Source organism: Leptospira limi (assembly GCF_026151395.1).
GTDB lineage: Bacteria > Spirochaetota > Leptospiria > Leptospirales > Leptospiraceae > Leptospira_A > Leptospira_A limi.
This window is the reverse complement of record NZ_JAMQPV010000001.1, coordinates 2,208,529-2,266,199: the sequence shown is the minus strand read 5'-3', so window position 1 is coordinate 2,266,199 and position 57,671 is coordinate 2,208,529. Positions and strand designations below refer to the sequence as shown.

Here is a 57,671-nt window from a genome sequence, read left to right as displayed (position 1 = left end):
AGTTCCATCAGATGAAGATACAAGTTTTAATGAATTTTGATACAATCCTGACACTCTACCTTGGATGACAAAAATACGAGGATAAGCTACAAACCATTCTTCTAGAAATCTGGTTCGCCAATATTCCTTCGTAAAAGGATCTCCAGCATTGTGTTTCCAATCCAAATTGCAGGATAAAAAATAAAAACAAGCAAATAGTATATTATAAAATAGATAATTTTGGCAATTCATTCAAGAAAACACATTCTACTCGAAATTCCAGGAAATAAAATAATGAATGAATTCACAATGAAAGATTTTTAATTGTAAAATTGTTTTTGTGATAAATTATGCTATGGCTCATGGACTCGGTAGGTATAAAATCCCCGCCCCATTTGAACTGGGTGGGGTTATCCACCCGCCACCCAATACGACCTATCTATCACAAAACACAAAAAATCGAAACCACAACTTGGTTCACTCAAATTTTTTACGTATAAAAGTTCATGTTATTGTAAAAAAACCCGGCAATCACTCCGGGTTTCTTAGCTGTACGGCGATCAAAGGATCATTTCATATATCGATCTTTTCGAAAATTCCTTTAGGAAATTCATTCGAAATAGGAAAAATGATTTGGTAAGATTCACGATTCCAAAATTTGAAAACATCTTTATTCTAAATTAAATATTCAAATAGATTTTCATCTTCATTGATGACGGTAAAATTTAATCTGTATTCTTTCATCCGATCTAATAAACTTTGGAAATCATCTTTTGATTTTAACTCAATACCAATGAGTGCGGGTCCAGATTCTTTATTGTTCTTTTGGATAAACTCAAAACGAACGATATCATCATTTGGTCCTAAGATTTCATTTACGAATTGTTTGAGTGCACCTGGTTTTTGTGCAAATCGAACAATAAAATACTGTTTTAGACCTTCAAAGAGTAAAGACCTTTCTTTGATTTCTTGCATCCGATCGATATCATTGTTTCCACCACTTAAGATACAAACAATCGTTTTACCTCGAATTGTATCTTTGTAACCATCTAAGGCAGCGATACTGAGAGCACCGGCAGGTTCGCTCACAATGGCATCTAAATTATAAAGATTTAAAATTGTCGTACATACTTTTCCTTCTGGAATTAAGACCAAATCACTCAAAACAGATTGGCAGATTGGAAACGTAAGATCCCCTACTTTTTTGACGGCAGCACCATCAACAAATTTATCGATTTTCTCTAATGAAATCGGTTTTCCCACTTTTAATGCCTCTTTCATGGAAGGTGCACCCATTGGTTCTGTTCCAATTATCTTTGTGAGTGGTGAATGTATTTTAAAGTACGAACCTACTCCAGCACATAAACCTCCCCCACCAATTGGTAAAAACAAAAAATCAACATTAGAAAGTTTATCTAAAATTTCTTTTCCAACAGTTCCTTGCCCTTCCATGATTTTTTGATGATCAAATGGTGGGATAAACGATCGATTCCTTTCCTTCGCAAATCCAATTGCTTCCTTTTGGCATTCATCAAAAGTATCACCGATAAGTTTGATTTCAATAAAATCACCACCAAACATGCGGACTTGGTTTATCTTTTGTTTGGGCGTAACTTCTGGCATATAAATGACTCCGAAAATTTGAAGTAATTTACAGGAATACGCAACTCCTTGTGCATGATTGCCAGCACTTGCACATACAACTCCATTTTTTCGTTCCTCCAAAGTTAAACTTTGGATCATATGATAAGCCCCTCTGATTTTATAGGAACGAACAACTTGTAAATCTTCTCGTTTGATATACACCTGGGCGCCGTACAATTCAGATAATCGAGAATGAAATTGTAATGGTGTTTGATGGATGATTGGTTTTAAAATCTGATAAGCAGTGTCAATCTCTAAAGTCATCGGTGCCAATTTTATCATCCATTCAAAACAAAATTTTGAATTTTATTTATTAATGCCATGCGTCGTTTTACTTTGTATTACGAAATATCTAATCTCCAAGCCTATTGTAAGATTTCCATGATATGATAGGATAACTTCAATTTTGCAACATCATATGCAGTAAGACCATTATTGTTTTTGATATCCTTTCTGACGCCTTTCTGCAATAAATACTCTACCATTTGTTTGTTTTTGTTTTCAGCAGCCCAATGTAAGAGAGAGTCCCCTTGGTTGGTAGTCTCATTAAAATTCCATTTTTTGAGAGAATCGATGTATTTTACTAATTCCAAATCATTAAAAAAAACAGCATAAGTAAGTGCAGTAAATCCAAGTTTGTCTCTAGATTGAAAATCTACTTTTTTTTCTATTAAATAATCGAAGATCTCCTTATTCGCACGAACATTCAAGGCCTGTTGAAAAAGACTCAATTCAGTTGTATCATTTCCATCATACAAAATGATTTTAGTATCTTTTTGAATGTTTCCGCTTGTAAAAAGTTCCTTCAATTTATTTAGATCATTTCTTGCAATCGCTTGGAAAGCGAGTCTCGGAGCATAGGACAAATCACTTGTTACATCATAAATTTCAATTGAAGGTTGGTCATTTTTGTAAGTATATAAAATGCTATACATAAACGATCCCTTTTTATCAGCAGTAGGAATTTCCAAAGACATTTTTGAATTTAAAAGAATCGTTGCTTTGGCAGTTGCACTTTCACCAGAAAATGATTGTGTTTTACTAGATTCACCTGTTGTTAAGTTAACACTCGCACTGATTTTACTGATCGTTCGGCTAAAATAAAAAAACATCACCGCATTTGTTTTTTCAATTTTTTCAATACATCCTGACAAAGTAGTTCCGCCATTTGCAATATAGAAATCAGGCTCAATTACAATAATCTGACTGAACTTACATTTTGGATTTGGTTTTACATTTTGAAGAATTTGAAAATTTGCAACAGACTTGCAACTAACAAACAAAATAATCAGGGGGAAAAGGAAGAGACGATTCATATAATAAATGGCTCAAAAATCTAGACTATGTCAAATCAAAAAGGGATGTATGGAATGGAAGTGGAATCTTAGAATTTGGCGGAAGAATTTGGTAATGAATTAAAACAAAAAAAAGAAAATCGAGAAACCAAAGCCGGGGCCCCAACCACCCTGCCCGGGACTTTGGTTTCTCTTATCCTATTACTGGAGCAATCTCATCACTGACTGAGACTTCATGTTTGCTTGCGCAAGCATTGATGTAGCAGCCTGAGTTAAGATTTGGTATCTCGTGAAGCTGGTCATTTGTTCAGCCATGTCAGTATCACGGATACGAGACTCAGAAGCTTGTGTGTTTTCATAAGCATTCATAAGTCCTTTCGCAGCATGCTCCATACGGTTGTAATAAGCACCAAGGTCAGCTCTTTGTTTAGAGATCACTCTTAGGGCATCATCACAAAGTCCGATTACGGAGTTTGCTTTACCTGCAGTCGAAAGAGAGATGAAAGTAAGAACCGTAGGGTTTCTTAATCCCAATGCCGCAGTGTTCATTGTTTCAATGTACACGCGCTCTCTTTGGTGCATGTTAGCTCCAATATGGAACCACATACTAGCAGTTGGGTTGAGTCGAGCAAAAGCTCCTGTAAGCAGTTTCATTTTGTTGAATTCTGCTTGAGAAGCAATACGATCGATCTCGTCCACTAGCTGTGAAACCTCGACTTGGATCTGTTGTCTATCTTCTTCCGAGTAGATACCGTTCGCAGCTTGCACCGCGAGTACACGAACACGTTGAACGATTTCGTGTGTTTCTTGAAGATATCCTTCCGCCGTTTGAATGAGGGACATACCATCTTCAGTATTCTGTTCTGCACGTCGAAGACCAGCAATCTGAGTTCTCATTTTCTCAGACACTGCAAGTCCAGATGCGTCATCTCCGGCTTTGTTAATACGCATACCAGAAGACAACTTTTCGATATCTTTGCTCAGGTTCGCGTCGTTAGACTTCAAAGTTCTGTGTGCAAAGATCGCACTTACGTTGTGGTTGATAATCATCCGGGTTCCTCCTTGAATCCGTTCTCTCACCGCTCAAAGTTTTCACCTTGAACCCAAGAAATTGATGAATTTTCGAAATGGCCATCCTTGGCCTTTTCAAGATAAGGATCGGTCATTCTGGGAGGGAGGATAATAGGGAAAATGAAATAAAATTTGAATAAAAACAGAACTTCCCCTTTTCTAAAATATGTCCTAGGAATTCTATGGAAATGTATTTGGGTGAAAAGGTAGGTTTTTCGTGTTAGAGACGGTTTATTTAGCAAACCCACGAGGTTTTTGTGCAGGTGTCAAATATGCAATTTCTTATGTGGAACAAGCTTTTGAAGAAAATTCAGGAGAACCTCTTTACGTAAGAAAGGAAATCGTCCACAACCAACGAGTTGTGGAAGAAATGAAAAAAAAAGGAATCCAATTCATAAGTGAACTTAGCGAAGTTCCCGATGGTGCAACAGTGGTTTTCTCTGCACATGGAGTTTCCCCCGAAGTGGTAAAAGAAGCCACCGATCGAAAAATGAAGATTGGAGATGCCACCTGCCCTCTTGTAACAAGGGTTCATAAAAAAGCACGAAACATCAGAGACAGCCACCAAATCATCTATATCGGACACAGAGGCCATGACGAGGCAATTGGTACCATGGGTGAGGCAATCATGTTCCTTGTGGAATCTCCAGAAGATGTGGAAAGTTTAAGAGGAAAAATCTCTTTAGACAAACCTCTTACCTATTTGATGCAAACCACCTTATCCGTAGCAGACACAAAAAACATTGTCAAAAAAATTGAAGAAGTTTTCCCTTTTGTGGAACACCCTCAAAAAGATGATATTTGTTATGCGACAACGGAAAGGCAAGATGCTGTCCAAAAAATGTTAGAGTCTGTAGATGCCATGTTAGTCATTGGTGCGGAAAACTCATCAAATTCAGTTCGACTTTGTCAATTAGCAAAAAAGACACGACCTGCGAGTTTTCAAATTTCGAAAAAAGAAGATGTAAATCCTAATTATATAATCAAAGAGGGAATCAAAACTTTAGGAATCACTGCTGGCGCTTCAAGCCCACAAGTGTTGGTTGACGAAATTGTGGAAGAAATTCTAAAACATTTTCCCAATGCAAAAGTATCCCTTTATCCAGAAAGCCGTGAAGATACAATGAGTTTCAAACTTCCCAAGGAACTCTTAAAACAATTTTAAAAATGATCCAAGATCCCTTGTCATTATTTAAGGCCTCTTTGGAGGGAAATGACTGGGGAACTGCCATTATACAAATCAATCTAAAAGAGAAGATTTATGAAGTTTTATTAAAAAACTCTATCTTCTCACAATTAGAAAAAGAGTTCGATTTTCCCAATTTTATAAAAAACAAAATTTCTCATAAAGATTTTAAGACAGAAATCATTTATAAAACTGATGGAAAAGTATTAGAAACATCCTTTGGACATTTTGATTATCCTGCTGACTCAACAGAAATCCAATTCACAAAATTCTCTATCCGAGACATCACAATCAAACAAAAACAGGAAGAGGAAATTGCCTGGAGGCTTCGGTTTGAACTTGGAGTTGCTTCTTCCATTCAAATTCTCATCCAAAAATCTTCCATCCGAGAAAGTTTACCTCAAGCTCTTTACCAACTTTTGTATTTCACGGAGATGGATTCGATATTCTTTCTAAAAAATACCGGAACAGAAGAAAGGGGAAGTTTTGAGATTTGGGTGAACGAAAGAAAGTCCACCGAATACCCGTTATTGCCTAAAAAATTCGAAACCTTGGATTGGAAAAAAGAAGGAATATACCGATGGCTCCACAAATTAAAAAATGGAAAAATTCTTTATTTAAAAAAAGACAAAGCCTTACCAAAAGAACAATGGTATTTTGAAGAATCAAATGCGGAATCGATTATATTCATACCAGTTAAATTTGAAAACAAATTCTTGGGCATCATGGGATTCCAAAAATATGTTCCCAATTTTGTTATCCACCATGAAAATTTACTCATTTACCAAACTGTTAGCCGGTGGATGGGATTGTTTGTACAAAGAGATTCCGATTTAACAGAACTCAACCGATACAAGTCTACATTAGAATCTTTAATCTTAGAGAGAACTTTAGATTTATCGAGAACCAAAGAAGAATTAGAACGAGCATACAAAGCAAAAACAGAATTTTTAGCCCATGTCAGCCACGAACTTCGCACCCCACTCAATTCCATCATTGGATTTTCTAAACTGATCCAATTACCCGAAAAGGATGTGACAGGGAAAGAATACCTACAATACATTTACTCGGGTGGAACGAGACTTTTGAAGATGATCAATGAAATTCTCAGTTTGATGAAAATTGAATCGGGCCAACTGAACATTTTATACTCAGAATTCAAACCAGAAGAAATCTGCAGACAAAGTTTAGAATTAATCCAACCTCAAGCCAATGCCAAAGGGATGGAGATCCGATTTTTCCCTCCCATCCAATCAAAACTCATTCGCTCCGATAGTGGGAAAATCCAACAAATCCTCTTAAATTTACTTTCGAATGCAATCAAATATGGAGACCATTCTTATGTCGAATTGCATTGTGAATGGTCCGATTTTGGTGTGAATTTTTCAGTTCGCGATTTTGGACCCGGTATTTCACAAGAAGACCAAAAACGGATCTTTCATAGTTTCACAAGACTAAATGATGATGGAAAAATAGAAGGAACGGGTCTTGGCCTTTCCATTTCCCAAGGACTGGCAGAAAAATTAGGAGGGAATATATCTCTCTTATCAAAACTTGGAGAAGGATCCACTTTTATACTAAATATACCTGAAAATATTAAATAAAGGTATTGAACGAATTAGGAAACTCGCATAGAATTTCCGATATTCTATATGGTGGAACAAATCGATACGAAATTTATTTCTGTTTCCAAAACAGAACACCAACGTAGGCCGAAAGAACCTATTCTTATCATTGAAGATAAAAAAGAAAACCAGGTTCTATTGGAAGGAATCTGTAAACGAGTTGGTATTTCATTCGAAGTTGCTGAAAATGGGAAAATAGCCCTGGATCTGGCAAAAAATAAGTCGTATAGCATCTATTTGGTGGATTTGATGATGCCGGTAATGGACGGTAAAACTTTTATCGCTGAACAACGAAAAATAGATCCTAGAGCGGTTTTTATTGTGCAAACCGCAATTGACCAAACCGAAGAAATCATCGAAATCATGAAAATGGGAGTTTATGATTACCTAATTAAACCCCTCCATGTAGAAATTGTTGCCGATCGTCTGGAAAAAGCATTAGAATACGTCTACTTAAAGCAAATGGAAGCTGTTCTCATTGATGAAGAATCGAAGGAATTAAAAAGCCAATTAGAATGGCTCAATTATAAAGAGTCTCATCGAAAAACCAATGAAGTAAATTCAGAACTAAATTCAATCTTGAATTTAAAAACCACTCTGATGCAAGGTTCTGGACTAGGAGCTATGACTACCATCATTGATTCAATCGAAAAAATGAAAATTGTCGAGAACGATAACTATATCATTCCAAAAGATTTTTGGGATTTACTTTCTGAAAACCAAGAACATAACAAAACAATGTTAAAAGGCCTTGATATGGCCGTTGACACAATCCAATCCCACTTACAATTATCTAAAATTTCAAGTGACGAATTGTTACTTGTCCTTCCTGAGATTGTAAAAGAGTTTCAAAAGGAAACTGAATCAAAAGAAATCAAAATCAACCTTCCTGTTGTCAAACAATCAGTAAAATTAGAAGTTAATATGGATGCAATGCGAACAATCATCCATGAAATTTTTACGAATGGATTGAAGTATTCAAAACCCAAGTCCAATTTTGATATCTTTGTAACCTTCGTAGATGGTTATTTTTGTTTATCAGCAAAAAACAATTTGATCGAAGATGATTACGCAAAACAACTTACTGTGTCTGAAAAAAAATTGGTGGAACCGTTTTATAGAATCCATCCACCTGTAGAAACCTTCCACCACAAAGAAAAATTTAGCCTTGGACTTGGTTTAACCATGGTTGATTTTTTATTACATAAACACAATGGAATGTTTTTTATACGAAATGCGATAGATCACACGACGGAAACAAAAGCTTCCTGTGTGATTGCAGAAATTTTTCTCCCGATTCAATCTTAAAAGGAAACCAAAATGAATAGAAAAATCTTAATTATTGATGACTCAGCAGTGTTTCGAAAGATCATCTCTGTCCACTTAAAAAATGCGAATTTTGATCTCATTGAAGCTGGGGATGGATTAGAAGGTTTAAAACAATTAGAGTCAAACTCTGTAGATTTAATTGTGTCTGATATGAATATGCCAAATATGGATGGCATTTCTTTTATCAAAAAAGTAAAAGAAAATTCAAAGTTTAAGTTTACTCCTATCATCATGTTAACAACAGAATCACAACCTGAGAAAAAACAACAAGGGATCGACGCGGGAGCAAAAGCTTGGTTAACAAAGCCATTTTCCCCTGAAGAATTGTTAGATACCATTACAAAGTTATTACCCTAACGATGGAACCAAATCAAACCATTCAAATTACGAAAGAAGGAATGGAAATCCAGTGGGACGGATACCTCACTGTACCTTTTATCAAAGAATGGTTGAACTACACAAACCAATGGGAAAATCAAAAAGGGAAAAAGATCATTTTACATTTGAATGGAATTGAACGAATCGATACTTCTGGCATTCAATTTTTGGTGTTCTTAAAAAAACAAAGTCAGTCCAACCAACAGTTCTTATCGTTATCGAACCACTCTCTACCTGTGTTAAAGATTATGGATTTGCTTGGTTTGGTCTCCTTTTTCGGAGATCGTATCAAAGTGAAAAAAGAACATTCAAATGAAGTCGAATTTCGTTATGGAACAAGGAAACTATCCTGATGGATTTATCGGAAGTTATAGACGCCTATTTAGTTGAATCCGATGAACTCTTACGAGAGATGGAGGCAATATTACTCCGAACAGAATCATCATTACCAGATGACGAAGACCTGAATGCTATTTTTAGAGCAGTACATACCATAAAAGGAACCGCAGGTATGTTTGGATATGAATCCACCGTTTCGTTTACACATGTTGTGGAAAATTTATTGGATGAACTTCGCTCGCATGTAATTGCATTTCATCCCTCTTTGACGGAAATATTACTCAAAGCAAAAGACCATTTATCCTTTTTAGTTTCTGAAGAAACGAAGGGTAAAATCTCAAATGAAAAAATTTCGTTTGGCCAATTGATTTTGGATGAAATGAAACCATTCCTTCAGTCATCAGCTTCACCACCAAAAACGACTCCTCAAAATGATGCAATCCAATCTCGGACTCATCATGATTCGAACTTGAACGATTCTCAGAATGAAGTAACGACTAACCTTCAGAGGAAACAATTAGGAGATACAACAAGTTACCTGATATCCTTTCGACCCAATCAAAATGTATTTTCCCAAGGTCTCGATCCGATTTCCTTTATTGGATACTTAAAAAAAATTGGTACCATTCTTTCTTTAAAAACCATTGACCAATTCCTTCCCGATCCTAGAGAATTTGATCCTGAAAATTGTTACTTAGGATTTGAAATCAATTTTAGTTCCAAAGAAAATTTGGAAACAGTTCAAAACGTTTTTAATTTCATTGAAGCTGATTGTTTTTTGCATATCTACCCACCAGGCTTCACCGTTGAGGATTTAGTTGATTTATCAAACCAACTTCCTGAAGAAGAAATTTACTTAGGTAATGTATGGAAAGAAATCCAAATCCTCGATGACAAATTTTTTCTAACTTATCTGGAAGAGATCAAATCCAGAAAAACAGGTATCCCTTCCTCTACTTTTCTTGTTTCCCAAGGAATTCACAAAGAGGAATCGGAATCAAAATTAACACACCACAATTCAGACCAAATCAAAGATTCTCATAAATCTACTACAATCAAAGTCGACTCAAAACGAATTGATAACTTGATCAATCGAGTTGGTGAACTTGTAGTATCTTGTGCCAATATGAACCAACTCATTGGAGACTCAGACGACTCCAATTTACAAGAATCTTCTCTTATTGTGATGAGATTATTAAACGAAGTTAGGGAAATTTCTTTAAAACTCAGAATGGTTCCCATTGGAGAAAGTTTTCAAAAGTATTCACGAATCATTCGAGACTTAGGCAAAGAGCTGAAAAAAGACATCCGCCTGATCACAGAAGGTGATGAGACAGAACTCGATCGTAATATCGTCGAAAAATTAAGTGATCCCCTCACCCATTTGGTTCGTAATGCATGTGATCATGGATTAGAGTTACCCGAGGAAAGAAAGAAGAATGGGAAGGATCACCAAGGAACTGTAAAACTTACAGCTTACCATGAAGCAGGAAATGTAATCATTGAAGTTGCTGATGATGGAAACGGAATTTCTAAAGAAAAAGTCTGGAATAAAGGCGTAGAGAAAGGGATTGCCTTTGGCGAAATGCCAGACTCTGATGAAGAGGTCTACAAACTCCTATTCCATCCAGGATTTTCAACTGCATCTCAAATTACCAATGTTTCGGGACGAGGTGTTGGCCTGGATGTGGTGTATAAAAATATTGAATCGTTACGCGGCTCAATTTCGATTAAGTCGATTCCAAACCAAGGAAGCCGATTTATTTTGAGATTACCTCTTACACTGGCTATCATTGAAGGATTTTTGGTGGCAGTGGGGAAAAGTCATTTTATCATTCCGATGGAAATGGTTTTGGAATGTTTGCACTTTTCAGAGGACCATAAAACAGACTCAAATCAATTTTTTGCCTTGCGCGGAAATTTAATTCCATTCCTTCGACTGAGAGACTATTATCCATGTGATGTTGATTCAGAACAACCAAGGGAAAATATCGTCATCGTACGAAATGGTGACAAAAAAGCAGGTATAGTTGTCGAAAAACTATTAGGCGAATACCAAACAGTGATTAAACCAATGGGTTCTGTCTTTCGACATGTCAAAGGTGTCAGTGGATCAAGTATCCTTGGCGATGGTAATGTTGCATTAATCATAGATGTTCCTTCTTTATTCGAAAGAACAATCACTTTAGAAAATCAGAAATTATATAGCCATAGGGGTTAAAATGAAGTCAATTAGCACAAACACAAAGTTAGTCGGTTATTTTTTAATCGGATTCTTGTTTACCATCTGGATCAATTTGTACCAATTTAAATTGTTCTCCAAACAAGATACTCCGCGTATCAATACAGAAGAAAAAATCCAAAAATCGGACTCTATTACTCATTTAATCCAACTGAGTTTGTCCATTCAGGAAGAAGTTACAAATCTAATTCTGTCATCAGAACCACAGGAATCACAAATTGCCAAAATTAAATATGACATTGAAAAATTAGACAAAACATACGAATTAGCATCCAAACTTTTCACAAATGAAGAGGAAACGAAAAAATTCCAATCTACGGTTAATGAGAAAAACGTTTATACGGAATCCGTCCGTTATAGTTTAAACCAACTGGAAGGACAATCCAACAAAAAACAAAAAGACATTTTAAATCCAGAACTCTCTAGTAAGTGGAAAAATTATTCAAATAGTTTACAAGAGTTACAAAAATTCTTTTTTGAATCAAATTTAAAAGAAGTAAATGCAACTTTATCGAACCAATCAAAACAAGACTACTCGATTCCATCCGCAAGTATTGTGTTTCTTGTTATATCTTTTATTTTATTACTTTTACTGATCAAACAAATCACCAAACCATTCAAAGAATCAACACAAATTAAAACGGCTCTTGATTCTGTTTCTACGAATGTGATGATTGCTGACTTGAATTTAGATGTTGTTTATATGAACAAATCGATTCAAAAAATGTTTTCGAATTCAGAATCAGAGATTCAAAAACAAATCCGAAACTTTTCACTTAAAAATCTTATGGGAAGTAACATAGATGGATACCATAAGGACCCAAGCCACCAAAGAAAGTTACTTTCTTCTTTTACTTCAGAACATAGAACTAGTATTAAAATAGGGAACCGAGAATTCAACTTGATTGCCAACCCAATTCTTACGGAAACAGGAGAGAGATTAGGCAGTGTTGTTGAATGGGCAGACGTAACAGAAACAAATGCACAATCGAGAGCGGTAGACAGGTCTCAGGCAACTATCGAATTCCAAATGGATGGAACGATCTTAACTGCGAATGAAAACTTTTTAAACTTAATGGGGTACAATTTGCCTGAGATCAAAGGCCAACACCATAGAATGTTTGTAGAATCTAAGGAATATACTTCTGAAGCATACAAACAATTTTGGGCTGCCTTAAACCGAGGAGAGTTCCAAACTGCTGAATACAAACGGATTGGAAAAAATGGAAAAGAAGTTTGGTTACAAGCAACTTACACTCCAATTCTCGATGCGAATGGAGTGGCCACAAAGGTAATTAAGTTTGCAACTGATATCACTGAAAATAAAAAACGTACGCAAGAATTTACGAGCCAAATTGAAGCCATCAATCGAGCACAAGCTACCATTGAATTTTTAGTCGACGGTACCATTTTGACCGCGAATGAAATCTTTCTAAATACGATGAGTTATTCCTTGGCAGAAATACAAGGGAAACACCATCGAATTTTTGTGGAACCAAGTTATGTGAATTCAGAGGAATACAAACATTTTTGGGCGTCCTTAGCACGTGGGGAATTCCAAACCGCAGAATACAAACGGATTGGGAAAGGTGGAAAAGAAGTTTGGTTACAGGCAACTTATAACCCTATTTTGGATTTGAATGGCAAACCTTACAAAGTCATCAAATTTGCAACCGACATCACGGAACAAAAAAAATTAGCAATCGAAACAGCAAGGATCGTTGATGATTTAGTGGTTGGACTTGCAGCACTTGAAAACGGAGATTTAACTCAACTGATCACAAGCCATTATGAAGGTGGATTTGCAAAACTAAGAGATTCCTTCAATAATACGGCCAAAAAACTCGTAGAAATCATCAATGATGTTAGAACCAACACCGATGCACTTGTATCGGCTGCTGATGAAGTTGCATCCACAGCAAGCACGTTATCACAAGGTGCAAGTGAACAAGCAGCATCAGTCGAAGAAACTTCTGCCTCTCTAGAAGAGATGGGAGCATCCATTGACCAAAATGCAGAGAATGCAAAACAAACAGACACAATTGCAACCAAGTCTGCTAAAGATGCAAAACAAGGTGGTGAAGCTGTTAAAAACACAGTCAAAGCTATGAAAGAAATTGCTGATAAAATTTCCATCATTGAAGACATTGCCTACCAAACAAACTTACTCGCGTTAAATGCCGCAATTGAAGCCGCAAGGGCTGGAGAACATGGAAAAGGTTTTGCTGTAGTTGCCTCCGAAGTGAGAAAACTTGCTGAACGTTCACAAAAATCAGCAAATGAAATTGGTACCCTTGCTGGAAGTTCCGTTCAAATTGCAGAATCAGCAGGGAAGTTGATCGAAGAAATTGTCCCTGCGATCAACAAAACCGCTGACCTTGTGCAAGAAATCACAGCAGCAAGCCAAGAACAGTCATCTGGTGTCAACGAAGTGAACAAAGCAATGGGCCAACTTGACCAAGTATCACAACAATCCGCAAGTGCTTCGGAAGAACTTGCGGCAATTGCAGAAGAGTTACAAGCCCAATCGGAAAGGCTCATGTCTTCGATTAGTTTTTTTAAATTAGGAAAACTATCAACTGTCACAAGCCAAGTGGAGAACAAATCTAGCAGGCTTTCTCTCTCAAAACAACCTACTGGTAAAAAAGAGATTGGAAACAGTAAAGTTGATACTTCCCATGATCATGATAAATTCCAAAAATATTGAGGGAGGGAAACAAAATGCAGGAAATTCAATACCTAACCTTTTTACTCTCCAATGAATTATTTGGTTTAGGAATTTTGTACATAAAGGAAATCATCGAATTTGATTCGGTGACTCATGTACCCATGATGCCTGAATACATCCCAGGGGTGATCAATTTACGAGGCAATGTAGTTCCCGTGATTGATTTAAACACCCGGTTTTATAAAAAGAAAACGGAAACCAATCGGAAAACCTGTATCATCATCACTGAAATCAAATTGGAAAAAGAAACCATTGATGTGGGCCTACTCGTAGATGAAGTCAATGAAGTGGTAGACATTCCCGAAAACCAAATCGAAGATGCTCCCAGTTTTGGTTCTAAAATTCGTTTAGATTTTATTCAAGGAATTGGAAAATTAGAAAATCAGTTTGTGATCATTTTAAAAGTTAACCAAATCCTCGATTTAACTGAAATCCAAACCATCCAAGAAACATCATCACAAGTGAGTTAAATGGAACCTCCTGTTGAAGTTAAAGACCGGTTTCTAAATCCTGGAGAAATTTTCTTCGGAGATAGCCACTATCGTGTTCGTACACTTCTTGGTTCCTGTGTCTCTATCGTATTATGGCATCCTACACTTCATATAGGAGGTATGTGCCATTTTTTACTACCCTACCCTGCTGACATCAAATTGGAAAAAACTTACAAATACGGAATAGATGCTTTCCAGTATTTTTTATCTGAGATCAAAAGAAAACACACAAAACCAAATCAGTATTCAGCCAAAATATTTGGTGGTTCAAATATGTTTCTAGGTGAAGAAAGAGAAATTTTTCGCAATGATGTTACCAATTTAATTGGAACGAGGAATGCAGAATTTGCGAAAAAAATTCTATTAGAAAACGAAATTAAGATAATCTCAGAAGATATCGGTGGAAACCAATCGAGAAAAATTTATTTTTCGATTTGGGACGGCGAAGTTTGGGTGGAAAAAAAATAATGATGAAAAAGATCAAAGTGTTTGTGATCGACGACTCTGCTGTCGTAAGACAAGTGTTAACTGAAATTTTCAAAGAAGATTCTCAATTCCAATTTTTAGGAAGTGCCTCTGACCCTATCTTTGCTTTAGACAAAATGAATAATGATTGGCCTGACGTTATAGTTCTCGATATTGAGATGCCAAGAATGGATGGTTTATCTTTTCTTAAAAAAATTATGACAGAAAGGCCAACACCTGTAGTCATTTGTTCTACATTAACAACAGAAGGTTCGGAAACTGCTATTCTCGCGATGAACTTAGGTGCTTGTGATATCATCACAAAACCAAAAATTGGACTCAAAGACTTTTTAAACGAAAGTACAATTGCCCTAACGGATGCAGTGATTGCTGCTGCCTCTGCCACCATCAAACATTTACCAAAACCAAGCCAATCGAATGAATTCAAAATCCAATTGGATAAAAAACAAGAACTCTCATCCTTACAAGCCACTGAAAAAATTGTGGCGATTGGCACTTCAACTGGTGGCACCATCGCACTAGAACACGTGTTAACCAAACTTCCAAAAGACAAAACACCGGGAATTGTGATTGTCCAACATATGCCAGAAAAGTTTACAGAAGCCTTTGCCAAACGATTGGATTCCATCTGTGAAATCGCCGTCAGAGAAGCAAACCATGGTGATCGAGTGGTCAAGGGACTTGCCCTCATTGCTCCAGGGAACAAACATATGACACTCAAACGTTCTGGAGCTCAGTACTTTGTAGAAGTGGTGGATGGACCTCTTGTCAACCGACACAAACCTTCCGTAGATGTTTTATTTCGTTCAGTGGCCAAATCTGCAGGGAAAAATGCAAGGGGCATCATCATGACAGGAATGGGTGACGACGGGGCATCGGGTCTTATGGAAATGAAAGAGGCTGGAGCGGAAACAATTGCACAGAACGAAGAGACATCTGTGGTTTTTGGGATGCCTAAAGAGGCAATTAAAAGAGGATGTGTGGACCACATCCTCCCATTAAGTGAAATTCACAAAACCATTGTAGGCTACGGTTAAATCAACCGAGCCCCAATTCCTTTGTTACCTTAACTTTTCTTGCTCGAATTTCTTCAGGCGATTCTTCCTTCAAAATTTCATCTGGTTTGATTTTGAAGATGGGTTGTGCTTTTGTCACAATCTTTCCATCAGAATCCACCATTAAATTTTTCACCATAGTCCCACTCACTGGTGCTAGGATTTTATTAAACATCTTCATCACTTCAATGATAAAGAGAGGTTGTCCTGCTTGGAAATGGTCTCCCTCATTGATGAGAGGTGGAAGGTTTGGAGCTTCTTTGGAATAGAACATTCCACCCATAGGCGCTACAATTTCATCACCAGACATCTTAGGTGGAGGGTTTAGTGTTTTGATAAACGCATCGCGTGTTTCTTTGTTTTTGAATTCATCAGGAACCACTCCATCCAAATCCGCATTCACATCCAAACCAAAAAAATTCGATTTGATTCCGATTTTTGGAAGTAGGAGTAACGTTTCGAGTCCCGCTTGGAAACCGTTATGACTTGCTTTTACTTTTTCCCAAAGTTCCTCTGAAATTTCTTTGGATGGGTTTTTCCCTTTCGCAAACACATCAACGATTTCTTTCCAACTTTTGAGACCAGTGCGTTTAGAGAATTCAGAATAAAACTCTTTTGCTTCCATGAGTAACTTCGCGTCATGGTCCCAAATTTTTTCTGAACTTGCTTTTTGTTCGGTCGCATCTAGATTTAAGTAGTAATACAATGAATCTAAGAATTGGATTGGGTTTTCATTGAAGGAAACTTGGTTTCCAGTGCGTGACCATAGTTTTCCATCAAAGTATCCTAAAAATCCACCAAGTAAATGTGGGTTTGCAAGGAGTCGTTCCATTGGTCGGATCACTAGTGTCATCTTTTTGCTAAGAACTTTTTTTAAGTCAGCATCAGCGGCTTTCGTTTTTTCTGACCAAAGGTATTCCAAATCCAAATCATTGATGATAGATTGTAACGCACCAATCCCTGCTAAGTAGGAGATCATAAAAGCAGTGGATGGTTTGAACATCGCATCCTTACCTAAAATCCATTGGATGAGACCATAGTGGACAAGTAAGTTGGTTTCAAGGTTTTGGCCTCTAAGTTCCGTTTTGCGAAGGATATTTCCTAAAACTTCTAAGTTTTCGGAACGACTCGTTCCATACGAAACGATGAGAGCTACGTTAGAGTCGTAGGCACCAGCCAAGTTGTAATGTACAAAGGCACCTGTATCAGGGTTACGAGTACAAATCCCTTGGTCATCTCGAATCTCTTCTGGAAGTGGATTTGACCAGTTTTGGATGATTCCACCTGCGTGAGGTTGTAAGGCACGGTTAGTTGCATTGATACGAACTTCTGCCCCAGAAACATTGCGAACAATTCGCTCTGGTTTTGGAACTCGTGGTCCGTGGATGGAAAGTACGGCCATCGCTTCCACTAGGGAATCAATGTAGAAGAAGTCATTTGGATCGTTCGGATTGGTAAACTTCATCTTGTAAACCATCTCAGTCACACGGTGTTCCACCTGGATCCGAGTGTTTACTTCCATAAAGAAAAAACTATTCCCTTCTACGATACATTCAAATGTAGATACTGAGTTTAGGCGAATTGCCTTTCCAAACACTTCTGCTTGGTGTTCCATATCTTTGAGTGTTTGCACATCTTTGTCGAGAATGCTTGCTTTTTTTGGATTGGAAGAACGAACAAGTTCTGCTTCTTTTTGTAAAAGTTCCACAGTTTGCGAAATCTCTAGGAGTTTTTGTTCGTGCATCTGAAGGGAACAATCACGTCCCCCGAGAGACAAGGACCATTCTCCGTTACCAATGAGCTGGATTTCATTGTGACGAGTGTTTTCGATGTTTAACTCAATGAGGAAGTTTCGGTTGGAACCAACAGCAGTCACTTTTGACTCCGCTAAGATTTCCATCACAGCAGATTCAATTTCGGATTTCTGAGAAATCACTCGTTGGCCTTTTCCACCACCACCACCGATGTATTTGAATCGGATACGTTTGCCTGGGTATTTTTTCCAAATGTCTTCACATAGAATTTCTGATTCTTTTTGAAGGTCAGGGATGGAAGTGATATCAATGGTTTTTTCGTAAGATAGTTGGAGTAAATCTTCCGCGTTGTCTTCCAAAGATTTTTTCTCATCAAAGGAGAAGTTTAGATTATTTTCTTTCGCAACTTTCAGGAGACCATCTTTGGAATTCCCAGTTTTACGAAGTAACGCGAGGGCTGTGATATTGTCCACACCAGGTGTTACGGACACATTGAGGCTACGTGCGAGTTTTTTTGCTTCGTCTTTTGCCCCTGCACCTTTTGCGACATGGGAACTTGGTCCCATAAAGATGATGCCTGCTTTTTCAATGGCTTCAATGAACTCAGCATCTTCTGCCATAAATCCGTAACCAGCAAAGATATGTGTGTATCCATTGTCTTTTGCGATTCCAATGATTTGGTGGATACGTTCTTCTTTTTCTTCCTTACCTGCTCCCATATAATCAGGAACACGGTGGATGTTTTCAGGGAAACGGAAGTTACGAAGTTCTGGAGCAAGTGCCTTTGGATACACGATGGAATCTTTTTCAGAAAGTAAAATTCCATATTCTTTCACACCAATGGCATCAAATACATCCATCGTTTCCTTACGAACAGGACCACGGCAAACGATGAGGCATTTGATCGATTCCACACTGAAGGAACGAATCCATGCGGACTCTGATTCTTGGAACTGAATGCGTTTTAAATTCTTATCTAACATGGAAATTATTCAAACTCCCTTTGAGGTCCGGACATTTCCGCCGGTTTGTATTTCGACATCAGGAAACTTAAGTTTTTTGATAAAACATTACGAGTGTAACCTGGAAGGATGATAGAAGAAACAGAACCAAGAGAAAGTGCTTCTTTTGGATTCATGAGTTCTTTTTCGTATCGTTGGCCAATTTCAAAAAGTTTTCCATCGCGAATGGAAATTGCTTCTTTTTCACTCATTCCCTTTTTTACGTTGGCAAGGTATTCTTTTTGAACCCCAGTGATTTCATCTTTGTATACATACTCTTTTCCAGCAGGACCCATTACGGCAATCCTTGCAGTAGGGAGAGCAAATACCATCGATGCTCCCGTAAAATAGGAGTTAAATGTAGCATATGCACCACCAAACGCATTACGAATGATGAGTGTGAGTCTTGGTGTACGAAGGTCAATGATGGAATCGAGGAGTTTTCTTCCTTCGAGAACGATACCATTATGTTCTTGGTCGCGACCTGGTAAAAATCCAGTTGTGTCTTCTACAAACACCATTGGGATATTGTACAAGTTACAGAATCGAACAAAACGAGTTCCTTTACGAGAAGCTCCAATGTCAATCTGACCAGAAGAAACAGCAGAGTTATTGGCAAGAAAACCAACTACGTGACCACCAATTCGACCAAAAGCAGTGACGATGTTTCTTGCTCTTTGTGGTTGTAATTCAAAGAACTCACCATGATCACAGATCTGTTGTAAGTACAAAGTGATGTCAAAAGGAGTGTTCATTCCTGTTGGAGAATTGAATGTTTTACGGAAAAGGATGTCCTCTTCGTAGATGAATCTGTCTACAGGGTCAGACGTTGGATAAAATGGCGCAAAACTATGGTTATTGTCTGGCAAGTAAGAAAGAAGACGGATGGCTGTGCGTAGAGAACCTAACTCATCACCAGTGACAAGGTCAACCACACCAGATTGCCCGTGTACTTTTGGTCCCCCTAAGTCTTCTGCAGAAATATCTTCTCCAAGGACTGACTTCACAACACCAGGTCCAGTCAGACCAAAAAAAGTACCATCACATTGGATCATAAAGGATCCTTGGCGTGGGAGGTAAGCACCACCACCAGCGTTAAAACCAAACATCAGCATAACAGAAGGAACTACACCACTGATTTTACGAAGCGCGGTGAATGCTTCGGAGTATCCGTCGAGACCACCCACACCCGCTGGCACATACGCACCTGCAGAGTCATTCATCCCGATGAGTGGGATTCCATGAGTTCCAGCCATTTGGATGAGGCGAGCGAGTTTACTACCGTTCGTTGCATCCATGGAACCGGCTCGGAGTGTAAAATCATGCCCATAGACCGCTACATCGCGACCCTTGATGTTTAAAATTCCTGTGACGATGGAAGCTCCATCTAAATTAGGGCCCCAGTTTTGGTATGTGATGTTCGGTTCTTCATCTGTGAGAACTTTGATACGTTCCCAAACCGTCATCCTACTTTTGGAGTGTTGGACACGAATTCTGTCTTCACCACCACCAAGAAACGGCTTTTCGATTAATTCCTTTCCGAGTTTGAGTGCATCATCATATATTCCGGTTTTTGTCTCCGGAGCCTTGGATTCTTTGAACGGGTTGTTTAGGGAATACTGCATGGTTTCCATAAGTTTTTTTCCAATGTTTTGTTTAGGACCACTTAGAAAAGTGATTTTTACTTTAAAGCTGCTTCTAAATCAGGATAAATTGTGAATAACTGCTGCATCCCGATGATATCAAAGACTTTCTCAACTGCAGGTTGTAATCCACAGATGGAAATGCTGATTTTCTGTTCTTGGCAATGCCTAAGTGTTGTGACAAGGAGGCGAAGTCCAGCTGAAGAAATAAAAGGAACTTCGCTCAAATTAAAAATAACAGACTTTCCCGAAGAACTGACGAGAGAGAGTAAATCTTTTTCAATTTTATGTGTATTGTGAACATCCAAATTGCCTTGGACGTGTACAACCATCTTGTTTCCCATTTCTTCCGAATGGATTCCAATTTTATCTTCGTTCATACGATTGTTTTCTCCAAATAGGTAATGTTTTGTTTCCCATTGTATTCATACGATACTTTGTCCATGAGGGTTTCCATGAGATAAACACCGAATCCCCCCTTTCGTTCACCTTTCAAATTGGCTTCCACGGAAGGTTTCGGAACTTTTTTCCTGTCGAAAGGTTTCCCTTCGTCTACGAGAACAATTTTTAACTTATCTCCAATGAGTTCAAATTTACATTCGAACTTTGGATTCTGCAGATTTGTATCTTTGTAACTATGCATCACAATATTGGTAGCTGCTTCATCCAAAGATATTAAGATGTCGTCGAAGGCAAAAGGTTTTGTAATTTTCTTCTCTAAATGTTCAGAAATAAAATCACGGAGTTTTGGGATTTCATTTGGATGCGCATCAAAGGTTTTTACCATTTCAAAACTTTCCACCTCCGCAAATTTTAAAATCATAACGGTAAAGTCATCGTATTGTTCTTCCGCCTTCGAAAAAGAACGAATGTCATCATAAACGGATTCGATAATCTTTTGAGAAGATTCATGCCTTCGTTCAATGATATAATCAATGAAGCGGTCGAGGCCATATTCTTCCCCATCTGGACTTTTTTCCTCAATGGCTCCATCTGTATAAAAAACCAAAATATCACCTGGTTCCAATTGGATCTCACCACCATGGTAATTAGTATGAGGGACCACTCCGAGCGGAGCCCCCTTTCCTTTAAGGAGTTCAAAACTCCCATCCTTTCGGATCCAAATTTGGTCATTATGACCTGCTGATGCAAATTTTAAAGTGCGAGTTTTCCTTTGGTAATTAACGAGAAATAAAGTAACAAACATCCCCGACTGCGAATCTTCATAAATCAATTGGTTGGCACGGTAGAGAAGTTCCGATGGGGACATATCCGTTGTCCTGGAAAGTGTTCGGATAATCGAACTGGACATCGCCATAAAAATGGCTGCAGGTAAACTTTTACCAGAAACATCGGCCACAAGAAAGGAAAACTGTTCATCCCCAAATGCATGGAAATCATAAAAGTCACCTGACACTTCTTTGGCGGCAACTGACTTTACTCCTAGGTCAAATAATGGAGATTGGATAAGAGCATTGGGTAAAATATTGTTTTGGATTTTTCTTGTGATTTCGATTTCTTTTTCGATCGATTTTTTGGTAATGATTTCTTGGTTGAGCCGTAAATTTTCATAAGCTTTGGCTAGAGGCGAGGATAATGTTTTTAACATCCGAAGGTCTGTCTCATTAAAGGAATGGGCAGAATGTTTTCCACTTACATACAAGGCAGCCCGTAAATTCCCTCCCCTCGGTGAAATGGGTAAAATGAGAAAATTTTTTTTAAGTGTATAAAACTCCAATTCCAAAAAGGATTCTTCCAATTGGGGAGTGACGACTGCCATTCTAGGATTCCCAGATTCCATAAGGCTTAAAAACAAACGACTTTCGAACATGGGAAAAAAAGATTCTCTTACAATCCCTAACTGCCTTGCATACACTTGGATTCTATTTTTGTTTTTTTCCTCAATGATGACCATTCCTGCATCTTCACATGTCAATTCCTTCGTAAGAATGCTAAGTGTTTTTGACATGAGGCCCAATTCATCATGAGATTCCAGTACAGCCTGGCCTAAATCAAAGATAGATTCAAGAGTACTTAACTTTTGTTTGAGTTCTAAGTTTGTGACATTTAGGTTGTCAAGTAGCCTTGTTTTTTGGATCGCCACTGCACAAGCACTGGAAAAAGACAAAAATGTATCAATATCATCTTGGCTAAAGTTATTCCGATCAATGGTATTAATTGCTTCGATCACACCTATGACCTCATCTCCCACTATAAGGGGACTTGCCAAAATATTCCGAGTCACAAAATTGGATGCTTTGTCCACATCTCGAAAGACCCTGTCATCATTTTGTGCATCATTGATGATCATGGGTTGTTTGGTCACTGCTACAGTGCCTGCAATCCCCTGTCCTACAGGGACTTTGATTTTGGAGACCTCTTCTCTTTTTTCACCTGTTACTGTATGGAACAATAGGAACTCTTTTTTTTCATCTAATAAAAGTAAGGAACTTGCTTCCGTCCGAAACACGGATTTTGCAGATTCCATTACCATGACAAGCACATGTTCCAAATCAACACTCGTATTGATGAGGACCGCTACCCGAATGATTTCCTCCAAAAAGTATTGGAGACGATTATTATTGTTATGGATATTTGCGTTATCAATCAGAAGTAGAACTGATGTAGTCAGAGAGTTAAAAAATTGAGGTTCGACATCCGAAAAAACAGTGTCTTTAAATAAAGCATTTAAGTTGGCACTAAAATAATTGATTAGATCTAAATCTTGTTCTGAAAAATTTTGAAAATGTTTGATTCCTTCCAAAACCAAAACACCGAGGGACATATCCCCTATTTCGTCTCCCAAATAACAAGCTATATATGATTCGGAAACAGGTGCATCATTAACATTTAATTGAGTACCTTTTTTGACTAGAATACTCTTCTTAGACTTAAACACATGTTTTGCGATGTTCCCAGCATTTGTTTTGTCTGTGACGAGTCCAATTTTACTTAAATTCCCTTTCCCATTCCGAAGGTACAAAGCTGCTGATTTAGCAGAAACAAATCGTTTTGCTTGCCCTAAGATAAAATGGTATAAATCATCTAGTTCGTTTGAGGAAGAAAGATAAAATCCGCCATCTTCGTTTTTTAAGATAATCGGCGGAAGGGAGTGAGGTTTCAATGTTCTAATCTTTGCTAAACTTTAAAGATTCTTCTCTGAGTTTACGATTTGCATCTTCGAGAGATTTGATTTTATCAAATGCAGACATTAATTCATCACGACTTAAATTGGATACCATCGTACTTGCTTGTACAGTTTCTTTGGCTTCTCTTAATTCAACACGAGAGTAATCAATGATTTGTTCATACATACGAATGATCTCGTCTGCGTTTGCTAATTCTTGTTCATTGAGCCTAAGAACTTTTTCATAACCTTTAATGATATCCGATTGGATTTTCAATTTTTTAGTGAGTTCTTCTACCGTATCTTGTCCCATAAAGTCTTTGGTTCCTTAGCCATTTTGGGATTCTGTTGACAGACAAACGCGGTCTCGCACCTTGGAAAAGCACAAGGGGACGTAGCTCAGTTGGGAGAGCGTTTGAATGGCATTCAAAAGGTCGGGGGTTCGATTCCCCTCGTCTCCAAAATCCCTCACGAGATTTCAGCGTTTTAAGCCCAGCCTGTCAAATTCTTTTTCAATCGATTAGGAGTTCACTTGATCATTCAGTGACCTTTTTCAATCTATTCCATATTAGATTATGGCAGTACGAAAAATTCTTAAAATTGGTAATCCGATCCTTAGGCAAACAAGTGAAGATGTGACCGAATCCGAAATCCAAACCAAGGATTTCAAAAAATTGATACGCGATATGTTTGAAACCATGCGCCATGCCGATGGTGTGGGACTTGCTGCCCCACAAATTGGAGTTTTAAAAAAATTAGTGGTCGTTGGGCAAGAAGATGACAATGAACGATACCCTGGAACCCCAGAAGTTCCGAACCAAATCATCTTAAATCCGGAAATCACACCCTTAAGTCCTCCTGCTGATGGATTCTGGGAGGGGTGTTTATCGGTACCTGGAATGCGTGGTTATGTAGAACGACCTAACAAAATCCGAATGAAATGGCGCGATGAAAATTTCGAAGAACACGACGAAATCATCGAAGGATATAGAGCCATCGTATTACAACATGAATGTGATCATTTATTTGGAGTATTGTATGTAGATCGTTTAAAAAGCACAAAACTGTTTGGTTATAACGAAGACATTGATACCGCAGGCAAATTGTTAGATTAAAATAATTTCCATTTTGATTTTTATAGGTTCACTCTTACAGGAGATTCCATGGGTTCATCCATCGTACAGTATTTTCTTTCCAAAAGTTTATTCGTAAACCTATTAACTTTTTTAATCATATTAGTTGGTGGATTCACCGCTGCTACAATGAACAGAGAAGCATTTCCCAATATCAATTTTGATATTGTGAGTGTAACGACAATCTATCCTGGTGCGGCTCCAGCCGATGTAGAAAAACTTGTCACCAAACCTTTAGAAGATGCGATTAAAGAAGTAGATGGAATCAAAGAATTTCGTTCGGCTTCGTTAGAAAATCGTTCTGGAATCATCATTACAATTGATCCAAATACAAAAAACACTCAGAAAGTGGTAGATGATTTAAAATCAGCAATTGATAGGATCCAAGATTTACCGACGGAAGTGGAAGATCCAATTGTAACAGAGATTACAACAGCAAGGCAACCTGTTATCGAAATCCACCTCTCTTCGACTCTAAAAGACGGGAAACCAATCCTCAGTGCAAAAGAACTCAGAGACCAAGCAAAAATTTTAGAAGAAAAACTAAAAGACCTCCCTTCTGTTGCGAGGATCACCAAACGAGGTTGGCGTGAACGAGAGATGAAGGTGGACTTAGATCCTGATAAATTGAGAGCATTCTCTCTCTCTTCCACCCAAGTGATCAGTGCCCTACGCCAGAGAAACATCAACTTTCCAGGTGGAAACATCAATGAAAAAACAAGGGAAATCATTGTACGAACTGTTGGTGAGTTTGATACTGCCGAGGAAATCGAAAACGTCTTTATCAGAACCAATGATGCAGGTAGATCCGTTCGGATTCGAGATGTAGCCCGAGTCACAGAAGGATTTGAAGATTCAGAGTATCTAGATAAATCAAATGGTAATATTGCCATTGCACTTACCGTTATCAAACGCGAAAAAGCAGATGCCATTACAGTTGTTGATGATTCCAAAAAAGTAGTCGAAACTTTTATTAACTCCTCGAATGGCACAATCAAACACGCGTTTGTAAATGATTTATCAAAATATATCAGAAGAAGACTCGGTGTTTTAACTTCCAATGCAGTTTCTGGTTTATTTTTAGTGACTGCATCCCTCTTTGTTTTCCTCGGATGGAGAATGGCACTTATGACGGCACTTGGAATTCCCATCTCCATTGCCATGACCTTTGTTGCCATGAATTATATGGGACTTACTTTAAACCTCATATCGATGATGGGTCTCATCATTGTTGTGGGAATTTTAGTCGATGATGCCATCATCATTTGCGAAAACGTATACCGCCATTTAGAAATGGGAGAAGAACCTTTTGAAGCTGCCATGCGTGGGACAAGTGAAGTTTTGGCTCCTGTAACAGCAACGGTCACAACAACCATTGCTGCGTTTGGACCCATGTTATTTATGACAGGGATTTTTGGTAAATTCATCCATTCCATTCCCCTTGTTGTGATCCTTTCCTTGTGTAGTTCTCTGTTTGAAGCATTTTTTATGTTACCGTCTCACTTGTATGATGTCAGTAAGGCAAGTGATATGAAGGGGGAAGTAAAAGAAGAATCACATTGGTTCTTAAGATTTAAGGAAAAAACTTACCTTCCTCTCTTACGTTTTGCATTGAGTAACCGTTGGAAAATGGTAGGTTTATTATTGGGTTTATTTGTATTTTCATTGGCGATCCAAACCAAATTTGGAAAGTTTAAACTTTTCCCAGGTGCCATTGAAACATTCCAAGTGAGAGTCACTGCGGAAACAGGATTAAAACTGGAAGAAACTGATCGTTTCATTCGTGCCATTGAACATAGTATCGCTAAACTTCCTGAAGGTGAAGTGGAGAACTTTATCTCACGTGTGGGGATCATTCAAAAAGATCCGAATGATCCTTTTACAAAACGTGGAAAAAACTATGCCCAAGTTATGGTGTATCTAACACCTGATGACAACAGGGATCGTTCTACAGAAAAAATCATCGAAGTTGTGAGAGAAAACACAAAGTATCTTTTAAATGATAAGGCACTTGCCTTACTCGAAGAAAAACTAGCGAAAGAAAGTATAGATAAAAAACAAGAGGATAAAGTCCAAATTGATGCCATTCCAAATGAGTTTTTGCCGTTAAAAGGCAAATTAATTAACTTGGAATTTGAAAAATTAGCAGGTGGGCCACCAGTAGGAAAACCAGTTGCCATTGAGATCAAAGGAGACGACTTTGCCACCTTACTCAAAATAGGTGCCGAATACAAAGCCGCTTTAGCAAAAATAAAAGGTGTTACTGATATCGGTGACGATTTTAATGAAGGAAAAGACGAAATCCGTGTATCTGTAGACGAATCACTAGCATCGTTTGCTGGAGTGAGTGTTCAGTCGGTTTCCCTTGCAATCAACACAGCTTTACAAGGTACTGTTTCCACCAAAATCAAACGTGCGGATGAAGAAGTAGATGTACGTGTTCGTTTCCCTGAGGAATACAGATCATCCCTAACACATTTGAATAAAGTGTATGTCAACAACCTCACAGGAAACCTAATACCGGTTTCGCGATTAACAAGTTATGATCGGAACCCAGGGCGTGCATCAATTAACCATTTGGATGGGAAAAGACTTCTCACTGTTACCTCAAATATTGATGAAACCGTTTCCACTTCTAGACAAGTCAATTTGGAAGCGAAGCAACTCACAGAAGGCATCATTGCAAAATATCCTGGGTATTCGGTTCGGTTTTCTGGAGAAAATAAAGACACAGAAGAATCTATGGCTTCCCTTGGGCGAGCTTTCCTTGTGGGACTACTCATCATTTATATGATCCTTGCCTCCCTCTTCCGCTCCTTAGCCCAACCTCTCATTGTGATGAGTGCCATTCCATTTGCTGTGATTGGTGTAATCTTTGCTTTTTTACTTCATGGGCAACCATTTTCTTTTTTGGCATTCCTCGGAATCATTGGACTTGCGGGGGTGGTCGTAAACGACTCCATTGTACTTGTAGACTGTGCCAACCAATTACGCATTGAAGACCCATCAAAATCCACCTTTGATTTGTTAGTGGAAGCAGGGAGTATCCGCCTACGTGCTGTGATGTTGACAACTGTTACAACAGTACTTGGTCTTTTACCAACTGCGTATGGGATTGGAGGCAAGGACCCTTTCCTTGTTCCAATGGCTCTTGCATTTGGTTGGGGACTTGCTTTCGCCACATTCATTACATTGATTATGGTTCCTGTTTTTTACTTAAACCTTTATACATTTAAAGACAGTGTCGTTAGAAAGTATCAAAATCGAAAAAAACAATTTGTTTGATCGAAGATAGAATAAAATGAGAACCCACGGTCCCAAGGAAATCGTACAAAATTAAATTTTGTTTGTTAGTCTTTTTTATCGTTTAGAACTTCAGAAAGGGTTACAAATCTGTAACCCTTTTCTTTCATTCTTTCGATGAAAGTGGGAAGGATATAAATCAATTTATCAAATTTACGAGGACCACCAAGGTGCATGAGGATGATGGCACCATTCATTCCATTAGGATCCGCTTTTTCCCAATTGTCTAAAAACGTAAGAGTTTCCTCTCCTGTTTTGTAATGTGGGTTTTTTACGACTTCCTTTTTGCCTTTGGAAGTTTTTTTATATAGGAATTGTTTGCTGATATAATCTGGTAAGTCTAGAGAACCTTTGGCATTATTTGACCACATGATATGATCTGTATAACCAAGACTTGCATGGGCATCTAAAATCAATTGGCTAAGTGCTCCATAAGGGAGACGGTAATATTTTTTTAACTCTTGTTTGGTGAGAGAATAAAAGGTATCTTCTACTCGTTTGAGTTCCTCAGCCATACGAGGAAGGTCGAGTACTGACTTAGATAAGTATTCGAGTACCATTCTTTTTTTTAAGGATGTTTCGGTTACAGAACGTTGGTAGTTAAAATGGGACCAAGTATGATTCCCAAATTCGACAGCACCTGTTTTTGCCATCCGTTTGATATAATCTAAGTTTTGTCTGACAAAAAAAGAACCATTGATATCGGATGGTCTTTCATTGGATAAAAACAAAGTTACTTTGATTTTATGTTCTTTAATGTAATTATAGAGTACGGGAAGTTCTTCGCCAGTTGCCAAATCAAAGGTTAGAGCAATTTCCTTTTGAGATTCATTCCCACGTAAGATGTTACGACCTTTGGTATTTTGACTCACTTCCTTTAAAAAATCGATATTTTCTTCTACTTGTTTGGCAAGTTCTGTATCGGGTTCGGTGTCCCCTGCTAGAGCATTCTCTTCTCTCAGTTGTTCTTGGTACATCAAAGAAAAAAGAGACTGTTCCAATTCTCTTAAACTTCGATCTTTTTCTTTTACTTCGGATTCGAGTTTAGTCACACTGAGGCTCAGGTAGAGCAGATAACTGAGTAAAACAAAAACGGTAAGACCAACAAAGGATAAGGCAGAGATAAAGGCAAAACGACGGAGTTTTTTTGCAAACAATCGATCCTTTTCTATGTCTTTAGAAAGTTCATGGACAATGTCCTGGATTTCTTTCTCTTCGTTTGTCGGATCGAGTGACATTTAGGTATGGCTTTCCTTAGTATCGATTATCGGATTTGGGACTAGGGTTCTATACTAGTCCCACTCCCAAGTTTAGGTTTTGATCTTTAAAAATTTCCCTTTCTTCCCTTGTCTGATGAGGTATTCTTTCCCTTGTTCCAAAACTAGGCCAGGGTCCGTTATTTTTTCCTCATCCAAATACAATCCCCCTGCTTGGATAAGCCGTCGGCCTTCCGAAACACTCGGTATGAATTTGAGTTGGGACAATACATAGACAAGAAGTGGTGGTTTTTCTGCAAAATAACTGGAGTCCAAACTCTCAGTTGGTATTTCGTCAGGAAGTGCTCTGTTTTTGGTATTATGGATGGCAGTCCATTCTTCCACAGCCTTACGATTTTCTTCTTTTGGATGCAGTTGGTCCATGATGAGAAGTGAGAGTTCCGTTTTCACTTCTTTTGGGTGGAGGGATTTGGAACGAATCCCCTCTTTTCGTTTTTCCACTTCCGACATCGGTAGGTCTGTAAGAAGTTCAAAATAATTCCACATCAGATCATCGGAGATAGACATAATTTTACCATACATGTCGATGGGTTTTTCAATGATGCCTACATAATTGCCAAGAGACTTGGACATTTTTTTCACACCATCAAGTCCAACTAACAAAGGCAAAGTGATCACGGCCTGTGGTTTTTGACCGTATTCTCTTTGTAAGTCGCGACCAACGAGCATATTAAATTTTTGGTCTGTTCCTCCAAGTTCCACATCAGACTTCATTGCAACGGAATCATACCCCTGCACGAGTGGGTATAAAAACTCAATCATCGAAATGGGTGTTCCCGCTTTGTGGCGTTTGGTGAAATCATCTCGTTCCAACATTCGTGAAACTGTATACTTCGAAGTCAGAACCAGTACATCTTCAAATTTTAATTCCGAACACCAGTGAGAATTGTAAAGGATACGAGTTTTATTTGGGTCTAAGATCTTAAAAACTTGTGTTTGGTAGGTTTTAGAATTTTCCAATACCTCTTCTTTTGAGAGGCGTTTGCGTGTTTCCGATTTTCCTGTTGGATCACCAATCATTGCGGTGAAATCACCCAGCATAAAACAAACATCATGGCCCAAGTCTTGGAAATGTTTGAGTTTTCGCAGTAACACAAAATGGCCTAAATGTAAATCAGGTGCCGTAGGATCAAATCCTGCTTTGATCGTTAAAGAAGGTTTGGATTTGATTTTTTCTAAAAGTTCCCCTTCACTGATGATTTCGACAGTGCCTCGGCGGATGGTTTCTAATTCTTGGTTCAATTCTCTTTCAGTTTTCATAACAATTTCAAAAATTTTCGATGGTAGAAAAGGTGACTTTTGACAACACTAACCTTAGAATCTCTATAGGCAACCACCAAAGTACGTAAAAACCCTTATGAACCATTTAGATGAAAGAAAACAAACGCTAAAACATTTAGAATCAACCCAGTATGATATTTTAATTTTGGGTGGTGGTGCCACCGGTTCCGGCACAGCCCTTGATGCCAGTCTCCGAGGTTACAAAGCAGCCTTATTGGAAAAAGGAGACTTTTCGCAAGGAACAAGTTCCCGCTCCACAAAACTCATTCATGGTGGAGTGAGGTACCTTGCCCAATTCCATTTTAAATTAATATACGAAGCATTGTCAGAGCGGAAACGACTTCTCATCAATGCACCTCACTTAGTCAAACCACTGCCCTTTGTTTTACCAACCTATGTTTGGTGGGAAAAACCGTTTTATTCCATTGGTCTTACGATGTATGATCTCCTAGCTGGAAAATCGATTGTCCCTGGCCATGAACGAATTTCAAAAGCAACTGCGCTCGACTACTTTGCTTCCCTCAAAAAAGAAAACCTAAAGGGTGGGATCTCCTACTACGACGCTCAGTTCAACGATGCAAGACTCAATGTAACAACCATTCGTGCTGCAAAAGAAAATGGAGCCGACATTGTCTCAAGGATTGAAGTGACATCCTTTTTAAAAGATAACAATGGTAAAATCATTGGTGTCACTGCAAAAGATTCTCTTACGAAAAAAGTGGTATCGATCAAAGCCAAAGTGGTCGCCAATACAACGGGTGTGTGGATTGATTCCCTTCGCAAACTGGATGATCCCAAAGCAGAGAATGTACTTGCTCCAAGCCAAGGAATCCACCTCGTATTTGACAAAGAGAAACTCCCTTGTCGGACTGCGATGATCATTCCGAAAACTGCGGATGGCAGAGTGGTATTTGTGATCCCTTGGGAAGGGAAAGTGCTCCTTGGAACCACAGATACCCCCATCCAAAAAATCGATGATGAACCTTTGCCACTCCAATCCGAGGTGGAATTTTTACTCCAAACTGGAAATGATTACCTAGATACAAAGTTAACAAAAGACGACATTGAATCTGTGTTTAGTGGTCTACGCCCTCTCATCTCGACTGGAGACAAAAAGGACACAAAATCCATTTCCAGGGAAGAAGCCATCCTCGTCTCGGATTCTGGTCTTGTGACAATGTCGGGAGGGAAATGGTCCACTTTCCGTAAAATGGCTGAAGACCTCACCGACAAATTGATCTCTGTTGGAAACCTTCCATCCAAAATGAACTGTGTCACAGCTAGTTTTGCTTTCCCTGGTGCCGACGGGTATAGCAAACATTTGGTGGCAAAAATCCAAACGATGTATGACCTACCCTACGAAACAGCTGTTCGATTGGTGGATTCTTATGGAGGGGAAGTGCCTCTCATCCTAGGTAAAAAACCAAAAGAAATCAAAAAAGGTTCAGGTTACTTTGCAGAAGAAATCAAACATTTTGTGAAAAAGGAATTTGCTCTTTCTGTTTCTGATGTTCTCTCGAGACGATGGAGAGTAGTCTTCCTTGATTTAAAACTGGCAGAGTCTCTTGCCGTTCCTGTTAGTAATGTGCTAGGGAAAGAACTCGGTTGGAAAGATACGGAAAAAAAATCTTCTTTGAATGAACTCCTAAAACACATCAAAGATTTAAAGAAAACCATTTCCTAACGAAAAAAGACATCGAACATAAATTAGGTGCAAAATTTTCCAGCTGCAACTAATTTATTTCGGAATCGGCAATTCATAATGATAAAAGGTTCTACCCGTTTCTTTTTCTTTCAATACAAAGAGGAAATGGGTTTTGGGTTGGTACACTTCTGAAAATTTAGTCCCAAGTTTTGTTTTAAAATTTTCATAATCTTCATCACCCACTTCTGCTCGTTTGAAGATCCATGATATATTTCTTTCAATCCCACCTTGGTCAAAAAAACTTAAATTGATTTCTAACCCTTCCTCTGTTGCTTGTAAGATTGTGTAAGTGCCAATGAGTGATGGTAAAAAACTAGTAGGGTCCCCTTCTCCATACATTTCAGAAAAACTAAACGTTTGGTCAGGTTTAAAAAAAACAGGTAAAATAGTTCCTTGGTCGTAAAATAAGATTGTACCCTTTTCGTTAGCCAAAACCAATTGTTTGAAACCGTAAGCATGTCGTTCTGCTTTACCAAATTGAGAAATGGCCAATTTGATTTTATCAAAGGACACCCAAGGTGATGCAGAAAAACTATCCTTATTAATCTCACCCATTTTGATTTCGGAAAGACAAACACGTCCTGTAGTGCCAAGTCCATAGGTTTCTAAAATCTCAAAACGAATCACATTCCCTTCAAATGTAGAATCTAAATCCAATACCTGCAGACCTTGTTTTCCGAATTTAGCTTTGGAAAGTTCAAAGTCTTTGGTTCTGTCCAATTTAAACTGATTTTTAGAGTCGTTTTTCTCCATCCAAAAGGAAGATACTCTCAATTTTTTAATCATATCATTTGCCTTTAAATCATTGGCAGAACGATGGTATCCATTTAACAATTGCAATGCTGTAAACTTTGTCTGATTGGATAAAAATAAAGTGAATCCGGATCCTATCTCTTTTGCATTTGCACAAAATGCAGTCCCATATTTTTCATCCAATGCAAATTCAGAACTAAACCTCCAAGGTTCTTCGGGACTCACTTGACCAACACTTTGGGTTTTCTCATAATCCAATTGTTTTTCGGAAGCTTTACAATGAGTTAGGAAGATTAGGAAGAGAATGGAAACAAATACACGAGGGAGATGGGAAAAAATGGGTGATGTTACCTTTTGATTCGCAAGTTGATCAGAGGAATCAAATGAAAACATTTTGATTTTTGTAAAAAAAAAGAGATCCATGGATTTTCCAAACCATGAATCTCTTCTTGAGACCAATCAAGCGAAAAACAGTTTTGTTTAATCGATATAGTCTTTCAATTTTTTCGAACGACTTGGGTGGCGGAGTCGGCGTAACGCTTTCGCTTCAATCTGACGAATCCTTTCACGAGTCACTTTAAATTGGTAACCAACTTCTTCGAGTGTTTGTGCATACCCATCATCCAAACCAAAACGCATACGAATGACTTTTTGTTCCCGAGCAGGAAGTGTTTGTAAAACTTGTCTGATTTGTTCGGAAAGGATGGAAGATGCAGCTGAGTTTAGTGGTGAAATCACTTCCTTGTCTTCGATAAAATCTCCAAGTTCCGAATCTTCTTCCGAACCCACAGGGATCTCGAGTGAAATTGGTTCCCTTGCCACGTTTTTCACAGCCTTTACTTTTTGTACAGGCCAGCCAAGACGTTCTGCAATTTCATCATTGGAAGGATCACGGCCAAACTCTTGCACAAAGAGACGAGTTTCTCGGATCACTTTGTTTACCTGTTCGATCATGTGAACTGGAACGCGTATCGTACGAGCTTGGTCAGAGATCGCACGAGTGATGGCTTGTCTAATCCACCAAGTGGCATAAGTGGAAAACTTATACCCCTTTTTGTATTCAAACTTATCTACAGCACGAATGAGACCAATGTTTCCTTCTTGGATGAGGTCAAAGAAATGCATACCACGGTTTGCATACCGTTTTGCAATAGAGACCACCAAACGGAGGTTTGCTCGCACAAGTTCACGTTTTGCTTGTGCAATTTCCCTTTCCCCTTTGATGATTTTTTCACCCCAATCTTTGATTTCCCCAACAGGTGAACCTGCTTCCTGTTCCATACGACGGAGTTTACGTTCGTTGTTACGAATGTCTTTGATGACTTCTCTGACTTCATCAATGTCACAACCCATCATTTTTTCGATTTCATCTAAGTTTTCATTTTTTTCGATGAAACGATTGAGTGCTTTGATTTCACGAACATCATGACCGTATTTGGCTTTGATTTTAAGGAAATGTTTTTCGATTTCCTTAACACGGAAAACCATCGATTTGATCTTTTGAGAAATCTTTTGGATTTCTTTTTGGGAAACACCAATCTTACGAATGGCTTCATCGATTTTGCCCGTAGACATATCGATTTTTTCTTTGAGTTCTTTGAACTTCTTAGAATTTTCAGAATACTTTCGAATGCGGTTTGTGGATTCGTTGAGAACTTTTTCATCCTGTTGGATGAGTTCCATATTTTCAAAAAATACTTTTTCTAGTTTGTCCGCTTGCTCTTGGTTGAGTGCGTACATTTTGTCCACTTTCACCAAGTCATAAACTTTGATTTTTTTGGACTTAATTTTCGGAATGAGTTTTGCAAAGTTTTGTCTAAGGATCGAAGAACTTAAAATGGTTTCTTCAATGATCTTTTCGCCCTTCTCAATTCGTTTGGCAAGAAACACTTCTGTTTCTCCCGAGATCAGAGAAACCTTACCAATTTCCTTGAGGTAAAGTCGAATTGGATCCTCAGAACTAGAAGAAACACTGGACTCTCTTTTTTTACGTGCCGGTTTTTCTTTTGTTTCTTTGGTAGTTTCTTCTTTTGTCGTTGTGAGGGAACTGGATTCTTCCAAAGATTTTTTGGAATACTCCTCTACAATTTCAATCCCCATCTCGTGTAACAAGGTAAAGACATCGTCAATCTTTTCGGAGTTTAGAATTTTATCCGGTAGTATTTCATTGATCTCATCATACGATACCTCTCGGTTTGCTTTTCCGATGGAGATAATCTTTTGTACTTCTGGTAGGCTTGCTAGATTTTCCATTCTACCTTTATCCTCTTTAGACTTCTAACGTTTGGATCGTTCTGAGATACACTGATCTCTTATTTTTTTCACTCTTCAAAAGTGAAAGTTCTGACAGTAGATTGTTCTTTTCTTCAATCGTTAAGTCAGGTTTGGCCATTTCTTTGACAAGTTCTTCCATCCTTGCGTCATCCAACAAATCCGCATGGTAAAGAAACATTGCTTTAAATGTAGCTGGGGTTACTGATACATCGGCCGAAAAATGTTCAGCAATTAGTCCCAGGTATTCCGAAGGAATTTCTTCCCTCGAAAGAATTTCTGCAGCCGTTAGGTTCTCATTCTGCAAATACTTTGTATATAAATAGTCCCAAAAAAAGGCAGAAACCTCATCACGAAACTCGAGCGACAATAAATCATCAGCAAAACTGAATAACTCCAAATTTTGGATGAGCATTGCGATCATTTTCCGCTCACAAATTAAAACAGGAGAAGGTTTCCCCGGTTTTTGAATGGAACGGTCTTTCTTAGTATCGACAACGGCAGGGGTCGAAGTTACACCTGGTTTCCCACGAAAATCCTGAAAAAGAGAAGAAAACGATAGTCCAAGCTGGCGTGCACCCTCTTCTAAATAGACCTGTTTGTCGGTTTCCTTCTCCATGGGTTTTAAAAATTCAAAAAGTTTTTTCACCCCAGCCTGTTTTTCTTCGGCAAGAGATGTGGGACCTGCCCCACCCAGGATTTCTCGGATCATAAACTGAGAAGCAGGTGCGGCACCCTCGAGTAAATCTCGGATCTCTTGTTTGTTATGTTTGAGAGAGTAATCAAAAGGATCTTTTCCTTCTGGGATATGACACACTTTGACAACCACACCCTCTTTGGAGAGAAGGTTCACGGCCCGGAAAGCACCTTTGGTTCCCGCTTTATCGGAATCCATCATTAAATACACTTTGTCCGCCATGTTTTTTAAGATGCGAACATGCCCTTCCGTAAATCCCGTACCAAGCGGGGCGACAACAAATTCAATTCCTTTGCGAAAGAGTCCGATAGCGTCAAACACACCTTCTACGATGACTGCTTCTCTTGTTTTACGTATGCTATCTTGGGATAAATTCAAATTGTAAAATATACGACTTTTATCATATATCAAAGAGTTTGGACTATTAATGTATTTTGCTTCTTCGGATTCACCGAGGATCCTTCCAGAAAAAGCAACCACTCGCCCTCTTGTATCAATCACAGGGAACATGATCCGATTGCGAAAAAAATCATATGGGTCTTTGTTTTGGTCTTGGCGTTTGAGTAGACCCAACTGTTCCCCTAATTTTACTTCGGCCTCTGTTTTTAACAATTCGCTACGTAAATTTCCAAATCCAGGAAGTCCAAATCCAATTTGAAATACTTTGATATCTTCGCTATACAGTCCACGAGACTCAAGATACTTTAACGCCAGTTCACCGGCAGCCGTATTTAGATTTTTTTGGAAGTATTCAAGTGCTTTTTGGGAAATTTGGTAGAGTGCTTCTTTTTTTCGTTCAGACTCTTCTTCTTCCTTGGTGCGTTCCACAAGGGGAATGCCAGAGTATTCCGAAAGGATTTCGAGGGATTTTAAAAAATCTACTTTTTGGTAATCCATCACAAAACGGAATAAATCACCAGATGCCTTACAACCAAAACAATGATAAAACCCACCTTCTGGGTTTACATTGAAGGACGGAGTTTTTTCATTATGGAATGGACAAATGCCAACGAGGTTCCTGCCCATACGGCGTAGGGGAACAAATCGGTTGATGTAGGAGTCAATGGAGACTTCTCTGCGAACTCTTTCTTTAAAACTTTGGTAAGGATTCACAGTTTAGTTATTTTAACTGGCGCTAAGTGCTTGTTTAACGAGGGAGGATACCTTGGAGCCGTCTATATTTTGTCCTTTAAATTTTGCCATTACATTCCCCATCACCTTTCCCATATCCTGAGGTCCGCTTGCACCTAACTGGGTTACAGCTTCTTTCACTGCTTTGTTAATTTCTTCTTCGGAGACTTCTTTTGGAATATAACGTGAGATGATTTCTGCTTCTTCAATTTCTTTACTCGACAGATCGGGACGATTCGCTTTGTCGTATTCCAAAGCGGTATCCTTACGGCGTTTGTAATTGGATTTGAGGATCTGCATCACTGCAGTATCCGAAAGTTCAGAAGCGCCAGTTTTCGTTAATTCATATTGAATTTCTGCTTTCATTAGGCGTAAGGTGCCTAGGACTTTTTCATCCTTGGCTTTTAACGCCGTTTTTAGATCTGAATTGATCGTCTCTTGCAGGGTCATAGGAAAACCGGCTTAAAGATTAAAGTTTATCTTTTTTAGCAAATAATCTTTTCTTTTTGTCTCGTTTGCGTTTTGCAGCTTCTACTGCTTTTTTCTTAATGACACTTGGCTTTTCAAAGTATTCACGGCGTTTGATTTCGCTCATGATACCAGCATTTGCACAATCTCTTTTGAATCTACGAAGCGCTGCCTCGATAGATTCCCCTTCTTTTAAATAAATCCCTACTTGTGGGGTCATAGACAAACAACTGTCCTTTTGTAAAAATGGTCTAGTTTTGACGGTATCGGAAAGAGCCCTATTCTGTCAATTCAGCGTAAAAATGCTTTTAGAAATTTTCAAGAAAAATGGACGAAAACTTGGCATCATCTGCCAAAACGTCCCGATCAATCGGGAAAATCTTCAATTTATAGTCCAAAATCAAATGTTTGGAGGGAAAGTACAAAGATCCGAACCGGTGGTTCGCTCCATCCAAAGTTTCCCCTGGGCAAAATAAAAAATACGACCTAGGGTTCAATTGGAAATTGAATTCGTTTTCCCTCGTTTCTTTGTGGAGTGTGGCCGTCACTTCTCGTAGAATTTCTTGGCTTTTGATGACCCCCATCGGTTTAAAAAAGGGGCTTAGGTCTTGGAGGTGAAAAAAAGCAATCACTCCGGATTTTGTGTCTCCTTGGAATGCCTTCTCCATTCGTTTGCGAATGGGTTCTGTGATGGTTTCAAAATCGAGCAAATTCTTTTCGCGAAGGGAAATCCCAGTTGCACAAAAGGTTAGGACTTGGTTCGAAAGATCTTCCCATATCCTTAGCGGTAAACTTTGCCCTTTTTCAAGTAATACCAAAACAAAAACAGGAACTTCGCCTTCAGGCAGTCGGATGACGAATAATTCCACGTCTCTCTCATTATCCCGTAAGGACTCGATGGTAATGGGAGATAAATACTCCATTGTTCGGGTCCAAACGGAGTACGAACTGGAAACAATCCCTCGGATTTTCTCTTCTTCCTTCGTTTGCCCAAATTCATAAACCAATTCTTTTCCTAAATACACCCAACCGAGATAGGCACCGACACTGGCAAAACTGAGTCCCAAACGGCGGGAATGGTAGTCGGTCATCTGCATAGAAGGAGAAGGGATTAAGTGCATTGGCTCAGTCATGGAGGTTCTAACATACAGTATCGGATTTGTCATCCACTTTCAAAAGGAGAAAGGATTTGCTCCCTACCCACAACCACAAAAATGGTGTAAAAAACAACCTCGGGGAAACTGTGAACGCAACACCGAAACAAAAAAAACTCATTTCTCTCTCACAATTCATCCTGGAAGAGCAACTCAAAATCCCACATGCATCGGGAGAATTCACTGCCCTTCTCAGCCATTTGGTTTATGCAGCAAAAATTGTAGGCCGTGAAGTGAGAAAAGCGGGACTCCTCGATGACATTTTGGGTGCCACAGAAGACACAAATGTCCAAGGCGAAACCCAGATGAAACTGGACCAATACGCAGACAATGCCTTCAACCAATCCTTAAAAATCTGTGGTCACCTTTGTGTTCTTGCCAGTGAAGAACATGAAGCCATCATCCCAATTCCAGGTGGGTACAATATTGGGAAGTACACAATGGCAATTGATCCTTTGGATGGTTCATCGAATATCGATACCAATGTGTCCATTGGTACCATTTTCTCGATCCACCAAAGACTAGATGCCAATTCTAAAGAACCAGGGACAGAAAAAGACCTACTCCAAAAAGGTCATTTACAACGTTGTGCGGGTTACATCATCTACGGATCCTCTACCATGCTTGTTTTATCCACTGGAAAGGGAGTTTCTGGATTCACACTCGATCCAAGTGTCGGTGAATTTTTACTGTCTCACCCAAACATGCAAATGCCAGAATCAGGTGATATCTATTCGGCAAACGAAGGGAATGCATCTTACTGGTCACCAGAAGTACAGGCCTATCTCCAAAAAATCAAATCCATTGAAGGGGGAAAAAAGCCAAAAACTGCACGTTACATTGGTTCCCTCGTGGCAGATTTCCACAGAAACCTTTTGAAAGGGGGAATCTTCCTCTATCCCAACGATACAAAATCCAGCAAATACCCAAATGGAAAACTTCGTTTGTTGTATGAAGCAGCTCCCATGGCCTTTATTGCAGAACAAGCTGGTGGTATGGCAGTGACCGTAAAAGGAGAACGAATTTTGGACCTCACTCCAAAGGAACTCCATGAACGAACAACGCTCATCATTGGAAGCAAAAGAGAAGTAGAAGAATTCCTTACATTTGTTCCGAAATAAATTTCTTAGAAATTTCTGATTCCTTTCAGAAATTTCTTTCAATGGAAACGAAGATCGTGTAGTTTTGGCAGAATTAAAAGATTTTTAGGAGAAAACTTTCGATGAACAAAAAACTACTCGTTTTAATTCTCGGTGTAACTATGGCTTCTGGACTTGCTTTCTGCAAAAAAGAAGAGCCAGTTGTAGAAGAAAAAATGGAAACTGTAGAAGATGCAGCAAAAAAAGTAACTACTGAAGTAGAGAAAAAAGTAGATGCAGCAGTAAAAACTGCTGAAACAGAAGTAAAAAAAGCTGCTACTGGCGCTGTTAAAGACGCAACAAAAGACATTAAAAAACCAGCTGGTTTCTAATTCTTTTTTATCGTTTTTAAAACCAAAAACCAACCGATCTTCGGTTGGTTTTTTTTTGCCCTTTTAGGAATCCGTGTATTTGATTTTTGCGTGGAGTTCTTCCTCTAACGCACATTTGGGATAGGTTCCTACATCTAAAGCAGTACCAATGTAACCAAATGGATCTTGAGGAGAGATAATCCGAAGGTCCCATCCATTCACAATCCAAGGGCATTGGTAATTTCGGTCCTTACAAACAATCTGGGAAGATTTTGGTTTTGGATAAGCCCAAGCGGATGTTTGGAATTTACATTTGTTTTCAATTTCGGCAATGGTTCGAATCCGTTTGATGGCATGGTCAAATTCTTTAAACCGATCAATCATGGGATCTGCCAAATCTTTTCGAAATAGTCCCTTCTCTGCATTATAAGTAAACATCACTAGGAGTTTTTCAGAGACATGTTCTTTATCTGTTGATACCTTTAAATTCTCCATGATATAACGAGCAATCTTCAGTGCATCTAATGTTACTTCTGCGGTGTTATCAGCATATTCTCCCGCTTCTTCTTCATCATCACTTGCATCATCTTCCATTCCACTGCCGAGTAGTAAGTCTTGGTTCAATTGGTGTTTTCGTAAGTCTTCTACATTGACATTTGCTGGGTTCACACCTGGAATTTCAAAATTGGAATTTCCATGGTTGTTAATTGCACTGATCACTTCTTCTGGTAAATTGAGTTTACGTGCAATTTCGATACTGAGGTTTACAACAGTTGAAAGAGAAGAACCAAAAAAACTTTGTCTGTACAAACCTTCTTTGGATACAGCAATATCAGCGCATAAACCTGCTAAAAAACTATAACGGTTCACCATTTTAAATCCGTATTGTTTTTGGATGACAGAACCCAAACTGAGTAGTCCAAAGTCTGCTAAATGGTTAAAAAATTCTTTGTGCGAAAGTAAAATACGAAAAAAAGATAATGCAACGGTTTTGGAATAAAATGAGTTTTGAATGATCCCTTTCAGACTCGCCATTCTTTCTGCATTTTGTTCATAAAGGTGGAAAATGAATTCATTGGACCTATCATCTATCCGATTTAAGATCGCTTTTGACAAAACTTGTCTTAGCATCTTCATTAAATCTTTTGACATTGCAAGTTTGAAGGAAGGAATATAATTCCCTTCTAAACCTTCCAATTTTTTTAATATGTTTTCTTTGATAGCTACTTTTTCTTTGATAAGGATGTTTCCATTTTTATCAACAACAGGTTCACTGAGTGAGACAGAACCTAACAGATCATAATCCACAGCAAAATTTTTAAATTCATTGAATTCCAGGAATTCGATACCAGCACTCGTAATTTTCATAAAGGTCCTAGGGAAACTGTCTTTTAAGTTCTTTTAAGAGCAAGATTTTTGCTTTCTTTCTTTGTCTAAATAGTGTAGTTTTTTAGTGGTTTTGGAGGTTCTATTTGGTTTCTTCTATCCCCAAAGACTCACAATCTGTGAGCGAATTACAAGAGTTCTACAGGCAAATGGTACTTATACGAAAGTTTGAAGAGGCTGCTGCGAAAGCATACAGCGTTGGAAAAATTGGTGGGTTTCTCCATTTGTACATTGGGCAAGAAGCAGTTGGTGTTGGATCCATTGCGGCTCTCACTCCCCATGACTATATTGTCTCCACGTACCGCGACCATGGACATGCTCTCGCTCGTGGTTTACATCCAAACCCTCTGATGGCTGAACTTTTTGGAAAAGCAACTGGTATCTCCAAAGGGAATGGAGGATCGATGCATTTTTTTGATAAAAATGCACACTTTATGGGAGGCCATGGAATTGTAGGTGGTCATATCTCACTCGCCGCTGGGATTGCTTTTGCATCCAAATACAAAAAGGAAGATTCCGTCACCATTTGTTTTTTTGGAGAAGGAGCTGCTAATATTGGTTCTTTTCATGAAGGACTCAATCTTGCTGCCATTTGGAAACTGCCTGTTGTTTTCATTTGCGAGAACAACCATTATGCGATGGGAACACCCGAATACCGAGCCCTTGCTGTCAAAGATGTGTCAGTGCGAGCTTATGCATATGATATGGCAAGAGACCATATCGAAGGGGATGAAGTTAGAAAGGTTAGAGACCATGTAAAAGTTGCAGTCGACAGGGCACGCCGAGGGGAAGGTCCAACACTCATCGAGGTATCCACCTACCGGTTTCGTGGTCATTCCATGTCAGACCCAGCAAAATACAGAACCAAAGAAGAATTAGATGCCTATAAAAAGAAGGACCCACTGATGCGTGCAAGACATGAACTTGAGTTAGGTGGAATTAAACCCGAAGTTTTGGACAAATTAGAAATCGAAATCCAAACCCAAATTGATGAAGCTTATGCATTTGCAGAATCCTCTCCCGAACCACCTCTTTCCCAACTTCACAAGTATGTGTACGCGGAGGATAAATAAATGGCAGTGTTAACCTATAGAGAAGCACTCAATCGAGCCATGGTGGAAGAAATGGAAAAAGACCCCATGATTTATTTGATGGGAGAAGAAGTGGGACATTACCAAGGTGCCTATAAAGTTTCCCAAGGGATGCTCGATAAGTTTGGGGAAGAACGTGTGATTGACACCCCTATTTCTGAAAATGGATTTGCAGGGATTGGTGTGGGATCGGCGATGGTGGGACTCAGGCCTATCATTGAATTTATGACTTGGAATTTTTCACTGGTGGCAATCGACCAAATCATCAACTCGGCCGCAAAGATGAATTATATGAGTGGTGGTCAATTTCCGATGCCAATAGTATTTCGCGGTGCAGGTGGTGCAGGAGGAAGGCTTGGAGCCCAACACTCACAAGCCTTTGAATCTTGGTATGCCCACTGCCCTGGTCTCAAAGTTGTATGCCCTGCCACACCAAAAGATGCCTATGGTCTTCTCAAATCTTCAATCCGAGATAACAATCCAACCATTTTCATTGAATCAGAAGTTTTGTACGGTTCTAAAGGAGAAGTCCCTGAACAGGAATATACAATTCCCTTGGGTCTTGGAGAAATCAAACGAAAAGGAACAGACATAACTATCGTTACTTGGTCAAGGGCTCTCAGTTTTGCGGAAGAAGCTGCAATCATTTTAGAAAAAGAAGGAATCTCTGTCGAAATCGTGGATTTACGCAGTTTACGACCGTTAGATGAAAATCTTATCTATGAATCGGTCAAAAAAACTAACAGAGCCATTGTTGTCGAAGAAGGATGGCCTGTGGCTGGGTTTGGAGCACAAATCTCCCACCTCATCCAAAAAAATGTTTTTTCTTATTTAGACCACCCTGTGGAACGAGTTACACAAATGGATGTTCCAATGTCCTATGCTGCAAACCTGGAACGAATGAGTTTGCCGAATGCCAACCGAGTGGCAGATACCATCCGAGAGATGTTACGTTAAGGAGACCAGAGTGGCAAAAATACAAGAAATGACCCAATTATCCCCTACGATGGAAGAGGGAACCATTGTGAAATGGCTAAAAAAAGAAGGTGATTCCGTAAGTCCAGGGGACATCCTCGCGGAAGTCGAAACTGACAAAGCAGTCATGGAGATGGAAGCTTATGATTCAGGAGTGATCTTAAAAATCATCCAAGGAGAAGGCACCAAACTAAAAGTAGGTGAAGCACTCGCAGTCATTGGAAAACCAGGAGAAGACATCACATCCCTACTCACGAACCTTCCCAAAAAACAAAACTCTACTAGTTCCTCTGAGGCCAAAACAAGTGAAACTCCAAAAGAAGTTGTTCCTTCCACACCGAGTCTTGGTACAAAAGAATCTGTACCGAAGGATAGCCCAAACGTACAAACTCTCTCAGTTTCCCAAAACCAATCGACGGCCCAAACTCCTGCAACAACTCTTCCCAAAGAGACAACGAATGGAACACCTTCTGTACCACGTGGAACCCTTCGTGTCCTTGCTTCTCCCTTAGCCAAATCCATTGCCATCGAACATGGAATTGATTTACACAAAGTCATAGGAACCGGACCCGAAGGAAGGATCACCAAAAAAGATGTTTTGGATACTTTAACAAAAGGAATGGGATCAACAATTGGAGGGTATGAAACACAAGTGAGTGATGAAGTGATCAGTTTGAATGGAATGCGTAAAACCATTGCCAAACGACTCACTGAATCCAAACAAAACCTTCCCCATTTTTATTTGAATGTGGATGTCAATGCCAAAGCTCTTGAGACCTTACGCAAGGAAATCAATGATTTCCAATCCACACAAAACCCAGAAACACCGACTAAGGTGAGTTTGAATGACATCATTGTCAAAGCAACGGCTTCAGCCCTCAAACTCCATCCTAAGGTGAATGCAAGTTTCCAAGGTGATTCCATTTTACAATTTGGTCGCATTGATGTGGGAATCGCTGTTTCCATAGACGGAGGCCTACTAACACCCGTCATCCGTGATGCAAACAGAAAGTCCATCCAACAAATCTCACAAGAAGTGAAGGAACTCGCAAAAAAAGCCAGGGAAAGGAAATTAAAACCAGAAGAGTTTACGAATGGTACCTTTACCATTTCCAATTTGGGAATGTATGGGATCAGTCGATTTACAGCCATTATCAATGAACCAGAAAGTGCAATCCTTGCTGTTGGTTCTGTAGAGGATAAACCCGTTGTAGAAAATGGAAACGTGGTGGCAGGAAGGATTCTTTCTCTCACACTCTCCTGCGATCACCGGGTGATCGATGGAGCTGTGGGAGCAGAGTTTTTAAAGACCTTAAGGAGTTTATTGGAAAAACCAAATCTTCTCCTTGCAGTCGGTTAAACTAGTTTTGGGTTATGCAGCAAAAAAGTCTGCACTTTGGATATCGGCAATGGGAATGCGAACCACACCAGTGGCCAAATTCCCGATAACGACATCGTCCATCATTTGGCGGTTTTTATCGAGTTCGATGCTCTTTCCATCTTTGAGGTGTAAAACGATATCGATTCCTCGGTAGTGAATGTAACGTTCGAGTGTGTTTTTGAATTTGTGAGCTTTGTCCATCTGGTTTTTCGTTCCTTTATCTTTGTAACTTACAAAGGGTATCGTACGAAGTGAATGAGACCTTTAGAAAATTTTGTCTCATTAGATAAGTTTTTTTTGACATCCATAGGAAACTAAGAGAATTATGTCACATGAAGTCTGAGAACCCAACCTCCGCCACCCCTGGCGTACGAAAAGCTGCCCTCCTCCTCCTATCCCTTGGCAAAGAAAGAGCCGCCGATGTTCTAAGACACCTAGACGATTCTATGTTAGAAGCAGTGATTTTGGAAATGTCCAAAATTAGGTCTGTTTCCAAGGAAGAAAGGGAAACCATTCTAAAAGAATTCCATCATACCATCGAAGACATTTCCGAATCCACTTCGGGTGGATTGTCAACAGCAAAATCCCTTCTCGAACACACGGTGGGATCAGAAAAGGCCAATGTGATCTTAAAAAAGATCCATAAAGAAGAAACAAAGAATGATTTTGAATTTTTGAACTTAGTAGAACCGACGGTTTTACAAACCATGCTCGCGACAGAATCACCACAAATCATTGCCGTTACCCTTTCGCATCTAGATCCCAAAAAAGCAGCGGATGTTTTGAAACTTTTCCCGAAACCAGAACAGGCAAAAATCGCAGTTCGTCTCGCAACCACTTCCAAAACCCACCCAGATGTGATCCAAAACATCGCAAGGATTCTCAAAAAACGGTATGAAGAAAGAGACAAACAAGAATATTCCGAAGCGGGTGGTGCTCACGTGCTTGCGAACATCCTTAACTTTATGGAAAAGGGTGCAGAAGAAACCATTCTTTCTGAATTAGAAGAAACCTCACCAGATGTTGCTGACCAAGTCAGGGAAAAATTATACACGTTTGAAGACATTTTATCTCTCGATAACAAAGAGATGAGGATTCTCATCAATCGATTGGCAGATGATACCTCAATCTCTCTTGCCATTCGTGGTGCCGGGGATGAAATTCGTAAAAAATTCTTAAACAATATGAGCCAAAACCGTGCGGAAGATATATTAGATATTTTAGATATGAAACCCCGCGTCACCTTACGAGAGATAAACGAAGCACGAAGTAAAATTGTCCAGGTTGCACGAGTTTTAGAAGAGGAAAATCAAATCCTATTCAAGAAAGACAAAGAAGAATACATCGAATGAAAATGGGAAGAAAAGAAGGAAAATTCCCGATGGCGGAGTTGACGGGGCTCGAACCCGCGACATCCTGCGTGACAGGCAGGCACTCTAACCAACTGAGCTACAACTCCATCGGAATAAAAACCAAGGTATAGATGCGACTTCAATCGTCAACATTGTTTTCATTTGTTTTCTTGCCTTCGGTTAGAATTTTGAGAATCTGGCATAGGTTCTATGCAAATCGAAGAAAAAAAAGCCAAAGACCTTTTCCAGGATCGTATCTTCACACTTTCCAATTTTTTATCTATATTCCGTGTATTGTTATTACCATTTTTTTTCTATAGCACATATGATTATGCCAAAGATCCATCTAACTTAAAAGCTTTCTTTTCTTCTATTGGTTATGCTTTGGTTGCCGTTTTCACTGATTATTTAGATGGCCTTTTTGCAAGACTCTTACACCAAGAAACCAATCTGGGTCGGTACTTAGATCCTGTTTGTGATAAACTCGTAACTTTAGGTGGACTTTCTGTCGTGACACTTCATTTTGCATTTCCCAGTTGGATCCTCATTGTCTATTTTATCCGTGAGGTTTTAGGTGTTTGGCTTGGTGGGTTTTTGTATTTAAAACGTGGGCTCCAAGGAAGGCCTAATTGGTGGGGGAAATTTGGTGTGGGAATTGTTGCCGTTTCTGTAATTTGGTACATGTCACTTCCTTACTTCCACCAATTTGGTGCCCCTTATCCGTTTCTGATGCACCCTGTGATTTCGGCTTATGTTTTACTCTTTGTACTCACAGCAGGTGTGATCGCTTATGTGGTTCGGTATTGGAATATTGTCCTACATCCGGAAGCAATCGAACTAGACCCAGAAAACAAAAAACAAGCAAAGAAATACCAAAAGATCTAACATACCCAATATGATTTTCTCGATTTTTATGAGGAAAGGAAAAATGGAAGGTGAGATATAAGGGATAATAGCTTCAAGACATCTGAATACCAATGGGTATGATGTTCGAATCTATTATCCCAAAGGGATTAACGTCGTTTTTTCTTTGCCGCTCTTTTTTTAGATGCTTTCTTCTTTGCTACTTTTTTCTTTTTAGGAGCAACTTTCTTTGTTTTTTTCTTGGCTGCTTTTTTCTTTTTAGCTGCCTTCTTCTTCTTAGGAGCTGCTTTTTTTGCTCTTTTTTTCTTTGCCGCTTTCTTTTTGGCTGCTTTCTTCTTTTTAGGAGCTGCTTTTTTAGCAACAACTGTTACTTCAGGAGCAGGTTCTTCCATTACTACGGGCATTTCTATTGTTTCGTTTTCTTCCATACATGTAACCTTATGAAGATTGGTTCTATCTTCCGTCTGGAAACGATAACAATGGTTGGATTCTAAAAAGTAAATTCATTTTTATTTTCTAAAGATGATCTGACCTAATTTCTTTCCAATTTAAAATCAGAATGCATTCAATCATCAAAACGCATACGATGGTACAATGAATTAGATACAATTTTACCATATTCATGAAGCGATCCCTCAATTTGTAGATGTTTTCAACTTATGGTAAGTCGACAGAACTTCCTTTGCACGTTCAGGAAGTTTTGATTTATCGTACAATTTGATTAGGACTTTTAATCCAGGTAAAACATCAGGTTTTCGACCAAAAAGTAAGGACATTGGGATCGATCCATCAAAACCTTCAAAAACATGATTCAAATCATTTAGAGCTGTGTGTAACCAACGTTCGGGGAGGTAGCAGCAAAATATCCCTTCTCGATTTGTTCATGTAATGACAGCACGAATCGCTGTACCAAAAACTAAAACCCCTCCTGCCCCTTACATGGTTTTCCCCATGGCAACACCATTGGCAATCACACAATCACGACGACCAGATAAAACAATTTGGTCAGTAACACAAATATCCCCTCCCAATTCATACTTTCTCTCCTTACATTAGAAAGATTTCGTCTGTTTGAATTAGGATAAAAAAGACACCGATTTTGAGTGGTTTTGTACCCTGAAAGCGGACGAGTGAGAAGTGATGTGAGATAAGAGTCACCATCTTATTCTGACTCCAATCGACTTACTTCCATAATTGTATCTTCATAAGAACGATTGAGTGTTCATAACAAAATTCCTAACAATAGAAAACTGAAACTGCTGTGATGAGGAAATCCTCACTCCTTGCTTTTAAAGAAGAATCATCGGAAAACCAAACAAAGATGGGTGCAAACATCACATTGGCACTGAAGATCACCCCACTGTATTTGATTTGAAAACAGGCAGTGAGTGAACTGATGATAAAAGTAGTTACAATTAAAATTTGGAAGTACCGTTTCTCGAATTGGCAAATCTAAGAATTTTTTAATCGACATTTGTCGATTAATATCCAAACTAGGAAGGGAAGGAAAATGTGATGACCCTCGACCCAAAAAAAACCAAATCCATCCAAAAAGATATGATAACCGCCTGTATTCAGTTAGCTGATCTTGGTTTTTTAGCAGGGATCGGTGGCAATTTAGCAGTACGAGTGGATGAAACCTATATGGTGGTCACTCCTTCTGCAAGTGATTATTATACAATGAAACCTGAAGACCTTTGTGTCTTACACATTGATACCTTACGAATGGTGGAAGGCACAAAACAACCTACAACGGAAAGTGGAATCCATGCTAGTTTTTTAAAAAAACGACCCGACATCAATGTGAGTTTACACACTCACCAACCGTTAGCAAGTGCCATTACATTACTTGGAAAAGATTTAATATTAAAAGAAAAGGAAACAAAAGAACGATTGGGAGATCGATTGGTAATGGTTTCTTATGCTCCTTCTGGAACCTCTTTTTTAGTTCGTGCCTTTCAATCAAAAATTACAGACAAAACAAATGGTTACTTACTCAAAAACCATGGAATTGTCTGTGGAGCAAAGGATCTTAAATCAGCGATCCGATCTGTTTCCCTAATAGAAAAAGAAGCATCTGAATTTTTACGAAAGTCCATCCAAAATCATCCAAATCCAAACCGACTTTCTTCGGGAGTCATCAACCAAATCAATACGATCTTTATAAGTGCAAGGCATACTTAGGTAACAAAAGGAATCATCATGATCCAACTAGCTAAAAAAACAAATAGAGTAAAGAAAAATCAATCTTCAGATGAATTGGAATTACAAGATCTCTGGAACCGATTGGAATCCAAGGGACTTTTCCAAAATCTATCGGCAAGTTTGTCTTTTTTAATACCTGGTAAAGGTAAAATGATCCTTATGTTGAAAGGGGAAGGTAAAAAGAAACAACCTATTGTCGGAATTTATAGTTTAGAGAATCCAAATATAATGTTAAGTGGAGATGATTCGTTACCGAATCTTCCTTCCTTGATTCGTTTCCATGCTGACCTTTATAAAATTCGCCCAGATGTTGGCGCGATTGTGAGATTCATTCCTCCCTGGAGTTCTCATTTACATTCACTCGACCAACCTCTTCCTTTGGTTTTTGACGAACAATGCCGGCAATTAGGAGCACCTGTTTACCAATTACCAATTGATCTGAATGGAAATTTATTACCTAGTCCCATACTTACTTCCGGTGCCAATGGATTTATGTTAGGTGAAGAGATCATCATCACAAGTGTCACTCGCGAGAAAGCAATTTATAATTGTGAATTGATCGAAAAATGTGCCAAAGCATACTTGTTGGCTATTGCAACAGGGGGAAAGGTAAAACAAATTCCATGGTTTGTTCGCTTCATTGCAAAAAGTCGTTTATTAAAAGACGAAAAAAAAGCGATGGAATTTTACAAACGTGGTGAAAGGCCAACTGGTTTTAAAGCCTACTAAAAACGAAATCATCCGAATTGAAAAGATTTCAGTTTCGTTTTGAAAATTTACGAATGGTTCTTTTTTTCCATTTCTTCTGGCCATTCTGCTTTGATTTCTAAAACTTTTGGTAACACTTTCAAAAACTCTTTTACCAATTGGGGATCAAAATGGGTTCCCGATTCTTTTTGTAAATAAGACAATGCATCCTCAACTTCCCATGCTTTTTTATATGGTCTTACTGTTGTTAATGCATCAAATACATCGGCAATCGCAATGATCCTACCTTCTAATGGGATATTTTCCCCTTTTAATTGGTAAGGGTATCCGGTTCCATCATATTTTTCATGGTGAGTGAGTGCTATGGATTTTGCTAATTTTAACAAACTAGAATGATGATCTCCTATGATCTCTGCTCCAATTTGCGGATGGCGTTTCATGATTTGCCATTCTTCTTCCGTGAGTTTTCCAGGTTTTTGGATGATAGAATCTGGGATCCCAATTTTTCCAACATCATGCATAGGAGCTGCATTTAAAATTTCTTCCGCACCTTCTTCGCTGTATCCGATAGCAAGTGCTAGTGTTTTTGAATAGTGGCTCATACGGATGACATGCATACCCGTTTCATTGTCTTTGTATTCCGAAGCCATACCCAATCTTTGGATGATTTGTAATCTTGTAATTTTGACTTCTTCGCTATTCACAAGTGACAAATGAGTTTTGACCCGTGCTTTCACAATGGAGGGACTTACTGGTTTTGTAATATAATCAACAGCACCTAATTTAAATCCTTTTTCTTCATCTCCTACATCAGTGAGAGCTGTAACAAAAATTACAGGGATGTATTTGGTACTTTGGTTTTCTTTTAATCGCTGGATGAGTTCATAACCTGTGACTTCTGGCATCATCACATCCAAAAGAATTAAATCGGGACTTTCTCGATTAGCAAGTTCCCAACCTTTTTCCGCATCTTTGGCAAAAAATAGGATATAATCATTTTTAAGAATTTCGTTTAAAATTTGTAAATTCGTAGGTTCATCATCGATGATAAGGACCTTTGCTTTTGTATTCTGTATCATCTATAGATCTCCTAAATGTTTTTCCAAAGTTTTTAAACCTTGGATGGCTGATTCAAAATCGAAATGTTCAATGGATTTTGTAATTGAGTGAATCTCTGGCAGAAATGAAGGCAACGAAAGTATTTTCTCAAGTTCCAGCCAATCTGTTGGATTGAGGTTTCCCTTTTCAAATGAAAGGATTAAGTTCTGAATCAGTTGGATTGCTTTTATGGCATCTAAGGGTTCCAATGTTTTATTCCCATTTGGATCGGATGGTCGCACTGCCTCCCGATTCCTTTGGGATAAAATTCCAATCAGGTTATGGAATTCGGTTTGGACTAAATTCCATAATGAATGAAACTCTGATTCGTTATGAGATTCTTTTTCCCAATCTTTTAGAATTTGTATTACTGACTTTAAACCTAAATTCGACGTGACCCCTTTCCATTTATGGATCACTTCCGATATTTGGCTCTGAGTTAACATTTGATTTTGGAAGTCGAGAACGGTTTTGGCTTGGTCACGTAAGTAATCCAGTAACACACGAATGTATTTTGTTTCGGAACCATAAATTTTAATCCCCCGTTCCCAATCGAATTTTTCTGGATATGTATGCTCCAATGAACTTTTGTTTTGCAAACGAATTGGTTTCTCTATAGTTCCATACGAAACTTGTTCTTCCTTCTCACTTGTTTGTTTGAAAATCCATTTGGCGATTTCTTCGTATAGTTCCTCAACATCAATGGGTTTGGATACAAATCCATCCATTCCAGCGAGTCTTGCTTGTTCTTTGTCCTCTTCAAATACACTCGCAGAAAGTGCGATGATCGGTGTTCGCTTTCGCAAATTGACGGATTCAAACTCACGCATTTGTTTTGTCGCTTCTAATCCATCCATCTCAGGCATTTGGATGTCCATAAGAACCAAATCAAAAGACTGTGTATGAAATGCTCTTAATGCTTCCAAACCGTTATTAGTAACTTGCACCTTATGTCCGTTTGTTTCCATTAGGATATGGATGAGTTCTACATTCTGTTTGACGTCATCGGCAATGAGAACCTTTAAATTGGGAAGGGAATGAAGTTCTTTGTTTTGGATGAGCGATTCTAGATTCCCTTTTTGTAATGGTAAACTGAAATAAAAATCACTCCCCTCTCCCATTTTACTTTCTACCCAAATTTTCCCACCCATCAGCTCCACCAATTGTTTGGAAATGGTCGTACCAAGGCCTGTCCCACCAAATCTGCGACTCATGGAAACATCAGCCTGTGTGAATGGTTCAAAAATTTTTTCAAGTCTGTCCTCTGCAATGCCAATCCCTGTATCATGGATATGAAATAAGACCTGATTCTCGTTTGGTGTGACAGCGAGATGGATTTTTCCTGCTTTTGTAAACTTAATTGCATTGCCTATCAAATTCGTTAAAATTTGCCTGATGCGAAGGTTATCCCCTTTATAATAATCTTCTAATTCATCCGAATAAAATGTCGTAAATGTGATTCCCTTTTTCTTTGCTTCTATCGCAAACGTTGAGGATACTTGGTCTATGAGAGAGAGTAAAGAGAAGTCAAATACTTCTAATTCTACTGAGCCTCGATCAAGTTTCGCTGAATTCAATATATCGTTTAACAATCGCAATAATGACTTTGCAGAATTTCGTATGGTTTCTAGATGTTTTTTTTGAGGGTTTGGTAGTGGGTCAGCTAGCAATACTTCCGTGAATCCTATGATTGCATTCATAGGAGTACGAATTTCATGGCTCATATTTGCTAAAAAGGTGGTTTTGGTAATGGAAGCCATCTCTGCTTTTTCTTTTGATTCAATAAGAGCCTCTTCTATCATTCGCCTGTCAGTGTTATCGAGTATCACTCCATCCAAAAACTTCACTTCTTTGTTTTCATCAAAAACAAGACCACCATATTCCAAAACCCAACGAATGTCTCCATCCTTGTGCAAAATTCGATAATTTAATACAAATGTATCTGAAGTAAATATCGCATTTTGTATCGTGTTAGAAACATGTTCTCTATCATCGGGATGTATGATGTCAGAAAAATTACGAATACGATTTGGTTCTAAAAAATCACTCGCGGGATAACCTGATAAAGTATAAATTGCATCACTTAGAAAAACAGAAGACCAATATTCATCAACCAAACAACGATAAACTACGCCAGGGATGTTTTGTATGAATGATTTTAATTGTTCTTCATTTTCCTTTAAGGCATTCTCAATCATGATCCTCTCTGAGATATCACTAATAAGCCCAACAAAAATATCGTCTTGTGGTAGTTTGGTGTGCCCGATAGCAAGACGAATTGGAAAGGTAGTTCCATCTTTACGAACTGCAATGGTTTCTCTACCTATACCAATGATCTTTGCTTCACCTGTGTTCAGATAATTGGATAAATATCCATCGTGTTCCTCGCGAAAGGGACTTGGCATCAAAATTTCTACATTTTTACCAATGATCTCTTTCGAAGACCAACCAAACATTCGTTCCGCTGTTACATTAAATTCCTGAACAATACCTCGTGTATCAATCATAACGATTGCATCCGCTGCTGTTTCAATGATTGCTCTAAGCCTAGATTCACTTTTGACTAAGTTTTGGAATAAATCCTTATAACTGATAAATGCAATTGTTACAACTGCAGATCCAATCACAAATAAACTTCCAAAACCTACTAAAAAAGCTAAAAATACTTGGTCATTCGTGGAATTGTCTACACTGGTTCCGATTGGCACAACAAAACGAGCTGCTGCCATTCCTGTGTAATGCATCCCAGAAATCGCAGAACCCATCACTATTCCACTAACCAATGTTAGATAAATACTTCTAATTTTTAGGTTTGAGTTTTTTAATCGGAACTGGATGAAAATGGATAAAATCGAAAGGGCAATGGCTACAACAAGTGAAACCAAAAATAGAATCGGATCGTACATCAATTTTGGTTTCATCTGCATTGCAGACATTCCCATATAATGCATAAATCCAATTCCAACTCCCACGAGAATTCCAACGGAAACCAATTCAAATTTTGTTATTTGTTTTTTACTGAGGGATTGCAGAGCAAAAAAAGAAGCAATGAAACTAGGAAGGATGGATAAGGTTGTGATTACCGTATTGTATGTTACTGTAGTGCAAAGTTCAAAGGAGATCATTCCAATGAAATGCATGGACCAAACTGCACCACCAAGAGATAAACTTGCGGTAAATAATATCGCAAACCGAGAGAATTGGTTAGCTACTCCAGAGAATCGATGTAATAAGTATAAAGAAATCCAGGATGCAAGGATGGAAATAAAAATGGATAATACTACAAACCAAGGATTATAAGTTCCTTCGACAAAATACACGTCGGTGGCAGAGATGATGAAAAATTTCTGTAACAAATCCATACGTAAAATAACAGTGGTTTAGAAAAAACGAATGTTCCGTCCCCATTCTTTGACTCTAGAAGGAAAGGGAAAGGAAGTATTTAGAAACACCTTATTTTCAGTTTCTTTCGATCCGTACTATTCCTAAAAATTCCAATGGAAATGGATAAAAAGTAATGAGATTCACTATAGAAACAATATCATCACAACTCAGAAGATTCTCTTTTGCCAATCGAACCTTTCTGTTAAACAAAATTTGCCTTAGTGCACATCTTCCCGTTTTCCTTTTCTGCATACGATAAAGACTAAAAAAACAAATGTCCGTCCTACATAAAACTACCATTCATATCTAAATGGTATCAAAAATGGATATACCGATCGGTTCACCTTTCAACTAACATAGAAATAAAATGAATTGCCAGTCTTTGCATTCCTTTTCAACTTACGCTTATGGATAAAAGTTTAGTTGGAAAAAATGCAATCGTAACTGGCGCAGCCCTTGGAATCGGAAAAGAAACATCTCTCCTACTTGCGAGAAAAGGTGCCAATGTGATCGTTTCAGATATCAAAGAAGAAGAAGGGAATCGTTTAGTAAACGAAATCCAAAACTTTGGTGGGACTGCCTCATTTGTCTATTGTGATGTCAGTCGTGAAGAAGACATCATCCAGTTAACCAATTACCTTCCGAACCAAAACAAACGAATTGATATCATGGTAAATAATGCTGGAATCGCCAATAAACCAACCTTCATGCATAAAGTTTCAACGGAAGTTTGGAATCAATTGATTTTGCTTGACCTAACAAGTGTATTTTGGTGTCAGAAATATGCAACAAAATTAATGTTAGCTGATAAAAAAGGAGGTTCTATCATCAATGTCGCATCCATTGCAGGACTTGGTGCCTCCCCTTCCCTTGGGCCGTATTGTGTGGCAAAAGCAGGTGTGATTGAACTCTCGACAACTGGAGCTTTAGAAGTGGCAAAGGCTGGAATTCGGATCAATGCGGTTTGCCCTGGTTGGACAGAAACTGCCATCCTCGATGTCGCAGGAGAACGGGGGAAATCGGCGATGGAAAAAAACATTCCCATGGGACGACTAGGCAAACCGAGTGAGGTGGCAAATCTAATTGTTTTTTTAGCATCCGATGAATCTAGTTTTATCACGGGATCCGTGTATAAAATTGATGGAGGGACAAGGAGTTAATATCTATTATTGAAGCTGAGATTCCAAAACTCCTATAGAGGTTTTTTCTTTTTAACCTCTATGGATGAGAGAATCCGTCAAATTCTTCCCTTTGAGCATTCTGACCGTTTTTGTTTTGCAATTAAAAGTTCCAAAATCGCAAGATCAATTAGGTATTGGTCTTTAGATCCAAAGTAAGTGGTTATCAACAGATCTGAGGATCGTTTTTCAGTTTGTTTGAATTCTTGATTACAGTTCGTTTCCGAATATTCTGAAAGTTGGCTACAGTTTATCAGGAGAGATAGGGCAAGACCAAAAATGAATGAATATTTTCGCATACTACAAGTATTAATTTATGATGTAAAATAATTTGTATATCATTAAATGATTTTAAAATAGAAAGAGATTAAGGCATTGAAGAACTTTTATCTTCACATTGATTTAATTTATGGATTGCTAACAAACATCGAGTGAGAAGCAAATTATAATTATTCAATCCTTGTTGACTTCGATTTGTAATTAGAGAATTATCGATGACTGCGGGTAAAACTATACCACAATTAACACGTGCAATATCCTTTTTTCCCTCACTTCCTACACCATCCTTACATTTATCTCTTTGAGATTTCATCTGATATGTAATCTCACTTTGTGAGCAGGTGGATAAAAAAAATACAATCGCTATCAAGACAAATTGACTTATTCTAATATTCATTTTACGAATTCAATTTTGATTGACTTTTTTAATTTTCCTTAATTCCCTCTACCGCATTACCTCAAATAAACGGCCGAGTAAACTGTCCTGGGTTTGCATGGTTTTGGAATTTGCTTCGTAAGCACGGTTCACTTCAATCATATCCACCATTTCTGTCACTACCGATACGTTCGAAGCTTCCAAATACCCTTGTAACACTTGTGGGGCCAGAAGTTCAGGAAACGCAGTAGGTTCTCCCGATTCAGGAGTGTCTGAATAAAAAGAATCCCCTTCTTTGTCGAGGTGGCGTGGGTTTTCCACTGTGCGGATTTTCAATTTATCAAGTAACACTGGTTCTTCGAAACGGTTTTCACTAAAATTGGTTCCATCTTTTGGATCCGTTCCGAGTTTGGCATTGATATAAATTTCACCATTTTCTTTCACAAGGAAGTTCCCTTGGTTCACTTGGATGGGACCTTTTTCGCCAAGGAGAGGAAATCCTTGCGGGGTCACAACAAAACCATTTTTATCGAGCACAAAACTTCCACTCCGAGTGAGGCGTTCGCCCCTGTTGGTGAGGACAGAAAAAAAGGCAGGTTTTTCCATTCCAGGTTGGTCTTGGACCATTAGATCAAAGATATTGTCAGTTTTTTTCACAGCCCCTTGTTCAAAGCGAGTGTACACTTCGTTCACTTCCGCACCAAACCCCAGTTTACCGACAACTGGAGAGGTATCAAAGGATCCCATGGGAGTTTTTCCAATCCCATCTTCAGAATAACGATGTAATAACATTTCAGGAAAGGTTTTGAAGACAGTGGTATCTTTTTTGAATGCAGTTTTATCCACATTGGCCAAATTATTGGCAATCACATCCATACGCACTTGTTGGGAAATCATCCCATTTGCACCTGTATACAATCCTCGTAACATAAGTCCCTACCTATGTTTCCAATCGACCAAAACCCCGATTTCCCCAAGAGAAAATGCGACATAGTCAAAAAAGAGTTGAAGTTTTGGAGAATTTTTCAGAAAAAAGAAGGACATGAAGTTATCTATCGGAAACCTCCCCCAATCACTTACGGACGATGCCCTCGAGAAACTTCTTTCCGCCCATGGAAAGGTAATACACCTACAAATCAAACGTGACAAACTCACGAAGGTTTCGCTTGGGTATGGAACTGCCGAAATGGCTGATGCAGATGCGGAAAAAGCCATCGCAAACCTGAATGGAAAGGAATTGGAAGGGAAAAAAATCGTCGTGGTCAACCAAGAAGAATTGACCAAAGCACAAAATGAAGCCCAAAAGAAAAAAGGAAGTCCTGCCGTTGCAAAACCAACCTTTGGAAGAAACCAAACATCAGGTGGTGGTAATACAGGTGTCCAACGCCGTGGTGGTTC

47 protein-coding genes and 2 tRNA genes (2 of these 49 only partly in view) are annotated in these 57,671 nt (G+C 38.7%); 25 read left to right on the top strand and 24 right to left on the bottom strand.

The window, feature by feature from the left end; genetic code table 11:
* The 4 genes from ND812_RS10415 to ND812_RS10400 all read right to left on the bottom strand — a co-directional run.
* On the bottom strand, window positions 1–231 hold the start of the coding sequence (locus tag ND812_RS10415; RefSeq protein ID WP_265375397.1) for an Lcl C-terminal domain-containing protein. 735 nt of this gene lie to the left of the window's left edge; the window shows 231 of its 966 coding nt (coding positions 1–231); its start codon is at window positions 229–231; its stop codon lies off the left edge, out of view.
* A 423-nt stretch (window positions 232–654) separates the two neighbouring features.
* On the bottom strand, window positions 655–1,887 hold the full coding sequence (ilvA, locus tag ND812_RS10410; RefSeq protein ID WP_265375396.1) for a threonine ammonia-lyase IlvA: 1,233 nt from the start codon (window positions 1,885–1,887) through the stop codon (window positions 655–657).
* A gap of 101 nt (window positions 1,888–1,988) precedes the next feature.
* On the bottom strand, window positions 1,989–2,939 hold the full coding sequence (locus ND812_RS10405) for an ankyrin repeat domain-containing protein (RefSeq protein WP_265375395.1): 951 nt from the start codon (window positions 2,937–2,939) through the stop codon (window positions 1,989–1,991).
* Window positions 2,940–3,119: 180 nt separating this feature from the next.
* Complete coding sequence (locus ND812_RS10400) at window positions 3,120–3,968, bottom strand: flagellin N-terminal helical domain-containing protein (RefSeq protein WP_002974229.1); 849 nt, start codon at window positions 3,966–3,968, stop codon at window positions 3,120–3,122.
* A 238-nt stretch (window positions 3,969–4,206) separates the two neighbouring features.
* Here ND812_RS10400 and ispH point away from each other — a divergent pair, with 238 nt between their 5' ends.
* Genes ispH through ND812_RS10350 form a run of 10 tightly spaced genes read left to right on the top strand, consistent with a single transcriptional unit; the run spans window position 4,207 to window position 15,830 of the window.
* Window positions 4,207–5,154, top strand: coding sequence for a 4-hydroxy-3-methylbut-2-enyl diphosphate reductase (gene ispH / locus ND812_RS10395; RefSeq protein WP_265375394.1), 948 nt, complete (start codon window positions 4,207–4,209; stop codon window positions 5,152–5,154).
* Between the two features lie 2 nt (window positions 5,155–5,156).
* Window positions 5,157–6,779: a sensor histidine kinase gene (locus ND812_RS10390; protein ID WP_265375393.1), complete on the top strand. Its 1,623-nt coding sequence runs from the start codon at window positions 5,157–5,159 to the stop codon at window positions 6,777–6,779.
* A 48-nt stretch (window positions 6,780–6,827) separates the two neighbouring features.
* Entirely contained in the window at window positions 6,828–8,108 is a 1,281-nt protein-coding gene (locus ND812_RS10385) for an ATP-binding response regulator (RefSeq protein WP_265375392.1), read from the top strand.
* Window positions 8,109–8,120: 12 nt separating this feature from the next.
* On the top strand, window positions 8,121–8,486 hold the full coding sequence (locus ND812_RS10380) for a response regulator (RefSeq protein WP_265375391.1): 366 nt from the start codon (window positions 8,121–8,123) through the stop codon (window positions 8,484–8,486).
* A 2-nt stretch (window positions 8,487–8,488) separates the two neighbouring features.
* On the top strand, window positions 8,489–8,860 hold the full coding sequence (locus tag ND812_RS10375) for an STAS domain-containing protein (protein WP_265375390.1): 372 nt from the start codon (window positions 8,489–8,491) through the stop codon (window positions 8,858–8,860).
* Window positions 8,860–11,067: a chemotaxis protein CheA gene (locus ND812_RS10370; protein WP_265375389.1), complete on the top strand. Its 2,208-nt coding sequence runs from the start codon at window positions 8,860–8,862 to the stop codon at window positions 11,065–11,067. Before ND812_RS10375 ends, ND812_RS10370 begins: the two co-directional genes overlap by 1 nt.
* A 1-nt stretch (window position 11,068) precedes the next feature.
* Window positions 11,069–13,795: a methyl-accepting chemotaxis protein gene (locus ND812_RS10365; RefSeq protein WP_265375388.1), complete on the top strand. Its 2,727-nt coding sequence runs from the start codon at window positions 11,069–11,071 to the stop codon at window positions 13,793–13,795.
* 14 nt (window positions 13,796–13,809) lie between these two features.
* A complete protein-coding gene (locus ND812_RS10360) occupies window positions 13,810–14,286 on the top strand; it encodes a chemotaxis protein CheW (protein ID WP_265375387.1) in 477 nt (158 codons plus the stop codon).
* A complete protein-coding gene (locus ND812_RS10355; protein ID WP_265375386.1) occupies window positions 14,287–14,775 on the top strand; it encodes a chemotaxis protein CheD in 489 nt (162 codons plus the stop codon).
* Window positions 14,776–14,777: 2 nt separating this feature from the next.
* Complete coding sequence (locus ND812_RS10350; protein WP_265375385.1) at window positions 14,778–15,830, top strand: protein-glutamate methylesterase/protein-glutamine glutaminase; 1,053 nt, start codon at window positions 14,778–14,780, stop codon at window positions 15,828–15,830.
* A gap of 1 nt (window position 15,831) precedes the next feature.
* On the opposite strand, the gene ND812_RS10345 is transcribed toward ND812_RS10350, so the two are convergent.
* From ND812_RS10345 to ND812_RS10325, 5 genes are read right to left on the bottom strand one after another with little or no spacing between them, the layout of a single operon-like run.
* Window positions 15,832–18,585 (bottom strand): ATP-binding protein, encoded by a 2,754-nt coding sequence (locus ND812_RS10345; protein WP_265375384.1) that lies wholly within the window; start codon window positions 18,583–18,585, stop codon window positions 15,832–15,834.
* A gap of 5 nt (window positions 18,586–18,590) precedes the next feature.
* Window positions 18,591–20,237: an acyl-CoA carboxylase subunit beta gene (locus ND812_RS10340; RefSeq protein ID WP_108958993.1), complete on the bottom strand. Its 1,647-nt coding sequence runs from the start codon at window positions 20,235–20,237 to the stop codon at window positions 18,591–18,593.
* 47 nt (window positions 20,238–20,284) lie between these two features.
* Window positions 20,285–20,626 (bottom strand): STAS domain-containing protein, encoded by a 342-nt coding sequence (locus ND812_RS10335; protein WP_135688090.1) that lies wholly within the window; start codon window positions 20,624–20,626, stop codon window positions 20,285–20,287.
* The gene (locus ND812_RS10330; protein WP_265375383.1) at window positions 20,623–23,370 is read right to left on the bottom strand and encodes a SpoIIE family protein phosphatase; all 2,748 of its coding nucleotides are present in this window, start codon (window positions 23,368–23,370) and stop codon (window positions 20,623–20,625) included. Before ND812_RS10330 ends, ND812_RS10335 begins: the two co-directional genes overlap by 4 nt.
* 4 nt (window positions 23,371–23,374) lie before the next feature.
* Entirely contained in the window at window positions 23,375–23,686 is a 312-nt protein-coding gene (locus ND812_RS10325; protein ID WP_012388560.1) for a hypothetical protein, read from the bottom strand.
* Between the two features lie 75 nt (window positions 23,687–23,761).
* On the opposite strand from ND812_RS10325, the gene ND812_RS10320 reads away from it, so the two are divergent.
* The 3 genes from ND812_RS10320 to ND812_RS10310 all read left to right on the top strand — a co-directional run bounded on the left by ND812_RS10320 (window position 23,762) and on the right by ND812_RS10310 (window position 27,791).
* A tRNA-Ala gene (locus ND812_RS10320) sits at window positions 23,762–23,834 on the top strand.
* 114 nt (window positions 23,835–23,948) lie between these two features.
* Window positions 23,949–24,488, top strand: coding sequence for a peptide deformylase (def, locus tag ND812_RS10315; protein ID WP_108958990.1), 540 nt, complete (start codon window positions 23,949–23,951; stop codon window positions 24,486–24,488).
* Between the two features lie 48 nt (window positions 24,489–24,536).
* Complete coding sequence (locus tag ND812_RS10310; RefSeq protein WP_265375382.1) at window positions 24,537–27,791, top strand: efflux RND transporter permease subunit; 3,255 nt, start codon at window positions 24,537–24,539, stop codon at window positions 27,789–27,791.
* A gap of 65 nt (window positions 27,792–27,856) precedes the next feature.
* Here ND812_RS10310 and ND812_RS10305 read toward each other — a convergent pair whose 3' ends face one another.
* Together ND812_RS10305 and tyrS are read right to left on the bottom strand one after the other, a co-directional pair.
* Complete coding sequence (locus ND812_RS10305) at window positions 27,857–29,047, bottom strand: polysaccharide deacetylase family protein (protein WP_265375381.1); 1,191 nt, start codon at window positions 29,045–29,047, stop codon at window positions 27,857–27,859.
* A 72-nt stretch (window positions 29,048–29,119) separates the two neighbouring features.
* Entirely contained in the window at window positions 29,120–30,346 is a 1,227-nt protein-coding gene (tyrS, locus tag ND812_RS10300; protein WP_265375380.1) for a tyrosine--tRNA ligase, read from the bottom strand.
* 97 nt (window positions 30,347–30,443) lie between these two features.
* Between tyrS and ND812_RS10295 the strand changes: the two genes are divergently transcribed.
* A complete protein-coding gene (locus ND812_RS10295) occupies window positions 30,444–32,051 on the top strand; it encodes a glycerol-3-phosphate dehydrogenase/oxidase (protein ID WP_265375379.1) in 1,608 nt (535 codons plus the stop codon).
* Window positions 32,052–32,105: 54 nt separating this feature from the next.
* Here ND812_RS10295 and ND812_RS10290 read toward each other — a convergent pair whose 3' ends face one another.
* From ND812_RS10290 to ND812_RS10265, 6 genes are all read right to left on the bottom strand, one after another.
* Complete coding sequence (locus ND812_RS10290) at window positions 32,106–33,248, bottom strand: NADase-type glycan-binding domain-containing protein (protein ID WP_265375378.1); 1,143 nt, start codon at window positions 33,246–33,248, stop codon at window positions 32,106–32,108.
* 57 nt (window positions 33,249–33,305) lie between these two features.
* Complete coding sequence (gene rpoD, locus ND812_RS10285) at window positions 33,306–35,078, bottom strand: RNA polymerase sigma factor RpoD (RefSeq protein ID WP_100718534.1); 1,773 nt, start codon at window positions 35,076–35,078, stop codon at window positions 33,306–33,308.
* Between the two features lie 16 nt (window positions 35,079–35,094).
* Entirely contained in the window at window positions 35,095–36,906 is a 1,812-nt protein-coding gene (gene dnaG / locus ND812_RS10280) for a DNA primase (protein ID WP_265375377.1), read from the bottom strand.
* A 12-nt stretch (window positions 36,907–36,918) separates the two neighbouring features.
* Complete coding sequence (locus ND812_RS10275) at window positions 36,919–37,374, bottom strand: GatB/YqeY domain-containing protein (protein WP_100718536.1); 456 nt, start codon at window positions 37,372–37,374, stop codon at window positions 36,919–36,921.
* A gap of 19 nt (window positions 37,375–37,393) precedes the next feature.
* Window positions 37,394–37,612 carry a 30S ribosomal protein S21 gene (rpsU, locus tag ND812_RS10270; RefSeq protein ID WP_012388550.1) on the bottom strand — a complete coding sequence of 73 codons (219 nt, stop codon included), beginning with the start codon at window positions 37,610–37,612 and terminating at the stop codon, window positions 37,394–37,396.
* 88 nt (window positions 37,613–37,700) lie between these two features.
* Window positions 37,701–38,489, bottom strand: coding sequence for a hypothetical protein (locus tag ND812_RS10265; protein ID WP_407658538.1), 789 nt, complete (start codon window positions 38,487–38,489; stop codon window positions 37,701–37,703).
* 146 nt (window positions 38,490–38,635) lie between these two features.
* Between ND812_RS10265 and fbp the strand changes: the two genes are divergently transcribed.
* Both fbp and ND812_RS10255 read left to right on the top strand, forming a co-directional pair.
* Window positions 38,636–39,667, top strand: a complete 1,032-nt coding sequence (gene fbp / locus ND812_RS10260; protein ID WP_265375945.1) for a class 1 fructose-bisphosphatase — start codon at window positions 38,636–38,638, stop codon at window positions 39,665–39,667.
* Window positions 39,668–39,768: 101 nt separating this feature from the next.
* Window positions 39,769–40,017: a hypothetical protein gene (locus tag ND812_RS10255; RefSeq protein ID WP_100718538.1), complete on the top strand. Its 249-nt coding sequence runs from the start codon at window positions 39,769–39,771 to the stop codon at window positions 40,015–40,017.
* 63 nt (window positions 40,018–40,080) lie between these two features.
* Here ND812_RS10255 and ND812_RS10250 read toward each other — a convergent pair whose 3' ends face one another.
* Window positions 40,081–41,364, bottom strand: a complete 1,284-nt coding sequence (locus tag ND812_RS10250) for a hypothetical protein (protein ID WP_265375375.1) — start codon at window positions 41,362–41,364, stop codon at window positions 40,081–40,083.
* 104 nt (window positions 41,365–41,468) lie between these two features.
* On the opposite strand from ND812_RS10250, the gene pdhA reads away from it, so the two are divergent.
* From pdhA to ND812_RS10235, 3 genes are read left to right on the top strand one after another with little or no spacing between them, the layout of a single operon-like run.
* Window positions 41,469–42,455: a pyruvate dehydrogenase (acetyl-transferring) E1 component subunit alpha gene (gene pdhA, locus ND812_RS10245; protein ID WP_265375374.1), complete on the top strand. Its 987-nt coding sequence runs from the start codon at window positions 41,469–41,471 to the stop codon at window positions 42,453–42,455.
* Window positions 42,456–43,430 (top strand): pyruvate dehydrogenase complex E1 component subunit beta, encoded by a 975-nt coding sequence (locus ND812_RS10240; protein WP_265375373.1) that lies wholly within the window; start codon window positions 42,456–42,458, stop codon window positions 43,428–43,430.
* Between the two features lie 10 nt (window positions 43,431–43,440).
* On the top strand, window positions 43,441–44,808 hold the full coding sequence (locus tag ND812_RS10235; RefSeq protein ID WP_265375372.1) for a pyruvate dehydrogenase complex dihydrolipoamide acetyltransferase: 1,368 nt from the start codon (window positions 43,441–43,443) through the stop codon (window positions 44,806–44,808).
* 12 nt (window positions 44,809–44,820) lie between these two features.
* Here the strand turns inward: ND812_RS10235 and ND812_RS10230 are convergent, their stop codons facing one another.
* On the bottom strand, window positions 44,821–45,030 hold the full coding sequence (locus ND812_RS10230; RefSeq protein ID WP_015675889.1) for a hypothetical protein: 210 nt from the start codon (window positions 45,028–45,030) through the stop codon (window positions 44,821–44,823).
* A 131-nt stretch (window positions 45,031–45,161) separates the two neighbouring features.
* Here ND812_RS10230 and fliG point away from each other — a divergent pair, with 131 nt between their 5' ends.
* Window positions 45,162–46,181: a flagellar motor switch protein FliG gene (fliG, locus tag ND812_RS10225; protein ID WP_108958978.1), complete on the top strand. Its 1,020-nt coding sequence runs from the start codon at window positions 45,162–45,164 to the stop codon at window positions 46,179–46,181.
* A 30-nt stretch (window positions 46,182–46,211) separates the two neighbouring features.
* On the opposite strand, the gene ND812_RS10220 is transcribed toward fliG, so the two are convergent.
* Window positions 46,212–46,288 (bottom strand) — tRNA-Asp (locus ND812_RS10220).
* 103 nt (window positions 46,289–46,391) lie between these two features.
* Here ND812_RS10220 and ND812_RS10215 point away from each other — a divergent pair.
* Complete coding sequence (locus tag ND812_RS10215; RefSeq protein WP_265375371.1) at window positions 46,392–47,066, top strand: CDP-alcohol phosphatidyltransferase family protein; 675 nt, start codon at window positions 46,392–46,394, stop codon at window positions 47,064–47,066.
* Window positions 47,067–47,194: 128 nt separating this feature from the next.
* On the opposite strand, the gene ND812_RS10210 is transcribed toward ND812_RS10215, so the two are convergent.
* Window positions 47,195–47,473, bottom strand: a complete 279-nt coding sequence (locus tag ND812_RS10210) for a hypothetical protein (RefSeq protein WP_265375370.1) — start codon at window positions 47,471–47,473, stop codon at window positions 47,195–47,197.
* Window positions 47,474–48,560: 1,087 nt separating this feature from the next.
* Between ND812_RS10210 and ND812_RS10205 the strand changes: the two genes are divergently transcribed.
* Both ND812_RS10205 and ND812_RS10200 read left to right on the top strand, forming a co-directional pair.
* Entirely contained in the window at window positions 48,561–49,229 is a 669-nt protein-coding gene (locus ND812_RS10205) for a class II aldolase/adducin family protein (protein WP_265375369.1), read from the top strand.
* 18 nt (window positions 49,230–49,247) lie between these two features.
* Entirely contained in the window at window positions 49,248–49,979 is a 732-nt protein-coding gene (locus ND812_RS10200) for a class II aldolase/adducin head domain-containing protein (protein WP_265375368.1), read from the top strand.
* A gap of 47 nt (window positions 49,980–50,026) precedes the next feature.
* On the opposite strand, the gene ND812_RS10195 is transcribed toward ND812_RS10200, so the two are convergent.
* Both ND812_RS10195 and ND812_RS10190 read right to left on the bottom strand, forming a co-directional pair.
* Window positions 50,027–51,037 (bottom strand): response regulator, encoded by a 1,011-nt coding sequence (locus ND812_RS10195; RefSeq protein ID WP_265375367.1) that lies wholly within the window; start codon window positions 51,035–51,037, stop codon window positions 50,027–50,029.
* Complete coding sequence (locus ND812_RS10190) at window positions 51,038–54,418, bottom strand: PAS domain S-box protein (RefSeq protein WP_265375366.1); 3,381 nt, start codon at window positions 54,416–54,418, stop codon at window positions 51,038–51,040.
* Between the two features lie 429 nt (window positions 54,419–54,847).
* Here ND812_RS10190 and ND812_RS10185 point away from each other — a divergent pair, with 429 nt between their 5' ends.
* Window positions 54,848–55,600, top strand: a complete 753-nt coding sequence (locus ND812_RS10185) for an SDR family NAD(P)-dependent oxidoreductase (protein WP_265375365.1) — start codon at window positions 54,848–54,850, stop codon at window positions 55,598–55,600.
* A 742-nt stretch (window positions 55,601–56,342) separates the two neighbouring features.
* Here the strand turns inward: ND812_RS10185 and ND812_RS10180 are convergent.
* Window positions 56,343–57,203 carry a flagellar hook-basal body protein gene (locus ND812_RS10180; protein ID WP_265375364.1) on the bottom strand — a complete coding sequence of 287 codons (861 nt, stop codon included), beginning with the start codon at window positions 57,201–57,203 and terminating at the stop codon, window positions 56,343–56,345.
* 112 nt (window positions 57,204–57,315) lie between these two features.
* On the opposite strand from ND812_RS10180, the gene ND812_RS10175 reads away from it, so the two are divergent.
* On the top strand, window positions 57,316–57,671 hold the 5' portion of the coding sequence (locus ND812_RS10175; protein ID WP_265375363.1) for an RNA recognition motif domain-containing protein. The gene runs 13 nt beyond the window's last position; 356 of the gene's 369 nt are visible here — the first part of the coding sequence; it begins with the start codon at window positions 57,316–57,318; its stop codon lies off the right edge, out of view.

What these genes read in the sequence shown, in the direction of transcription:
- ND812_RS10375 (WP_265375390.1), top strand. Translation starts at nt 8,489, where the DNA reads ATGGAACCAAATCAAACCATTCAAATTACGAAAGAAGGAATGGAAATC.
- ND812_RS10200 (WP_265375368.1), top strand. Translation starts at nt 49,248, where the DNA reads ATGATCCAACTAGCTAAAAAAACAAATAGAGTAAAGAAAAATCAATCT.
- ND812_RS10240 (WP_265375373.1), top strand. Translation starts at nt 42,456, where the DNA reads ATGGCAGTGTTAACCTATAGAGAAGCACTCAATCGAGCCATGGTGGAA.
- def (WP_108958990.1), top strand. Translation starts at nt 23,949, where the DNA reads ATGGCAGTACGAAAAATTCTTAAAATTGGTAATCCGATCCTTAGGCAA.
- ND812_RS10250 (WP_265375375.1), bottom strand. Translation starts at nt 41,364, where the DNA reads ATGAAAATTACGAGTGCTGGTATCGAATTCCTGGAATTCAATGAATTT.
- ND812_RS10390 (WP_265375393.1), top strand. Translation starts at nt 5,157, where the DNA reads ATGATCCAAGATCCCTTGTCATTATTTAAGGCCTCTTTGGAGGGAAAT.
- ilvA (WP_265375396.1), bottom strand. Translation starts at nt 1,887, where the DNA reads ATGACTTTAGAGATTGACACTGCTTATCAGATTTTAAAACCAATCATC.
- ND812_RS10295 (WP_265375379.1), top strand. Translation starts at nt 30,444, where the DNA reads ATGAACCATTTAGATGAAAGAAAACAAACGCTAAAACATTTAGAATCA.
- ND812_RS10185 (WP_265375365.1), top strand. Translation starts at nt 54,848, where the DNA reads ATGGATAAAAGTTTAGTTGGAAAAAATGCAATCGTAACTGGCGCAGCC.
- ND812_RS10360 (WP_265375387.1), top strand. Translation starts at nt 13,810, where the DNA reads ATGCAGGAAATTCAATACCTAACCTTTTTACTCTCCAATGAATTATTT.
- ND812_RS10365 (WP_265375388.1), top strand. Translation starts at nt 11,069, where the DNA reads ATGAAGTCAATTAGCACAAACACAAAGTTAGTCGGTTATTTTTTAATC.
- rpoD (WP_100718534.1), bottom strand. Translation starts at nt 35,078, where the DNA reads ATGGAAAATCTAGCAAGCCTACCAGAAGTACAAAAGATTATCTCCATC.
- ND812_RS10230 (WP_015675889.1), bottom strand. Translation starts at nt 45,030, where the DNA reads ATGGACAAAGCTCACAAATTCAAAAACACACTCGAACGTTACATTCAC.
- ND812_RS10380 (WP_265375391.1), top strand. Translation starts at nt 8,121, where the DNA reads ATGAATAGAAAAATCTTAATTATTGATGACTCAGCAGTGTTTCGAAAG.
- ND812_RS10370 (WP_265375389.1), top strand. Translation starts at nt 8,860, where the DNA reads ATGGATTTATCGGAAGTTATAGACGCCTATTTAGTTGAATCCGATGAA.
- ND812_RS10275 (WP_100718536.1), bottom strand. Translation starts at nt 37,374, where the DNA reads ATGACCCTGCAAGAGACGATCAATTCAGATCTAAAAACGGCGTTAAAA.
- ND812_RS10210 (WP_265375370.1), bottom strand. Translation starts at nt 47,473, where the DNA reads ATGGAAGAAAACGAAACAATAGAAATGCCCGTAGTAATGGAAGAACCT.
- tyrS (WP_265375380.1), bottom strand. Translation starts at nt 30,346, where the DNA reads ATGAAAACTGAAAGAGAATTGAACCAAGAATTAGAAACCATCCGCCGA.
- ND812_RS10205 (WP_265375369.1), top strand. Translation starts at nt 48,561, where the DNA reads ATGACCCTCGACCCAAAAAAAACCAAATCCATCCAAAAAGATATGATA.
- ND812_RS10265 (WP_407658538.1), bottom strand. Translation starts at nt 38,489, where the DNA reads ATGCAGATGACCGACTACCATTCCCGCCGTTTGGGACTCAGTTTTGCC.
- ND812_RS10405 (WP_265375395.1), bottom strand. Translation starts at nt 2,939, where the DNA reads ATGAATCGTCTCTTCCTTTTCCCCCTGATTATTTTGTTTGTTAGTTGC.
- ND812_RS10195 (WP_265375367.1), bottom strand. Translation starts at nt 51,037, where the DNA reads ATGATACAGAATACAAAAGCAAAGGTCCTTATCATCGATGATGAACCT.
- ND812_RS10340 (WP_108958993.1), bottom strand. Translation starts at nt 20,237, where the DNA reads ATGGAAACCATGCAGTATTCCCTAAACAACCCGTTCAAAGAATCCAAG.
- ND812_RS10180 (WP_265375364.1), bottom strand. Translation starts at nt 57,203, where the DNA reads ATGTTACGAGGATTGTATACAGGTGCAAATGGGATGATTTCCCAACAA.
- fliG (WP_108958978.1), top strand. Translation starts at nt 45,162, where the DNA reads ATGAAGTCTGAGAACCCAACCTCCGCCACCCCTGGCGTACGAAAAGCT.
- ND812_RS10290 (WP_265375378.1), bottom strand. Translation starts at nt 33,248, where the DNA reads ATGGATCTCTTTTTTTTTACAAAAATCAAAATGTTTTCATTTGATTCC.
- ND812_RS10325 (WP_012388560.1), bottom strand. Translation starts at nt 23,686, where the DNA reads ATGGGACAAGATACGGTAGAAGAACTCACTAAAAAATTGAAAATCCAA.
- ND812_RS10345 (WP_265375384.1), bottom strand. Translation starts at nt 18,585, where the DNA reads ATGTTAGATAAGAATTTAAAACGCATTCAGTTCCAAGAATCAGAGTCC.
- ND812_RS10310 (WP_265375382.1), top strand. Translation starts at nt 24,537, where the DNA reads ATGGGTTCATCCATCGTACAGTATTTTCTTTCCAAAAGTTTATTCGTA.
- ND812_RS10400 (WP_002974229.1), bottom strand. Translation starts at nt 3,968, where the DNA reads ATGATTATCAACCACAACGTAAGTGCGATCTTTGCACACAGAACTTTG.
- ND812_RS10305 (WP_265375381.1), bottom strand. Translation starts at nt 29,047, where the DNA reads ATGTCACTCGATCCGACAAACGAAGAGAAAGAAATCCAGGACATTGTC.
- ND812_RS10350 (WP_265375385.1), top strand. Translation starts at nt 14,778, where the DNA reads ATGAAAAAGATCAAAGTGTTTGTGATCGACGACTCTGCTGTCGTAAGA.
- rpsU (WP_012388550.1), bottom strand. Translation starts at nt 37,612, where the DNA reads ATGACCCCACAAGTAGGGATTTATTTAAAAGAAGGGGAATCTATCGAG.
- ND812_RS10385 (WP_265375392.1), top strand. Translation starts at nt 6,828, where the DNA reads ATGGTGGAACAAATCGATACGAAATTTATTTCTGTTTCCAAAACAGAA.
- ND812_RS10255 (WP_100718538.1), top strand. Translation starts at nt 39,769, where the DNA reads ATGAACAAAAAACTACTCGTTTTAATTCTCGGTGTAACTATGGCTTCT.
- ND812_RS10190 (WP_265375366.1), bottom strand. Translation starts at nt 54,418, where the DNA reads ATGGATTTGTTACAGAAATTTTTCATCATCTCTGCCACCGACGTGTAT.
- ND812_RS10215 (WP_265375371.1), top strand. Translation starts at nt 46,392, where the DNA reads ATGCAAATCGAAGAAAAAAAAGCCAAAGACCTTTTCCAGGATCGTATC.
- ND812_RS10355 (WP_265375386.1), top strand. Translation starts at nt 14,287, where the DNA reads ATGGAACCTCCTGTTGAAGTTAAAGACCGGTTTCTAAATCCTGGAGAA.
- ND812_RS10335 (WP_135688090.1), bottom strand. Translation starts at nt 20,626, where the DNA reads ATGAACGAAGATAAAATTGGAATCCATTCGGAAGAAATGGGAAACAAG.